General features: G+C 63.6%; 53 protein-coding genes (1 of these 53 only partly in view). 25 read left to right on the forward strand and 28 right to left on the reverse strand.

All coding sequences use genetic code 11. The features are described 5' to 3' along the window. The first annotated feature begins 110 nt into the window (after positions 1-110). On the forward strand, positions 111-1,517 hold the full coding sequence (leuC, locus tag AC07NV_RS17455) for a 3-isopropylmalate dehydratase large subunit (RefSeq protein ID WP_495167662.1): 1,407 nt from the start codon (positions 111-113) through the stop codon (positions 1,515-1,517). Positions 1,518-1,525: 8 nt separating this feature from the next. On the opposite strand, the gene leuD is transcribed toward leuC, so the two are convergent. Next, complete coding sequence (gene leuD, locus AC07NV_RS17460) at positions 1,526-2,113, reverse strand: 3-isopropylmalate dehydratase small subunit (protein ID WP_495167663.1); 588 nt, start codon at positions 2,111-2,113, stop codon at positions 1,526-1,528. A gap of 193 nt (positions 2,114-2,306) precedes the next feature. Here leuD and AC07NV_RS17465 point away from each other — a divergent pair, with 193 nt between their 5' ends. Beyond that, positions 2,307-2,813 (forward strand): MarR family winged helix-turn-helix transcriptional regulator, encoded by a 507-nt coding sequence (locus AC07NV_RS17465; protein ID WP_495167664.1) that lies wholly within the window; start codon positions 2,307-2,309, stop codon positions 2,811-2,813. A 65-nt stretch (positions 2,814-2,878) separates the two neighbouring features. Further along, positions 2,879-3,454 (forward strand): NADPH-dependent FMN reductase, encoded by a 576-nt coding sequence (locus AC07NV_RS17470; RefSeq protein ID WP_495167665.1) that lies wholly within the window; start codon positions 2,879-2,881, stop codon positions 3,452-3,454. Here the strand turns inward: AC07NV_RS17470 and AC07NV_RS17475 are convergent. Beyond that, entirely contained in the window at positions 3,451-3,909 is a 459-nt protein-coding gene (locus AC07NV_RS17475) for a MarR family winged helix-turn-helix transcriptional regulator (protein ID WP_495167666.1), read from the reverse strand. The two genes, AC07NV_RS17470 and AC07NV_RS17475, sit on opposite strands and share 4 nt — an antisense overlap. Positions 3,910-4,059: 150 nt before the next feature. Between AC07NV_RS17475 and AC07NV_RS17480 the strand changes: the two genes are divergently transcribed. From AC07NV_RS17480 to AC07NV_RS17505, 6 genes are read left to right on the forward strand one after another with little or no spacing between them, the layout of a single operon-like run. Continuing rightward, positions 4,060-5,694, forward strand: a complete 1,635-nt coding sequence (locus tag AC07NV_RS17480; RefSeq protein WP_495167667.1) for a long-chain-fatty-acid--CoA ligase — start codon at positions 4,060-4,062, stop codon at positions 5,692-5,694. Positions 5,695-5,717: 23 nt separating this feature from the next. Beyond that, complete coding sequence (locus tag AC07NV_RS17485; protein WP_495167668.1) at positions 5,718-6,848, forward strand: alpha/beta hydrolase; 1,131 nt, start codon at positions 5,718-5,720, stop codon at positions 6,846-6,848. Beyond that, positions 6,849-7,832, forward strand: a complete 984-nt coding sequence (locus AC07NV_RS17490; RefSeq protein WP_495167669.1) for a phosphotransferase family protein — start codon at positions 6,849-6,851, stop codon at positions 7,830-7,832. Continuing rightward, positions 7,829-9,127: a phosphopyruvate hydratase gene (eno, locus tag AC07NV_RS17495; RefSeq protein WP_495167670.1), complete on the forward strand. Its 1,299-nt coding sequence runs from the start codon at positions 7,829-7,831 to the stop codon at positions 9,125-9,127. Before AC07NV_RS17490 ends, eno begins: the two co-directional genes overlap by 4 nt. Next, the gene (locus AC07NV_RS17500; RefSeq protein WP_495167671.1) at positions 9,124-10,044 is read left to right on the forward strand and encodes an NAD(P)-dependent oxidoreductase; all 921 of its coding nucleotides are present in this window, start codon (positions 9,124-9,126) and stop codon (positions 10,042-10,044) included. The genes eno and AC07NV_RS17500 overlap by 4 nt, the downstream gene beginning before the upstream one ends. A gap of 36 nt (positions 10,045-10,080) precedes the next feature. Beyond that, on the forward strand, positions 10,081-10,737 hold the full coding sequence (locus AC07NV_RS17505; protein WP_495167672.1) for an alpha/beta fold hydrolase: 657 nt from the start codon (positions 10,081-10,083) through the stop codon (positions 10,735-10,737). Between the two features lie 44 nt (positions 10,738-10,781). Here AC07NV_RS17505 and AC07NV_RS17510 read toward each other — a convergent pair whose 3' ends face one another. Further along, complete coding sequence (locus AC07NV_RS17510) at positions 10,782-11,834, reverse strand: uroporphyrinogen decarboxylase family protein (protein ID WP_495167673.1); 1,053 nt, start codon at positions 11,832-11,834, stop codon at positions 10,782-10,784. Between the two features lie 86 nt (positions 11,835-11,920). On the opposite strand from AC07NV_RS17510, the gene AC07NV_RS17515 reads away from it, so the two are divergent. Then, on the forward strand, positions 11,921-13,486 hold the full coding sequence (locus tag AC07NV_RS17515; RefSeq protein WP_495167674.1) for a long-chain-fatty-acid--CoA ligase: 1,566 nt from the start codon (positions 11,921-11,923) through the stop codon (positions 13,484-13,486). A 171-nt stretch (positions 13,487-13,657) separates the two neighbouring features. Here AC07NV_RS17515 and AC07NV_RS17520 read toward each other — a convergent pair whose 3' ends face one another. The 6 genes from AC07NV_RS17520 to AC07NV_RS17545 form a co-directional block, all read right to left on the reverse strand. Continuing rightward, positions 13,658-14,251 (reverse strand): VOC family protein, encoded by a 594-nt coding sequence (locus AC07NV_RS17520; protein WP_495167675.1) that lies wholly within the window; start codon positions 14,249-14,251, stop codon positions 13,658-13,660. A gap of 18 nt (positions 14,252-14,269) precedes the next feature. Then, positions 14,270-14,887, reverse strand: coding sequence for a glutathione S-transferase family protein (locus AC07NV_RS17525; protein WP_495167676.1), 618 nt, complete (start codon positions 14,885-14,887; stop codon positions 14,270-14,272). 98 nt (positions 14,888-14,985) lie between these two features. Next, positions 14,986-15,633 (reverse strand): carboxymuconolactone decarboxylase family protein, encoded by a 648-nt coding sequence (locus AC07NV_RS17530; RefSeq protein WP_495167677.1) that lies wholly within the window; start codon positions 15,631-15,633, stop codon positions 14,986-14,988. Between the two features lie 10 nt (positions 15,634-15,643). After that, positions 15,644-16,039, reverse strand: coding sequence for a nuclear transport factor 2 family protein (locus tag AC07NV_RS17535; RefSeq protein ID WP_495167678.1), 396 nt, complete (start codon positions 16,037-16,039; stop codon positions 15,644-15,646). A 9-nt stretch (positions 16,040-16,048) separates the two neighbouring features. After that, positions 16,049-16,936, reverse strand: coding sequence for an SDR family NAD(P)-dependent oxidoreductase (locus AC07NV_RS17540; protein WP_495167679.1), 888 nt, complete (start codon positions 16,934-16,936; stop codon positions 16,049-16,051). Further along, positions 16,933-18,228, reverse strand: a complete 1,296-nt coding sequence (locus tag AC07NV_RS17545) for a spinster family MFS transporter (protein WP_495167680.1) — start codon at positions 18,226-18,228, stop codon at positions 16,933-16,935. The genes AC07NV_RS17540 and AC07NV_RS17545 overlap by 4 nt, the downstream gene beginning before the upstream one ends. Before the next feature lie 108 nt (positions 18,229-18,336). Here AC07NV_RS17545 and AC07NV_RS17550 point away from each other — a divergent pair, with 108 nt between their 5' ends. Continuing rightward, positions 18,337-19,104 (forward strand): SDR family NAD(P)-dependent oxidoreductase, encoded by a 768-nt coding sequence (locus AC07NV_RS17550; protein ID WP_495167681.1) that lies wholly within the window; start codon positions 18,337-18,339, stop codon positions 19,102-19,104. A 27-nt stretch (positions 19,105-19,131) separates the two neighbouring features. Here the strand turns inward: AC07NV_RS17550 and AC07NV_RS17555 are convergent, their stop codons facing one another. Continuing rightward, positions 19,132-19,842, reverse strand: coding sequence for a glutathione S-transferase N-terminal domain-containing protein (locus AC07NV_RS17555; protein WP_495167682.1), 711 nt, complete (start codon positions 19,840-19,842; stop codon positions 19,132-19,134). A 100-nt stretch (positions 19,843-19,942) separates the two neighbouring features. Then, the gene (locus AC07NV_RS17560) at positions 19,943-22,171 is read right to left on the reverse strand and encodes a TonB-dependent receptor (RefSeq protein WP_495167683.1); all 2,229 of its coding nucleotides are present in this window, start codon (positions 22,169-22,171) and stop codon (positions 19,943-19,945) included. 122 nt (positions 22,172-22,293) lie between these two features. On the opposite strand from AC07NV_RS17560, the gene AC07NV_RS17565 reads away from it, so the two are divergent. Both AC07NV_RS17565 and AC07NV_RS17570 read left to right on the forward strand, forming a co-directional pair. After that, complete coding sequence (locus AC07NV_RS17565; RefSeq protein WP_495167684.1) at positions 22,294-22,800, forward strand: DUF3237 domain-containing protein; 507 nt, start codon at positions 22,294-22,296, stop codon at positions 22,798-22,800. Between the two features lies 1 nt (position 22,801). Continuing rightward, positions 22,802-23,527 (forward strand): glutathione binding-like protein, encoded by a 726-nt coding sequence (locus tag AC07NV_RS17570; RefSeq protein ID WP_495167685.1) that lies wholly within the window; start codon positions 22,802-22,804, stop codon positions 23,525-23,527. A 198-nt stretch (positions 23,528-23,725) separates the two neighbouring features. On the opposite strand, the gene AC07NV_RS17575 is transcribed toward AC07NV_RS17570, so the two are convergent. Then, the gene (locus AC07NV_RS17575) at positions 23,726-24,430 is read right to left on the reverse strand and encodes a glutathione S-transferase family protein (protein ID WP_495167686.1); all 705 of its coding nucleotides are present in this window, start codon (positions 24,428-24,430) and stop codon (positions 23,726-23,728) included. Between the two features lie 4 nt (positions 24,431-24,434). Continuing rightward, positions 24,435-25,598, reverse strand: coding sequence for a CaiB/BaiF CoA transferase family protein (locus AC07NV_RS17580; protein WP_495167687.1), 1,164 nt, complete (start codon positions 25,596-25,598; stop codon positions 24,435-24,437). 118 nt (positions 25,599-25,716) lie between these two features. On the opposite strand from AC07NV_RS17580, the gene AC07NV_RS17585 reads away from it, so the two are divergent. After that, positions 25,717-26,616 carry a hydroxymethylglutaryl-CoA lyase gene (locus tag AC07NV_RS17585; RefSeq protein WP_495167688.1) on the forward strand — a complete coding sequence of 300 codons (900 nt, stop codon included), beginning with the start codon at positions 25,717-25,719 and terminating at the stop codon, positions 26,614-26,616. Here the strand turns inward: AC07NV_RS17585 and AC07NV_RS17590 are convergent. The 11 genes from AC07NV_RS17590 to AC07NV_RS17640 all read right to left on the reverse strand — a co-directional run bounded on the left by AC07NV_RS17590 (position 26,613) and on the right by AC07NV_RS17640 (position 38,344). After that, positions 26,613-27,524, reverse strand: a complete 912-nt coding sequence (locus tag AC07NV_RS17590; RefSeq protein ID WP_495167689.1) for an EamA family transporter — start codon at positions 27,522-27,524, stop codon at positions 26,613-26,615. The genes AC07NV_RS17585 and AC07NV_RS17590 overlap by 4 nt on opposite strands. A 129-nt stretch (positions 27,525-27,653) precedes the next feature. Further along, the gene (locus tag AC07NV_RS17595) at positions 27,654-29,309 is read right to left on the reverse strand and encodes an AMP-binding protein (protein WP_495167690.1); all 1,656 of its coding nucleotides are present in this window, start codon (positions 29,307-29,309) and stop codon (positions 27,654-27,656) included. Next, a complete protein-coding gene (locus AC07NV_RS17600; RefSeq protein ID WP_495167691.1) occupies positions 29,306-30,913 on the reverse strand; it encodes an AMP-binding protein in 1,608 nt (535 codons plus the stop codon). Before AC07NV_RS17600 ends, AC07NV_RS17595 begins: the two co-directional genes overlap by 4 nt. Beyond that, positions 30,910-32,319 (reverse strand): aldehyde dehydrogenase family protein, encoded by a 1,410-nt coding sequence (locus tag AC07NV_RS17605; RefSeq protein WP_495167692.1) that lies wholly within the window; start codon positions 32,317-32,319, stop codon positions 30,910-30,912. Before AC07NV_RS17605 ends, AC07NV_RS17600 begins: the two co-directional genes overlap by 4 nt. Positions 32,320-32,331: 12 nt before the next feature. Beyond that, entirely contained in the window at positions 32,332-34,560 is a 2,229-nt protein-coding gene (locus AC07NV_RS17610) for a TonB-dependent receptor (RefSeq protein ID WP_495167693.1), read from the reverse strand. 17 nt (positions 34,561-34,577) lie between these two features. Continuing rightward, positions 34,578-34,955: a cytochrome C gene (locus AC07NV_RS17615; protein WP_495167694.1), complete on the reverse strand. Its 378-nt coding sequence runs from the start codon at positions 34,953-34,955 to the stop codon at positions 34,578-34,580. A gap of 86 nt (positions 34,956-35,041) precedes the next feature. Next, positions 35,042-35,488 (reverse strand): c-type cytochrome, encoded by a 447-nt coding sequence (locus AC07NV_RS17620; RefSeq protein WP_495167695.1) that lies wholly within the window; start codon positions 35,486-35,488, stop codon positions 35,042-35,044. Further along, positions 35,485-36,042, reverse strand: coding sequence for a methylamine dehydrogenase light chain (locus AC07NV_RS17625; protein ID WP_495167696.1), 558 nt, complete (start codon positions 36,040-36,042; stop codon positions 35,485-35,487). Before AC07NV_RS17625 ends, AC07NV_RS17620 begins: the two co-directional genes overlap by 4 nt. A gap of 30 nt (positions 36,043-36,072) precedes the next feature. Continuing rightward, positions 36,073-36,663, reverse strand: a complete 591-nt coding sequence (locus AC07NV_RS17630; protein ID WP_495167697.1) for a redoxin family protein — start codon at positions 36,661-36,663, stop codon at positions 36,073-36,075. Next, the gene (locus AC07NV_RS17635; protein WP_495167698.1) at positions 36,660-37,178 is read right to left on the reverse strand and encodes a MauE/DoxX family redox-associated membrane protein; all 519 of its coding nucleotides are present in this window, start codon (positions 37,176-37,178) and stop codon (positions 36,660-36,662) included. The genes AC07NV_RS17630 and AC07NV_RS17635 overlap by 4 nt, the downstream gene beginning before the upstream one ends. Further along, on the reverse strand, positions 37,178-38,344 hold the full coding sequence (locus AC07NV_RS17640; RefSeq protein WP_495167699.1) for an amine dehydrogenase large subunit: 1,167 nt from the start codon (positions 38,342-38,344) through the stop codon (positions 37,178-37,180). Before AC07NV_RS17640 ends, AC07NV_RS17635 begins: the two co-directional genes overlap by 1 nt. 148 nt (positions 38,345-38,492) lie before the next feature. Here AC07NV_RS17640 and AC07NV_RS17645 point away from each other — a divergent pair, with 148 nt between their 5' ends. Further along, complete coding sequence (locus tag AC07NV_RS17645; RefSeq protein ID WP_495167700.1) at positions 38,493-39,167, forward strand: TetR/AcrR family transcriptional regulator; 675 nt, start codon at positions 38,493-38,495, stop codon at positions 39,165-39,167. Positions 39,168-39,267: 100 nt separating this feature from the next. Continuing rightward, the gene (locus AC07NV_RS17650) at positions 39,268-40,284 is read left to right on the forward strand and encodes an acyl-CoA dehydrogenase family protein (RefSeq protein WP_495167701.1); all 1,017 of its coding nucleotides are present in this window, start codon (positions 39,268-39,270) and stop codon (positions 40,282-40,284) included. Here the strand turns inward: AC07NV_RS17650 and AC07NV_RS17655 are convergent. Beyond that, positions 40,281-41,411 carry an acyl-CoA dehydrogenase family protein gene (locus AC07NV_RS17655; protein WP_495167702.1) on the reverse strand — a complete coding sequence of 377 codons (1,131 nt, stop codon included), beginning with the start codon at positions 41,409-41,411 and terminating at the stop codon, positions 40,281-40,283. The two genes, AC07NV_RS17650 and AC07NV_RS17655, sit on opposite strands and share 4 nt — an antisense overlap. Before the next feature lie 49 nt (positions 41,412-41,460). Next, on the reverse strand, positions 41,461-42,210 hold the full coding sequence (locus tag AC07NV_RS17660) for a helix-turn-helix transcriptional regulator (protein ID WP_495167703.1): 750 nt from the start codon (positions 42,208-42,210) through the stop codon (positions 41,461-41,463). 165 nt (positions 42,211-42,375) lie between these two features. Here AC07NV_RS17660 and AC07NV_RS17665 point away from each other — a divergent pair, with 165 nt between their 5' ends. After that, positions 42,376-44,823 (forward strand): TonB-dependent receptor, encoded by a 2,448-nt coding sequence (locus AC07NV_RS17665; RefSeq protein WP_495167704.1) that lies wholly within the window; start codon positions 42,376-42,378, stop codon positions 44,821-44,823. A 13-nt stretch (positions 44,824-44,836) separates the two neighbouring features. Continuing rightward, positions 44,837-45,736, forward strand: a complete 900-nt coding sequence (locus tag AC07NV_RS17670; protein WP_495167705.1) for an oxygenase MpaB family protein — start codon at positions 44,837-44,839, stop codon at positions 45,734-45,736. Here AC07NV_RS17670 and AC07NV_RS17675 read toward each other — a convergent pair. Next, the gene (locus AC07NV_RS17675; protein WP_495167706.1) at positions 45,733-47,436 is read right to left on the reverse strand and encodes an N-acyl-D-amino-acid deacylase family protein; all 1,704 of its coding nucleotides are present in this window, start codon (positions 47,434-47,436) and stop codon (positions 45,733-45,735) included. The genes AC07NV_RS17670 and AC07NV_RS17675 overlap by 4 nt on opposite strands. A gap of 22 nt (positions 47,437-47,458) precedes the next feature. Continuing rightward, positions 47,459-48,082 (reverse strand): helix-turn-helix domain-containing protein, encoded by a 624-nt coding sequence (locus tag AC07NV_RS17680; protein WP_495167707.1) that lies wholly within the window; start codon positions 48,080-48,082, stop codon positions 47,459-47,461. 141 nt (positions 48,083-48,223) lie between these two features. On the opposite strand from AC07NV_RS17680, the gene AC07NV_RS17685 reads away from it, so the two are divergent. The 7 genes from AC07NV_RS17685 to AC07NV_RS17715 form a co-directional block, all read left to right on the forward strand. Next, positions 48,224-50,200, forward strand: coding sequence for a serine hydrolase domain-containing protein (locus AC07NV_RS17685; RefSeq protein ID WP_495167708.1), 1,977 nt, complete (start codon positions 48,224-48,226; stop codon positions 50,198-50,200). Continuing rightward, positions 50,200-51,204 carry a dipeptide epimerase gene (locus AC07NV_RS17690; RefSeq protein WP_495167709.1) on the forward strand — a complete coding sequence of 335 codons (1,005 nt, stop codon included), beginning with the start codon at positions 50,200-50,202 and terminating at the stop codon, positions 51,202-51,204. Before AC07NV_RS17685 ends, AC07NV_RS17690 begins: the two co-directional genes overlap by 1 nt. 160 nt (positions 51,205-51,364) lie before the next feature. Next, a complete protein-coding gene (locus AC07NV_RS17695; RefSeq protein WP_495167710.1) occupies positions 51,365-52,435 on the forward strand; it encodes a dipeptidase in 1,071 nt (356 codons plus the stop codon). 4 nt (positions 52,436-52,439) lie between these two features. Next, complete coding sequence (locus tag AC07NV_RS17700; RefSeq protein ID WP_495167711.1) at positions 52,440-54,617, forward strand: TonB-dependent receptor; 2,178 nt, start codon at positions 52,440-52,442, stop codon at positions 54,615-54,617. A gap of 20 nt (positions 54,618-54,637) precedes the next feature. Then, positions 54,638-55,678, forward strand: coding sequence for an N-acetyltransferase DgcN family protein (locus tag AC07NV_RS17705; protein WP_495167712.1), 1,041 nt, complete (start codon positions 54,638-54,640; stop codon positions 55,676-55,678). Further along, positions 55,666-56,814: a YkvI family membrane protein gene (locus AC07NV_RS17710; RefSeq protein WP_495167713.1), complete on the forward strand. Its 1,149-nt coding sequence runs from the start codon at positions 55,666-55,668 to the stop codon at positions 56,812-56,814. Before AC07NV_RS17705 ends, AC07NV_RS17710 begins: the two co-directional genes overlap by 13 nt. Continuing rightward, positions 56,811-57,357 carry the 5' end (the start) of a serine hydrolase gene (locus AC07NV_RS17715; protein WP_495167714.1) on the forward strand. It continues 1,031 nt past the right edge of the window, so only the first 547 of its 1,578 coding nucleotides appear in the window; it begins with the start codon at positions 56,811-56,813; its stop codon lies beyond the right edge, outside the window. The genes AC07NV_RS17710 and AC07NV_RS17715 overlap by 4 nt, the downstream gene beginning before the upstream one ends.

The raw sequence follows: 57,357 nt of genomic DNA on the forward strand, positions 1-57,357 counted from the left end.
TACCGCATCACAGAAGGCGCCGAGGAAATACAAATGCGAAAAGTCGCCGCCTACCTCTTCGGGTATATGGGGCCGCGACGCGATATCTTGGGCAAGGTTTGATCCGTATCATGACCCGGTCGCCGCCGCGCACGCTTTACGACAAGATATGGGACGCCCACGCCGTCGCAGAGGATGATGGCGAGACCCTGCTCTATATCGACCTGCATCTGCTCCACGAAGTGACCTCGCCGCAGGCTTTTGCCGGGCTGGCCGCTGCGGGCCGGGCGGTGCGGCGGCCCGAGCGCGCGCTGGCGCTGTCCGACCATAATGTGCCGACGATCGATCAGGCGACCGGGCCGGCCGGGGTCGCCGACGCCGAGGCACGGGCGCAGCTACAGGCACTGGTGAACAACACGCGCCGTTTCGGGATCGAGAATTTCCCGATGGGCGATCCGCGCGGTGGCATCGTCCATGTCGTCGGGCCCGAACAAGGGCGGTCGCAGCCGGGGATGACGATCGTCTGCGGCGACAGCCATACCTCGACCCACGGCGCCTTCGGCGCGCTCGCCTTCGGGATCGGCACGTCGGAGGTCGAGCATGTGCTGGCGACGCAGACGATCCGCCAGCGCCGGTCGCGCAACATGCGCGTGACCGTCGACGGGGTGCTGGCGCCGCACGTCCACGCGAAGGATCTTGCGCTGCACCTGCTCGGCCTGGTCGGGGTCGACGGCGCGGGGGGGCATGTGATCGAATATGCCGGCGCCGCGATCCGTGCGCTGTCGATGGAAGCACGGATGACGCTGTGCAACCTGAGTATCGAAATGGGCGCGCGTGCGGGGCTGATCGCGCCTGACGAAACAACCTTTGTTTATCTGGCGGGACGGCCCGCGGCGCCAAGCGGCGCGGAGTGGGGCGCCGCGGTGCTGCGCTGGTGTGCGCTGGCGAGCGATGACGGCGCTGCATTCGACCGCGAACTAAGTGTCGATGCGCGCGATGTCCGGCCGATGGTCAGCTGGGGTACGAATCCATCGCAGGTCGTTGCGATCGACGGGCGGGTTCCCGACCCGGCGGCGCTACGCAATGTCGAAGCGCGCGCCGCCGCCGAACGGGCGCTGGCCTATATGGACCTCGTCCCGGGCGCGATGATCGCGGGACAGCGGCTCGACCGGGTGTTCATCGGCAGCTGCACCAATAGCCGGATCGAAGATTTGCGCGTTGTCGCCGCTGTCGTGCACGGCCACCAGGTGGCGCCGCATGTCCGCGCGATGATCGTTCCGGGGTCGGGGCTGGTCAAACGGCAGGCAGAGGCCGAAGGGATCGACCGCATCTTGCGCAACGCCGGGTTCGACTGGCGCGAACCCGGCTGTTCGATGTGCGTCGGCATGAATGCCGACCGCCTGCAACCGGGCGAGCGCTGCGCCGCGACGTCGAACCGCAATTTCGAGAACCGGCAGGGCCGCGGCGGTCGCACGCATCTGATGAGCCCCGCGCTTGCCGCGGCGAGCGCGATTGCGGGGTGCATCGCGGCGCCTTGAATGTCTGGTCAGGTCGCCGCCTGCTCGAACCGGGCGATCGCGTCGACGTGTCGCAGCGTGCGACTGATATCGTCGAGCCCTTCCATCAGGATGTGGCGATCGTCGGCGTCGACGTCGAAATCGATCATTTTGCCCGAAACAAGGCGGATTTGTTGCGTTTCGAGGTCAACCTCGACCGGCGCATATTGGGCAAGGACGATGTCTTGGCGTAGCGCCTCGCAAAGCGCCTCGGGCAAGCGGATCAGCAGCAAGCCGTTCTTGCGCGCATTGCCCGAGAATATGTCGCCAAAGCTTGGCGCGATGACGCACCGGATGCCGAAATCGGTCAGCGCCCACACCGCATGTTCGCGCGACGATCCGCAACCGAAATTGCGGTCGGCGACCAGAATCTGCGCCTCGCGGCACGCGGCCTGATTGAGGATGAAGTCGGCGCGTTCGCGGCCCTCTCCGGTAAAGCGGAGCAACTGGAACAGATGCTTGCCGAGCCCGGTGCGGGTCAGCGCCTTCATATAGTTCGCGGGAATGATCATGTCGGTGTCGACATTGGCAAGCGGCAACGGCGCCGCGACCGCTTTCACCCGAACAAATTTCTGCAAGAAGTCCTCCATTAACTTAGTATACTAAGTAAATGCTCGCGACCCCGATGTCCAACGATATCGCGGGGTTGGAATGCGGCTCTGCAACCCCGATGGCGACGAAGGAGGTTGCCGGAGGAATCTTCGTGTCCTAAGGTTCACAATCACGCAGACGGGCGTTCAACGTCAGGGGGCGCGACAGGGGAGCAGGATTTTGGCCAAGAAAACGCAGGATTATCGGCATCCAGCCGAATATTACACCGATCCTGAAAACAGCATCGGTTATCTGGCGCGCGTCGTCTTCCGCTCCTTTTCGCGGCTGCTGGAACGCCGCACGCTGACACACGATGTGTCGGCGGGGCAATGGCGTTTTCTGCGCCAGTTGTGGCGCGAGGACGGCATCACCCAGCGCGAGTTGAGCGAACGCGTGGGCATGCGCGAGCCTACCACGGTCGTCGCGCTGAAGGGGTTGGAGAAGTCCGGGCTGATCACGCGCAAGAAGACGACCGACGACCGGCGCAAGACCTTCATCTACCTGACGCCGCATGCCAAGAAGCTCGAGTTGATCCTCGCGCCGATGAACGCCGAGATCCACGAGATTGCGACCAAGGGCCTGACCGATGAGGAGGTCGAGGTGCTTCAGGGGCTGATGCGCCGGGTGATCGACAATCTCGGCGATGAAACGCGCAAGCTGGCGGTGCTCTCCGACATCAAGGCCTGAGCTTGCAATTTGCCGATCCACGGGACAATAGGTTAGTATACTAATCATTCTGTCCGGGAGGGAAAATGACCAGCATTGCAGTGATCGTGGGAAGCACCCGCGAGGGATCGTATAACCGCGCCTTGGGTGAACTTGCCGCAGCGAGCCTCGAAGCGCAGGGGGCGAGCGTGACACGCGTCGATCTCGCCGCGTTCGACCTGCCGCTCTATTCCGCGGCGCTGGAGGCCGGCGCGTTTCCGCCTGATGCGCTGAAGCTCAAGGCGCTGTTCGTGGCGCAGGACGGGCTGCTGTTCGTGTCGCCCGAATATAACGGGTCGCTGCCGCCGCTGCTCAAAAATGCGATCGACTGGGCGTCACGGCCGACCGGCGACGAGAGCCTCGTCGCCCTGACCGCCTATCGCGGCAAGGCGGCGGCGATCATGGCGGCGTCGATCAGCCCGTTTGGCGGGCTGCGCGGGCTGATGCACTTGCGCCAGATCCTGTCGACGATCCAGATGCTGGTGATCCCCGAACAGGTGGTGGTGCCGGGCGCACACGCGGCTTTCGCTGACGATGGCAGTTTGAAAGAAGCGCTGCCCGCGTCGCTCGTCGAAATGACCACAAGCAGGCTGATCGAGGTCGCGAAGGCGCTCGCGGCCTAGGCCGAGGGGCGGCGGGGGGCGGGAGGGGCGCTCTGGATATTGCTCCCCCAGTCGGCCTCGAGCGCGGCGAGCAGCGCGTCGAATTTGTCCTGACCCAGTACCGCGGCGATCTGTGCGGTCAGCGCGTCCATCGAGCGCTGCGCATCCTTACGCATGCGCGCGCCGAGATCGGTCAGCGACACGATCATGTGACGGCGATCGCCGGGATCGACTTCGAGCTGGACGATCCCCAGCTTCACCATCTGGTTGATCGTGCTGTGGATCGCCTGCCGCGACACGCCGAGGTTGCGGGCGATGTCCGACGGGCGCACGATGCCGCTGACGATATTGGTCATCACCATCGATTGCGGGCGATTGACGTCGGGCCAGCCATGGTCGTGGAGCCGCGCCTGCAGCCCTTCGTCGAGCCAGCAAAAGCGTTGGAAAAGGGCGATGATAAGCTGGTTTGTGCGCATATACGCTACGATAGGCCCCCGTTGTCGGCGGAGTGCCGACGCCGTCACGCTAGAAGAGCGATGCGGTCGAAGCAAGGTAGAGCGCCGTTGCAAAGATGAAATGCTTAGTATACTATCTATTATGGCAAGACGCAGGGAGAGAAGCGCCGCATGGACGGGTTGATGCAGAATGTACCGCTGACGGTCGACCGGATCATCGACCATGCCGCGAACTGGCACGGTGGCCGCGAAATCGTCTCGCGCGATGCCGATGGTCATATCACCCGGTCGACCTACGCCGATATCCATGCCGATGCGAAGCGCGTGTCGAACGCGCTGGCGGCCGAAGGGGTCACGCCCGGCGACCGCGTTGCGACGATGGGCTGGAACAGTGCGCGGCATCTCGCGGCCTGGTATGGCGCGGCAGGGATGGGGGCGGTGCTCCACACGCTCAATCCGCGGCTCTTTCTCGAACAGATCGCCTACATTGCGAACCATGCCGGCGACCGGTTGCTGATCGCAGATCCTGCCACAGCGGCCCTCGTCGAAGAGCTGTTGCCGCAGGTGCCGTCGATCGAGAAGGTGATCTTCTTCTGCGACGCCAAATCGATGCCCGAAACCAGCTTTGCCGCGACTGCCTTCGACGAGTGGATTGCGGGACAGCCAGCCGAATATGCTTGGGGCGGGTTCGACGAGAATGTGGCGTGCGGGCTTTGCTATACGAGCGGGACGACGGGCAATCCGAAGGGTGTGCTCTATTCGCACCGGTCGAACTATATTCATGCGCTGATGACCTTGCAGCGCGACGCGCTGGCGCTATCGGCGCGCGATACGGTGCTGCTCGTCGTGCCGATGTACCATGCCAATGCGTGGGGGGTGGTCTATTCGGCGCCTGCGGTCGGCGCCAAGCTCGTGCTGCCGGGTCAGCGGATGGACGGTGAATCCATCTATAATCTGATCGAGCAGGAAGGCGTGACCTATTCAGCCGCGGTACCAACGGTGTGGCAGATGTTGCTGCAATATATGCAGGAAAATGGAAAGCGATTCACGACGCTGGGGCGTGTGACGATCGGAGGGTCGGCATGTCCTGAATCGATTATCCGCACCTTCCGCGACGATTATGGCGTCGATGTCATTCAGGGCTGGGGGATGACCGAAACCTCGCCGCTCGGCACGGTCTCGGTGCCCAATGCGTCGGTCGCGTCGAAGACCGACGACGCGCAAATGGCCTACAAGCTCAAACAGGGCCGTCTGCTATGCGGGTTGGAGATGAAGTTGGTCGACGATGCGGGCAACCGCCTGCCGCACGATGGCAAGACCCCGGGACGGCTGATGGTCAGGGGGCCGACGATCGCGGGGGCCTATTATGGCGGAGAAGGCGGCGATGTCCTCGACGACGAGGGCTTTTTCGACACCGGCGATGTCAGCACGATTGACGGCGAAGGCTATATGCAGATCACCGACCGCGCCAAGGATGTTGTGAAATCTGGCGGCGAGTGGATCAGTTCGATCGAGATCGAGAATATCGCGATGGGACATGACGCCGTCGCCAACGCCGCGGTCGTCGGGATCGCGCATCCAAAATGGGATGAGCGCCCGATCCTGCTGTGCGAACTCAAAGATGGTGCGAAGGCCTGCGCCGACGATCTCAAGACCTTTCTCGACGGCAAGATCGCGAAATGGTGGATGCCCGACGATGTATTGTTCGTTGACGAAATTCCGCTCGGGCCGACGGGTAAGATCGACAAGAAAGCAATCCGTGCGGGGCTGGAGGGGTATCAATTGCCCTTCGAAGTCGCCCGCTGATATCAACGAAAACAGGAGAGACGATGATGGACCCGAACGGGATCGAAGGATTGGATGCGCAATTTGTCGGGCTGGTCTCGCCGACCGCGCCGCGCATTCAGGCGGGCGGGCACCCGTGCCAGGGCATTTACTGGACGCAAAGTGGCAAGCGGCCGAAGGTCGCGATCATCGCGACGCATTATAACGTCGATTTTTCCGAACATTATATCGCGCCCTATTTTGCACGGCAGGGTTTTGGTTTCCTCGGCTGGAACACGCGCTATCGCGGCGTCGAGGACCAGTTCTTGCTCGAACATGCGGTGCTCGACATCGGCGTCGGGATGAAGTGGCTGAAGGAAGAAGCCGGTGTCGAGCAGATCGTCATTCTCGGCAATTCGGGCGGCGGTTCGTTGATGGGCGCCTATCAGGCCGAAGCGATCGCGCCGACGCTGACCGACCGGCTGCCGTCCGCCGGACAGGATGCACTTGCGTCGCTGATCAAGGGCGACCTCTATATCAGCTTCAACGCGCATCAGGGGCGACCCGAAGTGCTGACCGACTGGATGGACGCGTCGGTAATCGACGAGAATGATCCGACCCTGACCGATCCCGAACTCGACCCGTTCAATCCCGCCAATGGCCCACCCTATTCGGACGCGTTCATCGCAAAATATCGCGCTGCGCAGCGGGCGCGCAACCAGCGCATCACCGACTGGGCGAAAGCTGAGTTGAAGCGGCTCAACGACGCGGGCATTCCCGACCGCATCTTCCCGATGTTCCGGTGCTGGGGCGATATTCGCTGCGTCGATCCCGCGATCGATCCGTCGGATCGCAAGCCCAACTGGTGCTATCGCGGCGACCCCGCGATCGCCAACCGTACGCCCAGCATCGGGCGCGCGAATTCGATCAAGACCTGGCTCAACATGTGGAGCCTCGAAACCTCGCCGTGCCAGGGGCAGCCGCATCTGGCGAAGCATGACACCCCTGCATTGGTGGTGCAGGGCCTCGCCGATACCGGCGTTTTCCCGAGTGATGCGCGCAAGATTTTCGATTTTCTTGGCAGCACTGACAAGAAGCTCGAACTGATCCCCGGCGCGCATTATTTCGAGGATTCGATCGAGGAACGCCAGACCGCTGCTGATCTGGTCGGAAGCTGGATTCAGGAGAAGCTGTAAGTGGAGCAGGGCGACGCCGATATCATCGCGGAATTGCGCGGCGCGGGCCTGATCGGCGCGCGCGACGTTGCCCTTGAGCCGCTGACCGGCGGCGTATCGTGCGACGTGTGGAAGGTCGAGACGTCGACCGGCCCGATCGTCGTCAAGCGGCCGCTGGCGCAATTGCGCGTCGCGGCCGAATGGCTGGCGCCTGTCGAGCGCGGGACCAGCGAAGTACGCTGGCTTCGTCGCGCGCGCGGCGTCGACGCGCGGATCGCACCCGAAGTGTTGGCCGAACTGCCTACCGGGCATGCCTTTGCCATGCGGTTCCTGCCCGATTGTCCGGTCTGGAAGGACGAATTGGTCGCGGGGCGCGTCGATGCGGATTTTGCGGCTGCGGTCGGGCGCGGGATCGCTGCGGTGCACGCGGCGACGGCGAACAATGATGCTGATCGGGCGGCTTTTCCGAACGACGAAATGTTCGCCGCGCTGCGCGTCGATCCCTTCCTGCTCTATGTCGCTGAACATGATGCCGGGCTGGCACCCGCGCTGCGCACGCTCGCGGCCGATCTCACAGCGCGCAAGATCGCACTCGTCCACGGCGACGTAAGCCCCAAGAATATCCTCGTCAGCGCGGACGGCCCGGTGTTTCTCGATGCCGAATGCGCCGTCTATGGCGATCCGGCGTTCGATCTCGCCTTTTGCACCACGCATCTGCTGTTGAAGGCCGTGTGGCTGAATGACGCGCGGTTGAATGACGCCGCGGCGGCGCTGGTCGATACCTATCGCGCAGGGATTGATTGGGAAGACCCGGCCGGGTTGCTGTTCCGCGCGGGCCACCTCACCGCCGCGCTCTTGCTCGCGCGCGTCGAGGGCAAGTCGCCGGCACCCTATCTGACCGATGTCGACCATAAAAACATCGTGCGCGAACAGGCGCGCGCGCTGATCCTTGCGCCGTCACCTCTCGACGCGCTCGTCACCAACTGGAAAAGGACTCTCGCATGACTTCGCGTATCGCCTCCGTCACCGGCCGCCAGATCTGGGATTCGCGCGGGCGCCCTACCGTCGAGGCCGAGGTCGTCCTGGAATCGGGCGCGGTGGGACGCGCTATCGCGCCCGCAGGTGCGTCGCGCGGTGCGCATGAAGCGATCGATCTGCGTGATGGTGGCGCGGCGTTCGGCGGCTTTGGTGTCAATGGCGCGGTCGCCGGGATCGGCGTCGAAATCGCTCCCGCGCTGACGGGTATGGATGCGCGCGATCAGGCCGCGGTCGATGCCGCGCTGTGCGCGCTCGACGGCACGCCGAACAAGGCGCGGCTGGGCGCGAATGCGGTTGTTGCGGTGTCGATGGCGGTGCTGCATGCCGCCGCGGCCGATGCGCGCGAGCCGCTGTGGCGTTATCTGGCGGGAAGCGCCAAGGTACGGATCCCGCTTCCCGAGATTCAGATTTTCGGGGGCGGCGCGCATGCTGGACGGCGCACCGATGTACAGGATTTCATGATCATGTGCCCGAAGGCGGGCAGCTTCCGCCATGCGCTCGAGATCACCGACGATGTCTATCGCGCCGCGGGCAAGCTGATGGAAGCGAAGGGGCCTCTGTCGGGGGTCGCGGACGAAGGTGGCTGGTGGCCGAATTTCACGTCGAACGAGGATGCGCTCGACACGCTGACGCGCGCGATCGAGGCGAGCGGACATCGTGCGGGCGACGAGGTTTTCATCTCGCTCGATATCGCCGCGAACGAACTCGGCGATGCCGACGGTTATAATCTCGCGCTCGACGACCGGCGTCTCCCCGCCGAGGAAATGGCGGCGCGCATCATCGAATGGACGAAGGCCTATCCGATCCTGTCGGTCGAAGACCCCGCCGGTCAGGACGACTGGACGACGATGGCGGCGGTGACCGCGGCGGTCGGCGACAAGGTACAGATCATCGGCGACGACGTTCTCGTCACAAATGCGACAAGGGTCGCGCGCGCAGGCGATGCGGCGGTCTGCAATGCGGCGCTGATCAAGGTCAATCAGGTCGGCACGGTGACCGAAGCAAAGGCGGCACTCGACGCCGCGGTCGCGCGTGGCTGGGGGGCGATTGTTTCGGCGCGCTCGGGCGAAAGCGAAGATGTCACCATCGCACATCTGGCGACGGGCTGGAATGCGGGGCAGCTCAAGGTCGGCAGCTTTACCCGGTCCGAGCGCATGGCGAAGTGGAACGAAATGCTGCGGATCGAAGAAGCGATGGGCGGGGATGCCGTGTTCGCCGGCTTCTCGGCCTTCGCCGGGTCGATCGGGGCTGTGCCGGCATGATCGTCCTCCACGCGCGCCCCAGTCCGGGCTTCCGTGAGGCGGTCGACCGGATTTTCGGTCCCGGCGTTGTGACGCATGTCGACGAGGCGTTGACGCTCGACGAGGTCGCGGGCGAGATCACCGCACTGCTCCATGTGCTCACCCCGGTCACCGGCGATTTCATCGCGTCCGCGCCCAAGCTCAAGCTGATCCAGAAGCTCGGTGTCGGGGTGAACACGATCGCGCTCGACGCAGCCCGCGATCATCGCGTCGCCGTCTGCAATATGCCGGGCACGAACAGCCAGGCGGTCGCCGAAATGGCGTTGTCGCTGACGATGGCTGTGCTGCGCCGAACCTGCTTTTTCGATGCGCGGACGCGGGAAGGCGAGGGGTGGACGGCCGATCCGTCGGAACTCGACAGCGTTGGCGAAATAGCGGGCCGGACGGTGGGGCTGGTCGGGTTCGGCAATTCGGCGCAGCGGCTCGCGCCCGTGCTCGACGCGCTGGGAGCGAAAGTCGTCTACGCTGCACGCAGCCAGCGTGACGTGCGCTATGAGCATTGGCCGCTCGATCGGCTTATCGCCGAGGCTGATATCGTTTCATTGCATATCCCGCTCACCGACGAGACGCGCGCGTCGATCGATCCGCTCGCGATGAAGAAGGGCGCGGTGCTGGTGAATACGGCGCGCGGCGAACTCGTCGACGAGGCGCGGCTCGTCGAGGCGCTGGCGAAGGGGCATCTGCTCGGTGCGGGGCTCGATGTGTTCGGTGAGGAGCCTTTGCCGCGTGGCAACCCGCTGCTTGGCCTGCCGAACGCGGTGCTTGCGCCGCATATCGCCTGGCTGACGCCCGAAACGCTTGTGCGTAGCCTTTCCGTCGCACACGAAAACTGTCGTCGTCTCGCCGCGAGCGAGGCACTACTCCATCAGGTGGTCTGAATGTCGTATCCTATTATTCTGATAACCGGTCAACTTTTGACCGATGCGGTATGGCAGCCCTTGCTCGATACGTGGGCCGATCGTGAAGTCATCATTGCCGACAATCGCAGCGACGACACGATCGAGGGATTCGCGCAGCGCTTGCTCGACAATACGCCGCCGACGTTCGTGCTGGTCGGCCATGCGATGGGAGGCTTTGTTGCCTTCGAAGTGATGCGCCGTGCGCCCGATCGTGTCGCGAAGCTCGCGCTCATCTCGACGCTCGCCTCGGCTGATGGCCCGGCGCAGACCGCGCGGCGGCAGGGCTATATCGATCTCGTCGAAAGCGGGCGGTTCGATCAGGTGGTTGAGGAGCGTATTCCGATCCTGTTTCCCGAAGAAAAGCGCGACGATGCACGGTTGCTCGGCATCGCGCGACAAATGGCCGCCGACACCGGCGCCGAGACCTTCCTCGCGCAACAGCGCGCGATCATGGCGCGGATCGACAGCCGGCCGCGGCTCGGCGAGATCGTGGTCCCGACGCTGCTGATCTGGGGCGAGAAGGACGGCATTACCAGCCGCGCGCATCACGACGAGATTGCGGATGCGGTCCCCGGGGCGCGGCTGGAAGTCGTGCCGGGTGTCGGCCATCTGCCGACGGTCGAGGCACCCGAGGTGTTGGCGCCGTTGTTGACGGATTTCCTGGACGCATAATTCTTGTGTTCCCCGGCTTTCGCCGGGGAACCCCTCTGTCAGTTCTATTTCAACTCCGCGCGCACCAATGCTGCGCCGTCAACCATCGCCTTCAGCTTCGCCTGCGAATGCTCACGGCTGTGATATTTCATGCCGCAGTCGGGCGCGATCCAGAGGCGTTCGGCATCGATATAGCGCAGCGCCTCGCGGATGCGACTCGCGACAACCTCGGGGGTTTCGACTTCGGGGATCGACAGGTCGAGCACGCCGTACATGATCGTCTTCGTTGGCAGTTCGGCGAGGATCGCGGGGTCGAGCCCCGGCTGCGCCGCCTCGATCGAGATCACGTCGATCGCCGACGCTTCGAGCTCGGCGAGGAAATCATAGGCTTTCGGCTTTGGCTTGGTCGAACCCGCACCATGATGCACCATGGCATAACCGAAACAGATGTGGAGCGCGGTCGTGCCCTCGACGCCGTCGAGCGCGCGGTTGATCGCCTCGATTGCATAATATTCCGCCTCATCGGCGCGCGCCTGCAGATAGGGTTCGTCAAGCTGGACGACATCGACCCCGGCAGCAAACAGATCCTTGACCTCGGCGTTGACCGCATCGGCATAATCCATCGCCAGCGACTTTGCGTCGGGATACCAGCCATTTTCGGCCTGTTGCGTCATGGTGAAGGGGCCGGGTAGCGTGAGTTTCACTGGCCGCGACGAATGACGGCGCAGGAAGGCGGCATCCTGCGCCTCGATCGGCGCAACGCGGCGGATCGGGCCCGATACGAGCGGCACCGGATTAGACTTGCCGGTGCGGTCGACCGCGCTGCCATGCTTTTCGGTATCGATCCCCGACAGCGCGGTGGCGAGCCGATTCGAATAGCTTTCGCGGCGCATCTCGCCATCGCCGACGATGTCGATGCCAAGCTCTTCCTGATCGCGGATCGCCATCAACGTCGCGGCTTCCTGCGCGTCGGCAAGCCAGGGTTCGGGGACGCGCCACAGCGTCTCCGCCCGCACGCGTGGGGGCAAGCTGGCCTTCAACCGCTCGCGGTCGATCAGCCAGTCAGGCTGGGGGTAGCTTCCGACAATGGTTGTCGGCAGGATGGGGTGGTCGAACAAGGCCTTTCCTCTCGATTTTTGGGCTGGTCAAACATTTGCTTAGTATTCTATCTAATTCAAGTCGAAACGACGATTGGGAGAGTGAAATGATCGATCTGGAGGCCATCCGGACGCTGGCGGATATTCCGGCAGCGCAGGCGCGCGTGCGGGGGCAGGCGACCGCAGTGAAATTCGGCGGACGCGAGACGAGCTTTGCCGAACTCGATGCGTGGTCGAACCGCGTCGCGAATGCGATGATTGCGGCGGGGATCGTGCCGGGCGACCGCGTCTCGGCGCTGACCAAGAACCATGATCGCTGGTATCCGCTCTTCTTCGGCACTGCGCGCGCACGCACCTGTTTTGCGCCGATCAACTGTCGTCTCGCCCCGGCTGAGATCGGCTTCATCCTCGGCGACGCCGGGCCGAAGATGCTGTTCGTCGGTGAGGATTTCTTCGACTGCGCGCTTGCCGCAATCGCCGACCTTGCATTGCCGCCGCGCCTCATCGCGCTTTATGGCGAGCATCCCGCGTTCGAACCGTTCGACGCGTGGCTGGGCGAGGCGTCCGACCTGCCCCCCGCGGACACGCCGAAGCTCACTGACGATGTGCTCCAACTCTATACAAGCGGTACGACCGGCCTGCCCAAGGGGGTCGTGCTCACCAACGCCAACTACCGCACCTTCCTCGAAGCTGCGACCGAGGTCGATGGCTTCGCTTATGGCGAGGACGAGACGGTGATGATTGTCATGCCGCTGTTCCATGTTGCGGGGACGAACGTCAGCTTCTCGGGGCTGGCGCAGGGCGGGCGGCTGGTCCTCGTCAAGGACTTCACCGCGGTCGACGCCATCCGCATGATGCGCGAAGAGAATGTCGCGCACGCCTTCCTTGCACCGGCGATGATCCAGATGATGCTGCTTCAGCCGGCGGCGAACGAGGGGACTTATCCCGCGCTCAAGTCGATCGCTTATGGCGCGTCGCCCATTGCCGAGGACGTGCTCCGCCGCGCGCGCGCGACCTTCGGCTGCGATTTCGTGCAATTCTACGGCATGACCGAATCTGCCGGCGGCGGGTCCTATCTGTCGCCGGGCGCGCATGATTTACCGGGCAAGCTGACCTCGTGCGGCAAACCCTGGCCGGGCGCCGATATGGCGATCCTCGATGGTGAGGGCCGCGCGCTTGGCGACGGCGAGATCGGCGAGATCGCGATCCGCGGCGGCATCGTGATGAAGGAATATTGGAGCCGCGCGGCCGCGACCGAAGAGGCGCTGGCCGGTGGTTGGCTGCACACCGGCGACGTCGGATATCGCGATGCCGACGGCTTTTATTATGTCCACGACCGTATCAAGGACATGATCGTGTCGGGCGGCGAGAACGTCTATCCGGCCGAAGTCGAGAGCGCAATTATGGGCTGCCCCGGCATCGCCGATGTCGCAGTGATCGGCGTCCCCGATGACCGGTGGGGTGAGAGCGTGAAGGCGCTGGTCGTCCCCGCGGCGGGCGCGACGCTCGACCCCGCGGATATCATCGCCTGGGCGCGCGAGCGGATCGCGGCATACAAGATTCCCAAGAGCATCGAGTTCATCGAAGTGCTGCCGCGCAATCCGTCGGGCAAGGTGTTGCGCCGCGAATTGCGCCAGCCCTATTGGGAAGGCCGGGACCGCGCGGTGGGGTAATCGGGAAGAGGCAGCTGCATCGCCAGATCCTGCGTGTGAGCCGCTGGAGACGATACCAAGGCCGGCAACCGCCATTTCAGTCGCTCTCAAATCTCAAAGAAGAACCCGCGCAAAAAGAACCCGGCCGAGGCCGGGTTCAGGAGGAGTTCCCAGTGGTACCGTTGGGAATGTCTATTCGGCGGGCACCGCCGTGCGGCCGGTGATGAAGCCTTCGCGCTTGGTGCCGTCGGCCTGGACCGGATCGTGCGCGACGTCGCTTTCGTCGAATACTTTCGTCCATGCCGCAAATTCGAGGCAAACGCCGTCGGGGTCGAAGAAATAGACCGAGCGGACATAGACGTCGTCGTTCATCTCGGGCGACGATTGGGTCGGCGAATTATCGTGGTTCAGGATCGGCGTAACTTCGACCCCCTTGTCGACCAGCCGCTGGTAATATTCGTCGAATTTTTCGGCGCGGACGTTGATCGCGATGTGGTTCATCGACCCGTGCGCCGACATGAAATTGCCCCGCGTCGGGAGCGCCTCGGGCGCCGAGATGCCGGGTACCGCTTCGGGCGCGTTCGGAAACCAGAAGAAGGCGAGGCTGTCGCCGTTGCCGATGTCGAAGAAGAAATGCTGGCCGCGCCCGCCCGGCAGGTCGAGTGTCTTGACCAGCGGCATTCCAAGGGTGTCGCGGTAGAATTCGACCGTCCGCGCCATATCCTTGCAAACGAGTGCGAGGTGATTGACCCCGCAAAATTCGAATTCGCTATTCGTTGCAGCCATGATCCGTCTCCTTATCGTTCAGTTCGAGTTGGCGCTGGGGCGGCTTTTTATCCGCTCGTACCAGCGCACGACATTGGTGAATTCAGGGTCGATCGGCTGACCAACCGAGACCCCGAAATCGAGAAATGCAAACAGCATCAAGTCCGCTAGCGACAGCGTGTCGCCCGCGATAAAGTGGCGACCCGCGATCAGCGGATCGAGCCAGCGGATTCCGTCTTGCGCAATGGCTTTCAGTCCCGCTGCCGCGTCGGGAAGGCAGCGCATGCGCGTCTCGAACAAGGGCAAGCCCTCGGCGTAACGAAAGCCATTGGTCAGCGGCTCGCAAATCTTGATGTCGACGCGGCGCGTCCACATTCGGGTGTTTGCGCGTTCTTCGGCGGTGGTGCCGATCAGCGCGGGCTCGGGGAAGCGTTCATCGAGATATTCACAGATCGCCGTGACCTCGGTCAGCATCGAACCGTCGTCGAGTTCGAGTGCGGGGGTCTGACCGGCGGGGTTCACGTCGACGTTATAGGGCGCACGCCGGTTTTCGCCGCCGCGCAGGTCGATGGTGACCTCGGGGATCTCGATACCCTTTTCGGCCATGAAAAGCTTCACGAGGCGCGGGTTGGGGCCGACACTATTATAGAATTTCATTTGATCCTCTCCGCACTCTTCTATCGGCTTCTGCGTAATTGTCAACTAAGTTGACGGTTTTGAGGTCGCGCTCTGGGGGCCGGTCATTCGGCCCGCACTCACCCTCGAGCAGGGCGCGGCGCGCTGAGGAAGTCGGCGGCGTCGAAACCTTCGGGTGCCGCGACCTCGACGATGGGATCCTCGCGCGCGTCAAATTCCATACGCAGCGCGCGGGTGATCACCGCGTGCATATCATAGAGGCAGGTGATGTAGGTGAATTCGAAAATCTGCTCGTCGTCCCAGAAGGTCTTGAGCTTGTCGAACACTTCGATCGGCACGCGCCCGCCGGCCTGCGCGAGACAATCGGCATAGGCGAGCACAGTCCGTTCCTGCTCATCGTAGCAGTCGGCAACCTGCCAATAGGCGATGCCTGCGATCTTCTCCTCGCTGACGCCGAGACCGCGGAGCGACTTGCAATGCTGCGAAAAGACGAACTGGCTGCCCTTGACCCAGCCCGCGCGCGTCTGCCCAAGTTCGCGCAGCACCGGGTCGATCTTGCGCGCCGGATGGCGATAGACGGCAAAGCCGTCGACGGCGTGCTTGAAGATGTCGGGGGCGAGCGCGAAGACCGTCCACCAATCGCCCGGCGTACCGGTCGCGGTGCCTGGTTCGGCAACGGGATCGCGCTCGCCGAACAGGCGGTTGTAATAAGCGGTAACGGTCTCGTCGGTGACTTCCGACCGGGGAACCTGGCGAAGAACGGGCATATCTGACTCCTCAGGCGTTCGCATATTTGCGGAATTCGGCAACGTGCGCGCTGTCGAAATATTCGTCGAGCCGCGTGATCTTGCCATTCTCGACCTTGCAGATGATTGCGCAGGGCAGGCGGACTTCGCCGTCGTCGTGGACGCGCTTGCCCTTCAGGACATGCTGCTGGACGAAGCCGCTGGGAAAGGCGGTCAGCCGGCGGTCGGCATATTCGCGCTCCTTGATGCGCGCGACCATACCGGTCAGCGTCTGCGCAGTCTGCGCGGGGGTGACGATCAGTTCGTCGGTGTTGTGCCAGATCTCGGCATCGGGCGTGAAGCTGTCTTGCATCGTCTCGATATCGCCGGCTTCGATCGCGTCGAAAAAGCGCTGCGCCAATTCGCGGATGACATTTTCCTCGGCCATGTCTCTCTCCTAAACCTTGGCGCCGAACATGCGGCCGCCGTTGGCGGCGACCAGCCCGTCGATATCGTCGCCCTTATAATCCGGATCGGCCGACGGGCCGAACGATGCCAGCATGTCGGCGGTGACGAGTTCGGCCATCGCTTTCCATTCGGGGTGCGTGAAAATCCAGTATTCACCCTCCTCGATCGCCGCGACGACGCGCGCGCCAACCTTGTCGGGCGACATGCCGCCTGCGAGCACGCCCTGCATCGCCTGGCTCGTCGCGGCGGCCTTGCCGACTTCGACCTCGACCGGGCGCAGGTCGCGCGTCGTCTCGACAATCCGCGTCGCCGACATGCCGGGCATCAGCACCGAAATATCGACGCAGGTTTCGGCCAGCTCGTTGCGCAGCGCCATCGCGATGCCCAGCGTGGCATATTTGGAGCTGATGTAAGCGACCGAGATCGGCGGCGGCACGATCGCGACCATCGACGATGTGAAGACAAGATGGCCCGGTTCGCCGCTTGCCTTCATGTCGCCAAGGAAAGTCCGGCAGGCATAGAGGTGCGCGTGCGCGTTGACGGCGTAGTTCCAGCGCCACACTTCGGTGTCATATTGCTCGAACGGCCCTGATCCGCCTCCGACCCCGGCGTTGCTGAACAATATGCGGACAGGGCCGAATTCGCGCGTCGCCTCGCCCGCGGCGGCCCAGCCATCCTCGCTTGTAACGTCGAGCTGCAGGCCAAGCACTTTTGCGCCGTTGCTGCGCAAGGTAGCGGCTGCTTGTTCAACGCCGTCTGCATCGATGTCGGCAAGGATCACCGACGCGCCCCTTGCCGCGAGCGCGCGGGCGGTCGCGAAGCCGAGGCCACTGGCGCCGCCGGTGACGAAGGCGGTTTTGCCAGCGACATCGGTCATTCGGCGAAATCCTTCTCGAGGTGACGCGTCATCGCATATTGCGCGATGCCCGCAGCCGTGGCGAAGGGCATCAGTGCCATCAGCGCCCAGCGCAGGCTGTCGACGCCATATTCGGGCTTCAGCGCATCGCTGACGATCCCGGCGAATAACGGGCCGAGGCCGAGGCCGACAATGTTGAACATCAGCATCAGCACCGCGGCGGCGGTCGCGCGCGAGCGGGGTGGAGTCAGGTTCTGAACAAGCGCCAGCGCCGGCGCGACATAGGCGGTGCACGCGGCCATCGGGACAAGCATCAGTGCGAGTGAAAGCTGCCAGCTATCGACAAGCAACGCGGCGATGAAGGTCGGGATCAGCACCGCGGTCGCGAGTGCCGGGATGGTGCCATAGGCGCGCGCAGAGGTTTTCGCACGGCGGCTGACCAGCCAGCCGCCGCCGAGAATGCCGATGCCGAAGGTGATACCCGCGGCAGGCGCGAACCAGGTCGCCATCGCCTCCAGCGGCATCTTCTGCGTGCGCATCAGGAAGGCGGGGATCCAGTTGAGCATGCCGTAGCTGACGAAGGCGGCAAGCCCGCTGCCGATCATTACCATGCGCAGCGATGGCCGACGGATGAACATGGCAAGGCTCTGGCTGAAGGGGACGGCCTCGTCGGCGGGTTTGTGCGTGTCCATCTGCCCGCGCGCGGGCTCGCGGACCAGCCAGATGAGTAGCGGGGCGACCACTATGCCGACGATCCCGATCACGACAAAGGCATTGCGCCAGCCGATATTCGCGGCCGCCCATGCCCCGAACGCTGCGCCAACGAACACGCCAAAGGGACCGTTGAGCGTGAAGATACCGATCGCCAGCGGGCGCTGTGCGGGCGGGTAATAGTCGGCTATAACCGACAGCGACGGGGCGGTACCGCCCGCTTCGCCCGCGCCGACGCCAAAGCGCATCAGCGCGAGCTGCCAGAAATTCGATGCAAAGCCGCAAGCGGCGGTGAAACCGCTCCACACGACGCACGCGATGCCGATCAGCTTGATGCGGTTCCAGCGATCGGCGATCATCGCGACGGGAACGCCCATCGCCGCATAGAAAAGCGCGAAGGCGAGGCCTGTGAGCAGCCCGAACTGAGTGTCGCTAAACTCCATCTCGGCGCGGATCGGTTCGACAAGCACGGACAGAAGCTGGCGATCGACGAAGTTGATCGTGCCGACCACAAACAGCATGGCGAGTGCGACGTTGCGGCGCAGCCCGAGGCTGCTGTCCGACGGTGCGGCACCTCCATTGAGGGCGGTGGCGTCTGTCATAACTCTCCCCAAAAACGCACGAGTCTTCTCGGTCGAAAAATACTTAGGTATTTAAGTTTATCTGTCAACGTGCTTTACGGTAATGGCAAAATCGCCGGGAGAGAAGAGATGGATATCCACGGCAAAAGGGCCATCGTAACGGGTTCGGCGGGCGGCATCGGCCGTGCGACCGCGGTGATGCTTGCGACGCGCGGTGCGGCGGAGGTCGCGCTGGTCGACGTGAATGCGGCGGGGCTCTCAGAGACCGAACGACTGGTGGAAGCTGCAGGCGCGCGGGCGAGTGTCCACAAGCTCGACCTATCCGACATCGCTGCCACCGAGGCGTGGTTCCGCGCGCATGGCGATGTCGATATCCTGCACAACAATGCCGGCGTCGTGTCGGGTCTGCCGCAATTCCCCGACATCGATGCGGCGCGTATTCGCTGGATCATCGACGTCAATATCACTTCGCTCGTCGCCGCGACGCAGATCGCGGTGCAGGCGATGCGGCAGCGCGGTGGCGGGGTGATCATCAACACCGTGTCGACGGTCGCGCTCGGCACCGGTTTCTACGATGCCATGTATGCCACGACAAAGGCCGCGGTGATGATGTTCACCCGCTGCTGCGCGCCGCTCAAGGATGAATGCAATGTCCGCGTCGCGGGGATGTTGCCGGGCCTGGTCGATACGCCGATCCTCGATACGACAGGCGCGGGCGGCAAGTCCGAATGGATGAAGAGCGTGCTCGCAAATCACGAGGCCTGCGTTCCCGGGGATATTGCGGAAGGCGTTACCATGCTGATCGAAGACGACAGCCTCGCGGGGGGTGACTGGGTCGCGGTGCGGCGGCTGGGCGGCAAGGTCGAATATCAGTGGGGGCATGCCGACACGGTATAATTCCCTCCCGCAAGCGAGAGGGAAAAGTCAGCGCCTCGGCGCATCTAGCATATTTTTGCCGAACAGGTTCGACCATTGCTCCTCGGTCAGCACCGGGCGTGCGCTCGACAGGTTCGCGGCGTTCTTGACGTCGGTCCCCGCCATCACCGCGGGCCGCTCGCCGATGCGCGTGAACCAGTCGGCGACCGCGGGATAATCGTCCAGCGTCAGTCCGATCGCACGGATCGCGCGGGTCCACGGCCAGACTGCGATGTCGGCGATGCTGTATTCCTCGGCCAGATAGTCGGCCTCGTTCAGCCGGCCGTTGAGCACGTGGAGCAGGCGCAGCGTCTCGTTGCGATAGCGCTCGACTGGATAGGATTGTCCCTCGGGGGCGTAGCGGATGAAGTGATGCGCCTGTCCCTGCATCGGCCCGAAACTCGCCATCTGCCACATGAGCCATTGTTGTGCCTGCGATCGGCGGCTCGGGCTTTCGGGAAGTAGCTGGCCGCTCTTTTCAGCGAGATAGAGCAGGATTGCGCCGGACTCGAACACCGGCAATGGCGCGCCGCCGCCGACCGGATCATGGTCGACGATTGCGGGCAGGCGGCCGTTCGGGTTTATGCGACGGTACTCCGGAGTCAGATGATCGCCCTCGAGCATGTTCATCGCCAGTAGCCGGTGCGGCAGCCCCGTTTCTTCTAGCATGATCGAGACTTTGTGGCCGTTCGGTGTAGGCGTAAAATAGACTTCGATCATGCCGAACTGCACCCCTTCCAACAGGTCACGACCGCCGCTGCCGTTTCCCTTTGGAGGAAAGCGTCGACGGCGGCCGATCCCTGGGACATCGAATTCGAACCTAGAACTTGATTCCGGCCTCGACCGAAATGTTGCGAGTGGGTTCGAGATAGAGAATCGCGCGGGGGGCCGCGGTGATCGGCGAGGGCAGGTTGAACGCGCTGCCGATCGTTTTTTCGTTCGTCAGATTCTTGCCGACGAGCGCGACGTGCCAGCTGTCGTCTTGATCGGCGAGCTGGACGCGAAGGTCGAGCTTTGCGTAGCCGCCCTGTACGCCGAAAATCGGGCTCTGATTGTCCGAGTTGAAATATTTCGACCGTGCCGATGCGACACCGGTGATGTCGAATTTCAGATCACTCGATAGGTCGAACCGCGCGTGCGCCGTGACGCTACCCGTATACTTTGACGAGTAAGCGACGGGATAACCTGCAAGATTGTTCGTTTGCGGCCTACACGTCACCGGCTGCGAAGCAAGGCATGCCGCGCCCGGATAGTCGTCATATTTGATGTCCGAATAGGCGGCCGACGCGCTGATGTCGAAGTTCTGGATCGGGAAGATGCTGAGCGATCCTTCGAGCCCCTTAGATGTTGCGGCGGCGGCGTTGCCGGTCAGATAGCTCGACGTCGCGGGCTGATAGACCGAAACCTGCAGATCCTTGAACTTTGTGTGATAGGCCGAGACGTTCGCGACGACTTTGCCGTCGAACAGCGTCGACTTGATGCCAGCCTCGAAATTTTCCGACTGTTCGGGTTCGAAGGTAAAGGTCGCGCTGGTCGTGCCTAGCGTGTTCGACACGAAGCCGCCTGATTTCGATCCGCGGCCCCAGGTCGCATAGACCATGATGCGCGGCGCGATGTCATATTGCAGCGTCACCGACGGATCGACATTGCCTTCGCTGATCGAGCCCGTAGCGCTTGAGATCGGACGCAGCGCGAAAGGGCCATAGACCAGCCGCGAGGCGAAATCGCCGTCCTTCTTGGTATGGCTATAGCGCAGGCTGCCGATCGCGCGGAACGCGTCGGTGATGTTGAAGGCGGCCTGACCAAAGACCGACCAGGATTCGGCTTTCTGCCTGAAGACGCTGTCGATGCGGCCGAAATAGTTCAGGCTGGCGATGTTGAAGCCCTGAAATTGCTCCAGCGTGTAATCCGACTTGTCGTAATAGGCGCCCGCGATGAATTCGAACGTCTTGCCGGTCGGCGACAGGATGCGGATTTCTTGTGAGATCTGGTCGAAGCGTTCGGGAAATGCGTTGTAAACCGAGTTGGCCGTGTGCGCGCCGCCGCTGTTCGGGATCGTCTGGTCGAAACCGTTGATGATCTTCGACTTGAACCAGCTGTAGCCGGTGACCGAGGTCAGTGTGAAATCGCCAAGCGCAAGATTGCCGACGCCTGAAATCATGACCGACTTGTTGTTGTTGCCCTCGTCGCCCAGCGCCGAGCGTTCGAGATAGCGCGTGGTCTGCGGATCCTGGCCGCTGGTCAGCGGGCTCGACACGGTGATGCCACCGATGACTTCGCGGTTTCCATACTCGACCTTCGCCGTATAATCGAAATTGCTCGACGGTTCCCACTTCACGGTCAGGCGCAGCAACTGCGACTTGATTTCGGGGTCGTCATGATCGGTCGCACGGTTATAGATATAGCCGTCCTGATTGACGATCTTGTACGCAAAGCGCGCGCCGAGTGTGTCGCTGATCGGTCCGGACAGGTAACCCGAGAAATCGGTGCCCTTGTGATCGAAGTTATAGATGCCCGTGAGCGCGCCTTCGAATGTTTTCGTTGGACCTGCCGACACAACGCTGACTGCGCCTGCTGCGGTGTTCTTGCCGAACAATGCGCCCTGCGGGCCGCGCAGCACTTCGACGCGCGCAAGGTCGAAGAAGGGGGCCTGTGCCTGGCGGTTGCGGCCGGCGTAGATGCCGTCGACATAGAGCGAAACCGACTGGTCGAACGCGAAGTTGGCCGGCGGCGAACCGAAACCGCGGATATAGATGACGTCGTTCCCAGCGGTCGACTGGACGAAGACGTTCGGCGTGTAGTTCATCACCGCCTTGATATCGCTGGTGTTGAATTCGGCGAGCTTGGCGCCGCTGACGACCTCCATCGAGATCGGCACGTTCTGCAGATTCTGTTCGCGCTTTTGGGCGGTGACGATGATTTCGTTGCTATTGCTGTCGTCGACGTCCGCCGTGTCGGCAGGGGCTGCCTGCGCCATTGTCGGTGCGGCATTGGCTAGCATTGCGATCGCCGCCACGCCGGACAGCAGGAACTGGTTATGCGCCTTCATCTTCACCCTCCCATAGAGCTTATCGTCGCGGTCCCGGAAAGCCTTCCGATCCGTCAATCTGATTGACCCTTAGTATACTAATGGTTTTATACTTGTCCATAGGCAGGAAGAGGATTCGCATCATGAACGAAGAAAATGGGAAAACGACATCGGTCGCGCTGGCGACCCGCCATCTGTGTACTGTCGAGTTCGAAGTGGGGGGCGGGATCATTGGCATCGGCGCGTCGCCGTTCGGTGATCAGCGGCTGGGCTATATCAGTGGTGGTCGCTTTTTCGGTCCGCGTATCAACGGTATAGTTCTGCCAGGCGGCGGCAATTGGTCGCGTAGCGGGCGGCTTGGCGACGATGCTTCGGTCGGTACGTTCGATGCCCGTGCGGTGTGGCAGACCGATGACGGCGAGCTGATCTATCTGAGCTACACCGGGCGCAACATCATTCCCGACGATGTGCGCGCGACCTTTGCCGACCCCTCCGTGCCCGACGCCGACCCGTCATGCTATTATCTGCGAATCGCGCCGGTGTTCGAAACCGCGAGCGCGAAATATGCGTGGCTGAACGGCGTGCTCGCGGTCGGCGTTGGCGAGCGCACCGATTTCGGCGTGCGCCACGTGATCCACGAGATATTGTGAGATGATCGACCTCCATTATTCGGCGACTCCGAACGGGCAGAAGATTGCGATCATGCTCGAGGAAACCGGCGAATCCTATCGCGTCATTCCTTACGATATTTTCGAGGGCGACCAACTCACGGCGGCGCTCGGGCGGATCAATCCGAACCACAAGCTTCCGGCGATCGTCGATCAGGCCCCCGAAGGTGGCGGCGATCCGGTGACGGTGTTCGAGTCCGGGGCGATCCTGCAATATCTCGCCGAGAAGAGCGGCCGCTTCCTGCCCGCGTCGGGCACGGCGCGTGCGGCGACGCTCTCGTGGCTGACCTGGCAGGTTGCGGGGCTGGGGCCGATGGGCGGGCAGGCCAGCCATTTCCTGCGCTATGCTCCCGCCGGACAGGATTATGCGGTCGAACGCTATACGAAGGAATTGAAGCGCCTGCTTGCCGTGCTCGAAAAGCGGCTCGAGAAGAGCGCCTATGTCGCGGGCGACGATTATACGATTGCCGACATGGCGATCTGGCCCGGCCGCGCCTCGGGGTTCGTGATGGGCATGGGGCTCGATGAATGGCCCGCGATGCACGCGTGGTTCGAACGGATCGGTGAGCGCCCGGCTGTCGTACGCGCAATGGCACGCGACGACCTGAAAGCACCCGCCAAATATATCGGCCGGCACCAGAAACTCGACGACAAGGAATGGTCTAACATGTTCGGCGATGCCAACCACGCGGCGGTAAAGGGCGATTGAAACCAAAGGGATCGGCTGAGCGACTGCTTTCGACCGGAACCGGCCGTCTCAATTTTCGTCACCCCGGACTTGATCCGGGGCCTGCCTTCTTGAAGGAAAAGGCGGGTCCCGGGTCAAGCCCGGGATGACGGTAGGCGATGCAGCAACGGCAGCTTCCCAACCCAAAGCCGCCGATCGCATGCCCGCCTCTCCGACATCTCACCGCTTCACATGCTGGCGGTCGCCCCAGAGGATCGCGCGATGCTCGTCGGTGAAGCCGGTGAGGCCGCCCTCGATCGTCTCGGCCCGCGCGACGCCGACCGTCATCCCCTCGGCGACCGCGGGGCGTTCGAGCATCGCCGCGCCCCAGCGATCGACATTCGGGAACCGCCCCCCCTTTTCGATGAGCTGGCGGCGCAGATAGGGCAGGGTGGCTATGTCGGCGATTGTATAATCTGGGCCCGCGAGCCATTCGGCTTCGCCAAGGCGCTTGTCGATCACCATCATCAGCCGGTCGACTTCGCGCGAATAGCGGGTGATCGCATATTCATGCCGGCCCTTGGCATAGTGGGTGAAATGCGCTTCCTGCCCGAACATCGGGCCGACGCCCGATACCTGGAACATCAGCCATTGCCAGCAGATCGCGCGCCCTACCGGATCGGTTGGCACGAACCGCCCGGTCTTTTCAGCAAGATAGAGCAGGATCGCGCCCGTTTCGCACAGTGTGAATGTCGTTCCCTCGGGCCCTTCGTCGTCGACGATCACCGGGGTCTTGTTATTCGGGTTGAGCGCAAGGAATTCGGGCGTGAGCTGATCGCCCGCGAGGATGTCGATATATTCGAGCCGCCATTCAAGCCCCATTTCGAGGAGCGCGATCGCGATCTTGCGCGCGTTCGGTGTGGGGCCACCATAAAGCGTGATCATTGCATCAAGCCTCACGTCCGAGCCAGCGGTTCAACACATCGTCCGTGTCTTGCCCGACATCGAGCGGGGCAGGACGGCGAACGCTGCCCGGCGTCGCCGACAGCTTCGGGAACACGCCCTGCATCGTCACATCGCCGAATTCCGCGTCGGCGATCGTCACCAGCGCCTCGCGCGCTGCGAAATGCGGGTCGCTCATCATGTCTTCGGCGTCGAAGACGCGACCCGCAGGAACGCCGGCTTCGACCATCTTCGCTTCCAATTCTCCGATTGTGAGCGTCGCGGTCCATTCGCCGATCAGCGCGTCGAGTTCTTCCTGTCTGACCCCGCGCGCGCGGTGCGTGGCATAGCGGTCGTCGCTCGCAAGTTCGGGACGACCCATCGCGGCAGCAAGGCGCGCGAAGACACCGTCCTGGTTCGCACCGATCAGATATTCGCCGTCGCGGCACGGATAGACGTTCGACGGTGCGATGGCGGGCAGCGTCGATCCGGTGCGACGGCGCTTCGTGCCGCTGGCCGAATAGTCGGACACGGTCGATTCCATTACCTGCAGCACCGCTTCGTAAAGCGCGGAATCGACGATCTGACCTTCGCCCGTCTTGCTGCGGTGGTGGAGCGCAGCGAGCGCGCCCATGCAACCGTACGTCGCGGCGAGCGTGTCGCCGATCGATACGCCCATGCGCGCCGGCGGCAGGTCGGGATAGCCGACGATGCCGCGCCAGCCGCCCATCGCTTCACCAATGCCGCCGAAGCCCGCACGCGCCGAATAGGGACCAGTCTGACCATAACCCGAGACACGCACGACGATCAGCCCGGGGTTGATCTTGCGCAGCTCTGCGGGGTCGAGGTTCCATTTTTCGAGCGTGCCGGGGCGGAAATTCTCGATTAGGATATCGGCCTTGGCGATCAACTCGCGTGCCAGCTGCTGGCCTTCCCCGGACCGGAGGTCGGCGGCGACCGAATATTTGTTGCGCGCGATCACGCGCCACCAGCTGGGTTTGTCGCCTTGGCCCCAGTTGCGCATCTGGTCGCCGGTCTCCGGCGGTTCGAGTTTGACGATCTCGGCGCCCATGTCGCCGAGCAACTGGCCGCAGAAGGGCCCCGCGATCAGCTGGCCCATCTCGACGACCTTGATGCCTTCCAGCGCGCCCCCGCTGCCTATATCCGTCATATCATTCCTTTCGGGACCGACTCTGATAGAGACGGTTCGCCTCGCCCATGGCTTTCATATACTTAGAATGCTATGTAATTTTCAACCTGCAAATGACTCGAAAAATTCAGGACGCAAGATGTTGAAAAACCGAACGGTGGAAATGCTCGAAGTCGGGCCGCGCGACGGCCTGCAAAATGAGTCAGCGACCATATCGACCGCTGAAAAGCTCGAATTGATCCGCCGTGCGATCGACTATGGCATACGCCGTATCGAGGTAACGAGCTTCGTCAATCCCCGGAAGGTCCCGCAACTCGCCGACGCCGAGGAATTGGCGGCGATGCTACCCGAGCGCGACGATGTGACCTATATCGGGCTGGTCCTCAATCGCCGCGGCGCCGAGCGCGCGCTCGCGACAGGCCGGATCGACGAACTCGGCGCGGTGTGCGTGACGAGCGACAGCTTCGGGATGCGCAATCAGGGCCAGAGTTCGGAAGAATCGCTCACCGCTGCGATGGAGATCGTTGCGCTGGCGAAGGCGGCCGGGCGCAGTGGACAGATCACCATTGCCACCGCTTTCGGCTGCCCGTTCGAGGGGCGAATATCGATCGATCGCGTCGTCGAGATGGCGAAACGCGCCGCCGATGCAGCCCCGCGCGAAATCGCGCTCGCCGACACGATCGGGGTCGGCGTACCGTCAGAGGTGTCCGAGATGGTCGGCCGGGTGCGCGAGGCGGTCGGCGCGCTGCCGGTGCGCGTTCATTTTCACAACACGCGCGGAACCGGCATCGCCAATGTCTGGGCGGCGGTGAATGAGGGCGCGGCGACGGTCGACGCATCGCTTGGGGGGCTCGGCGGCTGTCCCTTTGCGCCCGGCGCAGCGGGCAATGTCGCGACCGAGGATGTCGTCTATCTGCTCGAACGCAGCGGCGTCCAGACCGGCGTGATGCTTCCGCAGGTGGTCGAAGCAGCCGGATGGCTCACCGGTGTCATGGGCCGTCCGCTGCCCGCGATGGTCAGCAAGGCGCCGGCCTTTTAGAAGGTCGCGAGCAGCGCCATCACAACGCCGCCGACCACGAGCAACAGCCCGACGATCTCGTGCCAGCGGACGGGTTCGCGCAGGTAAAAATGCGCAAAGCCGATCGTGAAGATCACTTCGACCTGTCCGACGATACGCACCAGCGCCGCCGGCGCCGCTGCAAAGCCGATGTACCAACACGCCGACCCGAGAGCCGAAAGCAGGCCGACCTGGCTTGACGTCCGCCATTGCCGGAAGACGGCACGGAACGTGTCGCGGTCGCGCATGACGACCCATGCCAGATGCAGCCCGGTTTGGATTGCCATCACGACGACGAGCGTGACGAGCGCCGACCCGATGAGGTCGACGTCCTCCAGTTCGGCCGTGGCCAATTTGACCGCGATCGCGGCGAGCGCGAACATCGACCCTGCACCAAGGCCGCATAGCGCAGCGGGTTGCCCCAGCGCTCGCCAGATCTCGCGGACCGATACGCCGCGTCCGGCAAGCGCCAGCGTCAACACACCGGCGACACCCGCGACGATCCCGAGCCACGCGAGCAAGGGCAGCCGCTCGCCGAGGAACAGCGCTGTGACCAACGCCGCCTGCACCGCCTCGGTTTTGGAAAAAGCGGTGCCGACGACAAAGCCGCGATGGCCGAACGCCATGATCAGCAGGATAGTCCCCGCCATCTGCGTCACCGCACCCGCGAAGGCAAAACCGGCAAACGCCGCGCCGAAGTGCGGGATCGATTCGCTTTGGAGGGTGAGCCATAAAATCGCGAAGACGAGGGCGAAGGGCAGGCCGTAAAGATAACGGACCAGACCCGCGCCGCTGATACTCAGTTCGGCGCGCAGGCGCTGCTGGAGCGCGGTACGCCACGCCTGGAACAATCCGCCGAGCAGCGAAGCGGGAAGCCAGATCGGATTCATGCCGCCGCCATCGGTTCGATGCTTCCCGTCAAAAACGGCGACCCGATGCCGCCCCTTGCGACACGCCCATATGCGCTGTGCGGGATTTTGGAAGCCGCGACGGCTCTTTTTGCGATTTCGCCTTGTCGATTATCCGGCGTTGCGCAGCAATCGGACCATATGTTCGCGCATCGCGAATTTCTGGACCTTGCCGGTCACGGTCATCGGGAAGTCATCGACGAAAAGGACATGGCGCGGGATTTTGTAGTGGGCGATGCGACCCCTGCAATAGGCGCGGACATCCTCTTCGCTCAGCGCCGCGCCGGCGCGCGCGATGATCCAGACGCACAGCTCTTCGCCATATTTCCGGTCGGGTATGCCCACCCCCTGGACGTCCATGATGTCGGGATGGGTGAGTAGATATTCCTCGATCTCGCGCGGATAGATATTTTCGCCGCCACGGATCACCATGTCCTTGATCCGCCCGACGATCTGGCAATATCCGGCGTCGTCGATCGTCGCGAGATCGCCCGTGTGCATCCACCCGTCGGCATCGATCGCATCGGCGGTGCGGTCGGGATCGTCCCAATATCCGATCATCACCGAATAGCCACGCGTGCAAAGCTCGCCCGTCTGCCCGCGCGGCACGATATCGCCGGCAAGGTCGATCAGCTTGACCTCAAGATGCGGCTGGATGCGGCCGACGGTCGATACGCGCAGGTCGAGCGGATCGTCGGTGGCGCTCTGGAAGCTGACCGGGCTGGTTTCGGTCATGCCATAGGCGATGGTGACCTCCTCCATGTGCATCCGGTCGATCACTTCGCGCATCACCGCCATCGGGCAGGGTGATCCCGCCATGATCCCGGTGCGCAGCGACGACAGGTCGAAGCGGCCGAAATCGGGGTGGTTCAGCGCCGCGATGAACATCGTCGGCACGCCGTACAGCGCGGTGCAGCGCTCGGCCTCGACCGCCTCCAGCACCGCGTGCGGATCGAAGGCTTCGGCGGGATAGATCATTGTCGCCCCGTGCACAGCGCAGGCGAGATTGCCCATGACCATGCCGAAACAATGATAGAGTGGCACCGGAATGCACAGCCGGTCGATCACGGTCAGCCCGATCCGCGCGCCGACGAACGCGCCGTTGTTGAGGATGTTGCGGTGCGACAGCGTCGCGCCCTTCGGGAAACCGGTGGTGCCGCTGGTGAACTGGATGTTGACCGCCATGTCGGGGGTGAGCGCGATGTTTGCCAGCGCGCTGATGTCCTCGCTGGCGAGCGCCGCGAACGGCAGGCAGCCTGCATGTTCGGCGTCGCCGAGCGCGACGACCAGCCGCAGGCCGGGCAGGCGTGCGGCGTTCAACTGTCCGGGCTCGGAGGCTGCGAGTTCGGGGGCAAGCTCGCCGAGCATCGCGACATAGTCGCTGCTCTTGTGCGAGGGCGCGAGGATCAGCGCCGCACAGCCGACCTTGTTCAGCGCATAGTCGAGTTCGGCGGTGCGGTAGGCCGGATTGATGTTGACCAGGATCAGCCCCGCCTTGGCAGTTGCGAACTGGACGATGACCCATTCGGCGCAATTTGGCGCCCAGATACCGACCCGGTCGCCCGGTTGCAGCCCGCGTTGCAGCAAGCCCGCCGCGACCGCATCGACGCGCGATTTCAGCTCGCGCCACGTCCAGCGCACGGCTTGATGCCGGACGACCAGCGCTTCCCTGTCCGGATGGCGGAGGACGGTCTGGTCGAAGCAGTCGCCGATTGTCATCTCGATCAACGCACTGGTCTGGTCGCCGCGAACGAAGCTGTCGGTCATGCGTCGGCTTTCCTGAATTCCCAATCCCTGAACTCCTCGTCGCGCAATTCCTTGCGCCGGATCTTGCCGCTGACCGTCTTGGGCAGGCTGGTCACGAATTCGATACGGCGCGGATATTTGTACGGCGCCGTCGTCGCCTTCACATGATCCTGCAAAGCCTTGGCGAGTTCGTCCGATGGATTGTGGCCTGCGGCCAGAACGACGAACGCCTTCACGACCTCGCCGCGCGTTGCGTCGGGGCTGGCAACGACCGCACTTTCGGCGACCGCTTCATGCTCGAACAACACACTTTCGACCTCGAACGGTCCGATGCGATATCCCGATGACAGGATGACATCGTCGGCGCGGCCGACGAACCAGAAAAAGCCGTCGGCATCGACGGTGGCGCGGTCACCGGTGAGGTACCAGCCATCGCGAAAGACACTCGCGGTCCGGTCGGAGTCGCCTCGATAGCCGAGGAACAGGCCGGGCGGACGGCGCTCGCCGACGCGCAGTGCGATGTCGCCTTCCTCGCCGGGCGGCAACATCGCGCCGTCGTGCCCGATCACCGCGAGATCGATGCCCGGCGTGGGGCGCCCCATCGCGCCCTGCCGCGCAGAGCCCGCGCGGTTACAGCACAGCAGCACCGTTTCGGTCTGGCCATAGCCGTCGTGGATATCGAGGCCGGTCGCCTTCTTCCAGAGGTCGATAACTTCGGGATTGAGCGGCTCGCCCGCGCTGACACAGTGCCGCAAACGTGGAAAACTACGCCCCTCCAGATCGGCGCGCACGAACATGCGGTAAGCGGTCGGCGGCGCGCACAGCGTTGTCACCGGAAAGCGTTCGAGCAGGTTCATCGCAGCGACCGGGTCGAACCCCGGCGCATGATTGACGAAGATTGCCGCGCCCATCAGCCAGGGCGCGAACAGGCTGCTCCACGCCGCCTTCGCCCAGCCGGTGTCGGACATGTTCCAGTGCAGGTCCCCGGGCCCCAGGTCGAGCCAGAAGCGACCGGTGATCTCGTGCGCAAGCGGATAACCCGCCCCGTGGATCGTCATCTTGGGCTGGCCCGTTGTGCCGCTGGTAAAATAGCAGAGCGCCGGATCGTCGAACGCGGTATCGGCGATGACGGCCAGCGGCGATGCTGTCGTCTTGGCCGCACCATAGTCGATCCATCCGGCGCGCGGTCCGCCGATATGGATGCGCGTGACCGCTTCGCCCGCCAGCGCATCATCGACCCGTGGCGCGATTTCGGAGCCCGCAATCACGCAGCGCGCCTCGGCCGCGCCGCACCGATAGGCGATATCCTTGGGCGTCAGCTGCACGGTACCTGGCGAAGCGATCGCCCCCAGCCGCAGGCAGGCAAGCATCAATTCCCACCACTCGATTTCGCGCGATAGCAGAATCAGCACCGTGTCGCCCGGACCGACGCCCGCCGCCCGCAACACCGCGGCGGCGCGTGCCGCATGGTCCGACAGTTCGGCAAAGCTGCGGTCGATGACTGTGCCCGATCCATCGGTCCACAACAGCGCCCGTGCGCCGGGCGTTTCCGCTGCCCGCCGGTCAATCGCATCGCGTGCGAAATTATAATGCGTCGGCGGATTCCAGTCGAAGGCTTCGCTCATCCGCCGCGCGCCACGTTGATCACGGACAATTGGGTATATTCGGCCAGCCCTTCCTCCGATTGCTCGACGCCAAGGCCGGAGGATTTGACCCCCGCCATGGGGACGTGCGGGCCGATCGCGATATGCTGGTTGACCCACACCGAACCGCTTTCGATCCGGTTCGCGACCGCGACCGCGCGGTCGATATCGCGCGACCACACCGACGCGCCGAGGCCATAGGGTGACGCATTGGCGCGCGCGACGACATCGTCGATATCCGAATAGCGGATCACGGGCAGGATCGGGCCGAACTGTTCCTCGTCGACGATCTCGTCGCCGTCGGTCACGTCGCGCACGATCGTCGGGCGTAGGAAATAACCGGCGCGGTCGATGATCTCGCCACCCGCGATGATCGTCCCGTCGGTCCGCGCGCGTTCGAGGAAGCCCTTCAGCTTCTCATATTGCGCCTTGTTCTGGATCGGGCCGATCTGCGCGCCTTGCGCCAGCCCGTCGTCGACCACCGCGGCCTCGGCAAGCCGCGCCAATTCGTCGCACATCGCGTCATAGATGCTGTCGTGGACATAGGCGCGCTTGATCGCGAGGCACACCTGCCCGCAATTGAGGAAGGCGGCGTTGAAAATACCCTGCGCGGTGGCGCGCACGTCGACATCGTCGAGCACGATCCCGGGATCGTTGCCACCAAGCTCGAGCGTCAATCGTTTCAGCCCATCGGCGGCGCTTGCCATGATCTTCTTGCCCGTCGCGGTCGACCCGGTGAAGCCGACTTTGGCAATCCGCGGATCGGCGGTCAGATAGCCGCCAAGATCGTTGGCATCGGTGATGATGTTGACGACGCCGGCCGGGAAAATGTCGCGGCACAGTTCGCCCAGCATCAGTGCGGTCACCGGCGTCGTCGGCGCGGGTTTCAGCACGATGGTGTTGCCCGCGATCACCGCCGGCCCGATCTTCCAGCAAGCGACGAGCAGCGGGAAATTCCACGCAATGATCCCCGCGACGACGCCGAGTGGCTTGCGGCGGACCTGGATCAGCCCGCTCGCATCGTCCTGGATCGTCCGTTCGGCAATCGCCAGCGTCGCATAATGCCGCAGATAGCCTTCGGCCCACGCGATTTCACCCTGCGCCTCGGCGAGCGGCTTGCCCTGTTCCTGGGTCAGAGCGCGCGCCAGCCTGTCGGCATTCGCCACGATCGCATCGGCAAGCTGCGAGACCTTCGCCTGCCGCTCGGCCATCGGGGTTTCGGCCCATGGCGGAAACGCCGTGGCGGCCGCTTCGATCGCTTCGTCCGCTTGTCGCTCCGTCGCGCGCGCGACGGTGGCGAAGACCTCTTCGGTCGCCGGGTTGATAACGTCCATCTGGTGGTCGCCTTCGACCAGTCGTCCGCCAATGAGCATTTTATAGTCAGACATGCCGCTCTCCGATCAGAATTTCACGCCCACGGTCACACCATAGGTTCGCGGAGTCCCGACATGGTTATAGTCGAAACCGAAGCCCGCGAGCAGGTCGACTCGCGAGGTGAAGTAGAATTTATTGGTGAGGTTCTTTCCCCAGACCGAAGCGTTCCAGCGGCCGTCGGCGGACTCCCAGTCGATATGCCCTGCGAGAAGAACATAGCTGTCCTGCCGCAGCCGGGGAATATTGAGCACCTCGAAATACTGGCTCGACGAATAGTTGATGTCGCCATGCAGGCTGAGCTTGCCGCTGGCGCTGTCCATCACCGTCGCGTCGACACCGCCCGTGAATGTGAATTTCGGAGCGTTCGACAGATTGTTCCCACTGACGTCGACGCCGCTGACGATTCCGCGCTTGATCTTGGTATCGAGCAGGCCAACGCCCGCGCGCAGGGTCACCATGTCGGTCGCGCGAACGGTCAGTTCCGCCTCGCCGCCAAGGATGCGCGAGCGCGGTATGTTGAGCAAAGTCTGCGCGGCGGTCGCGGGATCGATGTTGATAAACTGCTGATTGCTGTAGGAATAATGGAAGGCCGCCAGGTTGAGCGTGACGCGGCGATCGGCGAACTGGCTCTTCAGCCCCAATTCGAACGCTTCGATCTTCTCGGCCTTCGCGACCGACAGCTCGGACGGGTCGAAAAAGGCCTGCGCGTTGAAGCTTGGCGCGCGATAGCCGCGGCTGTAGTTGCCATATACCATCACATCGGGATTGATCTTGTAGTCGGCGCCGATCTTGCCCGACAGATTTTCGGTGCTGTAGTCGAGCCGCGACGGCGGGATCAGGTTCGCGACAAGCACGCCGTTCGGACCAAGCGCATTGGATTCGAAATTGCTTTGCGTCCCCTTGTCATGCGTAAAGCGGATGCCCCCGCGCAGCGTCAACTGGTCGGTGAGTTCGAAGCTCATGTCGGAATAGAGTGCATAGCTCTTCTTGAGCTGGTCGAAGCTGTTGCGGAACAGGCAGCCGAGCGGCAGGCCGATCGCGCAGTCAGCATCGGTGACCCCGGGAAGCCCGTCGGAATCGACGTCCTTGCCAATTTCAAAAGTCGTCTCGTTATAGACCTTCTCGCGGTTGAAATAGGCGCCGAGGATGAAGTTGAACGGACCGCCGAAGTCGCTGGTCAGGCGGAGATCCTGCGCGAATTGCGTCGCCCGGTCGGTGTAGGGAATTTCGAGCAACTCGGTTGCCGTGCCGTCGGTATCCTCATAGAAATTCAGCCGCCCCTTGTCCCACGAAGTGACGCTGGTGATTGCCAGCGTGTCGCTGAGATCGACAGTGCCGGTCAGTGACACCGACCAGGTGCGCGCGCGGCGGCGATCGGTGACGTTCGCTTCGATCTCGCGCCGCCCGAGCCCGGGCCGGTTTGTCGCTTCAGGCTGGGCGTAGATGCCGTAATTGCGCGGGTTCTGGTAACTGGTCGAGGCGCGCAGGACAAAGCGCGCGCCGTCGCTCGGTTCGAACAACAGGCTGCCGCGCACCCCATATTCGCGCACGCTGGCCAGGTCGGGTTTGCCCGGCAACTGGTTCTTGAACCAGCCGTCGGCGCGCGCCGCCGTGAAGGCGATGCGCGCCGCGACCGTTTCGCCCAGTGGCACGCTCACCGCGCCATTGGCTTCATAGCGGTTATAATTGCCGTATCCGAGATTGAGATAACCCTCGGTGTCTCCGAGCATCGGCGTCCGGCTGATCAGATTGACCGCGCCGCCCGTGGTGTTCTTGCCATAGAGGGTGCCCTGTGGGCCGCGCAGAACCTCGACGCGTTCGAGGTCGTACATAGCGACTCCGAGGAAAGCGAAATTGCCCTTGTAGACCTCGTCATAATAGGTCGCGACGGGGCTAGCCTGATTGAGGCTATAGTCCGACATCGACACGCCGCGCAGCGCGAAGATCGGCGTGTTGTCGCCGACGGTGGAGGTAAGCTGGAGGTTGACGATCTTGCTCGCCAGTTCGTCGGCCTGCGTCACCCGCTGCCGTTCGAGTGAGTCCCCGCCGATGGCGCTGACCGCGATCGGGACGTCCTGCAGGCGTTCGGATCGTTTTTGCGCGGTGACGACGATGTCGGTGCCGCCCACCGTCTCGGCCACCGCGACTTCGGCGCTGGTTTCCGCTGCCGTTTCCTGCGCCAGCGCGGACGTGGATGCGCTCGCCAGCAGCAGGGCCAGCATCGGACGTGTGACGTGCTTTGGTACCTTGGTCATCGAAAAACTCCCCTGTTTTATTTCTGTTGTTTGTCCCCGGGGTCGAAGCTTGCGACCATGCCCGCCCGCACCGTCGCCGCTTCTGCCCGCAGCGGTTTTATCCGCAGCCGCCCCACCTCGGCCGGCGTGTACGGCGTGAAGTCCGCCGGGATATTTGCAGGATCGAACCGCACCAGCGACCAGTTCACCACTTCGGCCAGATCGGCGTCGGACAGCGCTGCGGTCGCGACGCCCGGCACGCGAACCAGATATTCGCGCCCGCCGGGTACGTGCAGGAACTTCCCGACAAAGCCCGCCATCGTTGGCGTGGTTTGCGGCGTGCCTGTCGCGTCGGCGCGGTGACATCCCTGACAGGACAAGATCCAGTTTTGCCGCGCCCGCGCCGCATTCGCCACGCCGGGGATCGTCTCCGGGCCACTCCGCGCTGGGGTCGTAACGGCCGTTCCGGTAGCCAGGATCAGTGCGGGAACGGCCAGCCATCTCATTTGCCGGCGATGCCCGGCTGAAGGCGTGCGACCGCAGCGGAATTGAGCCCCGCGCTGCCAGCACGGTATCCGGCAATCTCGCGCGGCGTGAAGGGCTTCGCCGTCGCGCCGCGGATGACATGGTTGAGCACCGCTGCCACCTGCGCATCATTGAGCCCCGCCTGCGCGGGCATCGTCCCGCGATAGGGCTTGCCCCCGACGGTAATTGGCCCCGAGACACCGCGGATCACCACCAGCGCGAGATAGCGGCGTCCGGCGGCGGTTGCCGCGAGCGACCGGACGTCGGCCTTCAACGGCGGGAAGGCACCCGGAACACCTGAACCATCGGCAAGGTGGCACGCGGCGCAGCGCTTGTAGATGGTGGCGCCGTCATCGGCCGCCATCGCTTGTCCGGCCGCTGTCAGCCCCGTTAGCGCCAGCAAGATCGCCAACCTCCGCATCATTGCTGCTCCAGCGCGACGCCGAGGATCACCGCAGTCGAGCAATTATAGATTGCGCTCGATGTGCCGAGGCACCAATTGATGTCGTTATTCGCCTGCGGCCGCACCATCGGCCTGTCGCGCTCGTTGCGGTTGCACAGGCAACGCCCGCACGAAGATTTGCCGCAGCAGTCGTTATAGCTGATGATATAGGCGCGGTTGTCGGCAGGGTTCTGGCACGTGCCGATCCACGTGATCGGCGACATTTCGGTCCCAGGCGGGCAACTGCTCGCGGTGCCGCCGCAGCAACTGCACAAAAAGCCGTCGATTGCGCAGTAACGCCAGTAATCGCATTGTGTCTGATCACCCGGGTCCTGCGGATTGCCCGTCGGCTGCGGCGCTATCGGATCGCCGCCGCTATGGCCGTGCCCCTGAGCCTGCGCGCGTGATACCGGCAGGACAGGTATCACCGCCGCCCCAGTCAACGCCCCGCCGATCAGCGTCAGCAGGCTGCGCCGTGATGTCGCGCGCGCGACCCGGCGCGTCATCTTCTCCGAAAATTTGTCGAGACCCGACATGCTTGTCCCCTTCTGTCGTGCTGTGCGGGATCAACCGCGCGCGAGATATTCCTGGATCGATGCGACGCGGCGTTCCTTGGCCTCGAACAGGCTTTCGAGATGCTCGCGATTGTTGACGAGGCCGAGCGAAGCGATGTTGCCTTCCTCGTCGATCAGCACTGCATAAGGGAGCTTCGAGACGCCCAGCGCGCGGCCCAGGCTTTCCGACAGGACATAGTCGAAGCCTGCCAGCCCTTCGGCCATCATCAGCCGGCGATGCGCCGCGGGGTCGCCATCGCTTGCCAGAACAACGTCCAGCCAGCCTCGCTCGGCACTGCGTGCCGAGCGGATGACGGGGAGCAATGTCTTGCATACCGGGCAATCGGGGGAGAGAAAGAAGATGAGCTGGCCGCGGCGCTGGCGTTTGCCGCCGATCGCGACCTGCTTGCCCTCGAGCGTGTCGAGCGTCATCTCGGGCGCCTTGTCGCCGACATTCACTTTCTGGTGCAATGTCAGCGCCCCGGCGGGAGCGATGCGTTCGTGAAGAACGCCGACCTGCCGCGCCAGCGCTGCGACGAGCACCCCGAGCACCGCAACGGCGATCCAGAGTAAAATTTGCGACGCGAGGAAAAATCCGGTCATCGGGTGACACTCCTGCTGGAGGCGGGAAGGTTGGCGATCTCGCCGGCTGCGAAGAGCAAGGCGAGAAAGGCGAGGGCGGCGAGGATCGACTGGATGTCGATGCCGCCGCCCCCGGCGGGAGAGACGAGGAGGGCGAGTGCCGCGGCGCCGAGCGCAAAGGCGCGGCCGATGACAAAACCGCCAATACCGCCCCGCCGCTTGCCGAAGTCGCAGCCGCAGTCGATGCCGCCATCGCCGCGACGGCGGGCCGCGAGGAGCGCTGCACCATAGAGCGACCACAGGAGCGCGGCGAGCAACGCGCCTACCGGGCGCGATGCAGGAAAGAGCAGGGCGAGTGCGGCTGCGACCTCGATCGCGGCCGCCGCCAGAGTGGTGGGCATTGCGACGGCCGGGTTCAGGCGCAGCAGACCGGCCGTGGCCTGCGTCAGCCGTGCGCGCTCGAGGAGTTTGTGCGCCGCCGAGGCGCCGAGCACCGCGGCCAGAAACAGCGCAAGGACAGAGGTGACCGCGAACATCAGCGTGCCGCCGTCATCGTCATCGGATCGTGCGCGACGCTTGCGATCGTGCGGACGAAGGAACCGCTCGTCGCATTATAGACGTCGAGGGAGCCATCGGAGCGCGACGCGACGAGTAGCGGATTTGCCTGCTGCGTCGCCTCGATCGAGACACTGTGGTTCTTGAGCGCGATGCGGCGGACCAGCGTCTTCGCCTTCGGATCGATCACCCACGCCTCGGTCCCGCCATCCTTATGCGATCCTTCAACGCCCTTGGGGGTCATCAGCACATAAAGCAGCCCGGCGCGGTCGGCCGAAATGACCTGCCAGCCGCCAGGGCGCCATGCGGGCGTGCCGCCGACTTGCGCGGGGAGCGCGAAGCTGCCGAGATCTTTAGCCGCCGCGCCCGCGAAATCGATCGCGCGCAGATTGCCCTTGAAGCTGACAAACCAGCCGGTCTGCCCAACCATCGCCGGCGTCATGAACAGCGGGTCGTCGTCGATATTGTTGAACGCCGTGCTGGTGACCGCCGGCCCGGCCTTACCTGCCGCGTCGAGCGCGATGCTCGTCATCGTCCCGTCGGCGCACAACGAGGTGAAGCCGCGCGGCCCGGTGGGATAGACAAGCGAACAGCCCGGCAGGTCGATGTCCGACAATATCTTGCGGCCGCCCAGATCGACGACCGTCACCGACGATCCGGGGGTGAAATTGAACACCAGCGCCCATTTCTCGTCATTGGTGAGTTGCAGGCTGTTGCGCAGGGTGACGAACAGGCCGCGCTTGCCGCCGGGCAGGACGATCTCGTCCTTCGGCGCCAGCGTCTTCGTGTCCCAGATCGTAATGACATCGGTACGTTCGCCGCGCGTCAGCCGCGAAAGAAAGGTTTCGCCGACATAGATTTCGCCGCGCGTCGTTGACGGCAGGATGTTGCCGAACTGGGCGACCGGAATCTGGCCGCGGACATGGCTGTGTTCGGCCGCCACATCGACGATCGCGGCGCGCCCGTCGGGCAGGCTGTTGAAATGCAGGTCGTGCACGAAGACCCAATTGTCGGGATAGCGTTCGGGCAGTTCGGCGACGGTCGGAACCGGCTCTTCGGGCAGCGGCTGCGGAAAGTCCGCGGCGCTGGTTACGCTGGTCGACATCATCAATGCGGCAAAGACCGCCCCTCTCGCGATGCGCTGCATCCCGGCACTCCCTCTTTGGTTGACAATGGCTCTGACGGCCGATTCGAGTAGATGTTGATCGAGTGTCCAATTTTAGTCAAGTGACAAAATTAGGTCACTTGTCCAAGGACCGCAACGCGGTTACCTAGGCCGCGGAGGATGCTGAATCTTGACGAATTTCATTGTTCCGGACCTGAAAATTACCCCGCGTGCGGGCGGCTATGCCCGCGGCCAGGATGGCTTCGAGCATATTCTTCGCTCGGCGCTGTCGCTGCTCGTGGACCATGGATCGTCGGCTCTGACGCTCCGCCGTATCGCCGCCGAATCGGGGATGAATGTCGGCAACCTCAACTATTATTTCCGCTCGAAAGAGGAATTGATCCGCGAACTGCTGAACGCCGTGATCAGCAGTTATGAAGAATCGTTCGACGAGATCATCCACGAACCCGGCGCCAGCGCCGAGGCGCGGCTCGAAAATCTGGTGATGCTGATTCTCGAAGACATCACGACCAAAAAGACGACGCGTTTCTTCCCCGAACTATGGGCGATGGCGAACCATGATCCCTTCGTCCACGACCGGATGAACGAGCTTTACGAGCGCGCACGCGTCTCGCTCAACGAACTGATCGCCGAGATCAATCCGGCGCTTCCGAGCGATGAACGCGAAATCTTGGCGCTGTTCATTTCGGGGTCGATGGAGGGGCTGACGGTGTTTGCCGGCTATGAAAAGCCTTGGCGCGAGCAGATGCCGATGCTCGAGGCGATCGCGCGCCGCTCCTTCGTCCATCTGGCACAGACGTTACGCCCGGGCGAGCTTAAAGAGCTGGCGAACCTGCCACGCTAAACAGCTAGACCGTCCGGTGCCCGGCCTGCAAGGACGGGGCGGGAGACGATCATGCTGGATATTCATCATAGGTGCGCCGCGCCGCGCTGGGCACGCTGACATGGCGATACTCGACCTGCCGCTTCGCGAAGAACAGCAGATGCTGCGCGACAGCGTCCAGCGTTTCCTCGCCGACAATGCGCGGCCGGGCTGGCATGCGCTGGCGGATTCGCTCGGACTTGCGGGCCTCGCATTGCCTGAGGCGGCGGGCGGCTTTGGCGGGGGCATGATCGATATCGCGCTCGTCATGGTTGAACTCGGCCCCGCACTCGCGGGCGCCGACTGGCTATCGCACGTCGCGGCGACGACCTTGCTCGTGCGAGCTGCGCCCGACCATCCGGCCTTGCCCGATCTGGCGGCGGGCAGCTGGCGCATCGCCATTGTCTGCACGGCATCGGGGGCATCGATGCCGGTGGTCGAGGCGGGGGCGGTTCGCGGGAGCGCGGCGCTGGTCGCGGGCGCGGCCGAAGCCGATCTGTTTCTCCTCGCCGCCAGCGACGCGCTGTTGCTGGTCGCCGCCGACAAGGTCGAGCAGCGTCATCGCATCATGCACGACGGCAGCGCCTCGGCCGACCTGAGCTTCGCCTTGCAGCCGGCCGATGTCACGCTGCTCGCAAGCGGCGCCGAAGCGCGCGCGTGGGCCGACTATGCGACCGACCTGATCCTCGCGGGCCGCTGCGCCGAGGCGGTGGGCTTGATGCAGCGCATGATCGCCGACAGCGTGGATTATCTGGGCCAGCGTCTGCAGTTCGGTACGCCGATCGCCTGCTTTCAGGCGCTGCGACACCGTGCCGCCGACATGCAGCTTGCCATGATGAAGGCGGCGGCGCTCACCGAGGCGGCGATCCTCGCGGTCGATCAGAATCGAACCGGCCGCGGGCAGGCGGTCAGTGCAGCCTGTATCGAGGTCGGCGATGCGGTGCGCATCGTTGGCGAGAGCGCGGTGCAGATCCACGGCGCGATGGGATTGACCGAAGAACTCAGCCTCGGCGGACACTTCAAGCGCGCGCTGGCTATCGCCGCCGCGTTCGGCTCGCGCGCCGACCATTTGGCGCGCTTTGCCGAATCGGCCGCTTAACCGAGCATCAACCTTGCTATCAGGTCGCGCTGGATTTCGTTCGAACCCGCGTAAATCGTCGCCGCGCGATCGTTGAGGTAGCGAGGCACGGCGACCGCGAGTTCCACCGGCGTTTGTCCGTCGGCATCGGCCCATGCGGCATAACCGGCGACCTCGCACGCGAGCGTGTCGATGCGCTGCGCGGTTTCGGTGCCGAGTATCTTTAGCACCGAAGCGTAGAGCCCGGCGCTGCCGCCCACCCCGCGCATCGCCTTAACCTCGAGTGCCTGAAGCGCCTGCAGGGTCACCGCTTCGCGGTCGAGCCGCGCGCGCAGCACGGGTTCGACGCCGGTCTGCGAACGCAGCCTTGCGAGCCGCTCGATCAACGACGGCGCATATCTGCCGCCGCGCTCGAAGGTCAGCAGATGCTTTGCGACCGACCAGCCTTCATTCTCGCTGCCGAGCCGGTTCGCTTGCGGTACGCGAACCTCGTCGAAAAACACCTGGTTGAATTCATGGTCGCCCGCGAGCGTGCGGATCGGTTCGACGCTGATCCCCGGCAAGTCCATGTCGAGCAGCAGGAAGCTGATCCCCGCCTGCGGCTTGCCCTCGCTCGACGTCCGGACGAGCGCGAACATGCGGTTCGCGAAATGCGCGTGGGTGGTCCAGATTTTCGAACCATTGAGAACATAGTCGGCGCCGTCAGGTGTCGCGCGCAGTTGGAGAGCGGCAAGGTCAGATCCCGCGCCGGGTTCCGAAAAACCTTGGCACCAATAGTCCGCGCCCGACAGGATACGCGGCAGATAATGGGCGCGCTGTTCCGCACTGCCATAATGCATGATCACCGGCGCGACCATTTTTAGCCCCATCGGCGCGAGGTTCGGCGCGCCGGCGCGCGCGCATTCGGCAGCAAAGACATAGCGTTCGATCTCGCTCCATCCCGGCCCGCCGAACTCGGCCGGCCAGTCGGGCGCCGCCCAGCCGCGCGCGTGGAGAATGGCCTGCCAGGGCAGCGACACCGCGGGGTCGATGAAAACGCTCGTTGCGCGGCGCGCCGCGCGGCGCAGATCATCGGGCAGATGGCTTTCGAGGAAAGCGCGCACCTCGTCGCGAAATGCTTCGAGGGCAGGGTCGTTCAGCATATCCATGCGCCCGACTTGTACGTTGCCGCAGCGGCGGGCCAAGCTGGCACCTGCATCAGGCGGCGCGGGCGCCGACAAAGCCAAGGCCTGCGGCGATCTGGATCGATTGTGCGCGCCCGGTGGCGCCGAGCTTCGCCGCCGCATTGCGAAGGTGAAAGCGCACCGTCGACACCGACAGCGTCAGGATTGTCCCGATTTCGCCATCGGTCTTGCCCGCCGCTGCCCAGCGCAGACACTGGACCTCTCGGCGCGTCAGCGTCTGCGGCACTGTGGCGTTGCGCGGCCGGTCGCGTGCCTCATTGTGCGTCGCCACAAGTTTCAGCGCCAGATTGTGCAGGTCGCCCGCATGTTTCGCAAAGGCTGCCTCGACCCCGACCGGCTCGCGCGAGCACCAGAAGACGGCACCGACCAGTCCGCGGGGCAGGTGCACTGGCGCGATGATCGCTTCGCCGAAATTCGGGGCGTTGCGCGCTTGCTCGCAATCGACCGCCTCCAGCAACCGCGTCGGCCGCCAGGTTCTGAGCCCGCCGTTGCTGTAGTAAAAGGGTTCGGCGACCAGCCGTGCGGCGGTCAGAAACGGGATATGGAGCGCCAGCTTGCGGTCGCGCCAATAGGCATATTCGGGATCGATCCAATGAAAACTCGTCTCGGCATAGGGACGCCCATCATGATCGGCCATCGGTTCGGGATCGCCAAGATCGGCCTGCGCCGCGACATAGGGGAGGCCGATTTTGTCGCCGATCGCCTGCACCGCCGCAATCAGCGGCGGAAGCTCCGCCCAGCATTCTGCCTGATGATCCGTCACACACATCCCTCTCACCCACTCTGCCCGACATGTTCGGCCAGGCCATCCTGCCACGGATGTCAGCTTGTCGCTGGCCGCACAATTTTGTCCTTAGGCAACGTCCGGCTGCTGCGACGCTCGCACAAAGACGAGCCCCGCGACAAGCCGTTTGAGGGAGGATGTGTGATGAAGGCAATTCGAATTTTGCTGCTCGCGGGCACTGCGGCAGGCATGGCTTTCGCGGCGCCGGCCTTTGCTGCCGATGAAACGACCGCCGATACGGTTGCTTCCGAAGGCGACATCATCGTCACAGCGCAGCGCCGTGCTGAATCGATGAATGACGTCGGCATGGCGATCCAGGCCGTCGATGGCAAAACGCTCGAAAACCTGCGCGTCACCGACATGCGCGATCTCACGACGGTGGCCCCCAGCTTTACCGTCTCCCAAAGCTATCAGGGCGTACCGACCTATACGTTGCGTGGGATCGGCTTCAACACGATCAACCTGTCGGCGACCTCGACCGTCGGCACCTATGTCGACGAGGTCGCCTACGCCTATCCGATCATGAACACCGGTCCGGTGATGGATATCGAGCGCGTCGAGGTGCTGAAAGGCCCGCAGGGGACACTCTATGGCCGCAACACGACCGCTGGCCTGATCAACTTCATCACCGCCAAGCCGACCGACAGCTTCAAAGGCAGCATCAAGGCGGACCTCGGCAATTACCAGACCTACAATATCGGCGGCTATCTCTCGGGCCCGCTCGGTGAGGGCATCGCGGCGCGCATCGCCTTTCGCAGCGAGAATAGCGACAAGGGATGGCAAGTCAGCAACAGCCGCGACGAGCGGCTTGGCGAGGTCGAGAAATATGGCGTCCGCGGTTCGCTCGCGATCGATCCCGCGCCCGGAACCCATTTCGATCTGTCGGTCACATATTGGCGTAACAAGTCGGACACGGTGGCGGGGCAGGGGATCGGCTTCACTCCCGCGACCAACCCCGTCGGCGGCACCAGCAACTCGCGCTTCTTCAACACCCCGGGACTCGCCACCTATCTGGCGAACAATTTTCCGACGAAGGCGCGTCAGGCCGATTGGGCACCCGAAGCGGGGCGCTCGGCCGATATCGGGACGGGGCTCGGCCTCGATGGCCCGCTCGCAGAGGACAACCGCTTCTGGGGGCTGAAGCTGCGCTGGGATCAGGATCTCGGCGACACGATGAAGCTCGTCTCGCTCACCAGCTATAACGACTTCAAGCGCAACGCATTGTCCGACTGGAGCGGCGCGCCGTTCGAAATCCTGCTCCAGAATACGGTCGGGCGGATCAAGAGCTTTGCGCAGGAACTGCATATCGAGGGCGAGACGGGACCGGTCACATGGCTCGTCGGTGCCTATTATGCGAAGGACCGCATCCTCGATTCCAACCGCACGCTGCTGGGGCAGAACGCCAATCCGCGGCTGATCCGCGCCGCCGGGATTCCGTTGCTGGCGTCGCCGTTCAACTCGGGCGGCTATACCGCGCTACAATTGTCGCAGGCGTTTCGCACCTTTCAGGATATCGGCCGGATCAATACGACGACGTGGAGCGTCTTTGCCAATGGCGACTGGCAACTCGCCGAGCAGCTGAAGCTGACCGCGGGGGTCCGCTACACGCAGGATAAGCAGCGCTACAATGGCTGCTCGCGTGACGTTAACGGCAATATGCTGCCCAACGTCAATGTCGTGAACCGTGCGCTCTATTTCCAGACCTATGGCGTGCTTGCGCCGCAGATCACGCAAGGCCAGTGCAACACCTTCGACCCCGTCACCGGCAAGTTCGGTGAGGTGAAGTCGGTGCTCGACGAGGACAATGTCGCCTGGCGCGTGGCGCTCGATTGGACGCCGAACGACGACACTTTGCTCTATGCCTCGGTATCGCGTGGCTACAAGGCAGGGACGACGCCGATCAACTCCGCCAGCACCGCGCGGCAGAATGCGTCGGTGAAGCAGGAGCAGCTGACCGCCTATGAAGTCGGAGTCAAGGCGACGCTGGCCGAGCGCATGGTGCAAGCGAACCTGTCGGCCTTTTACTATGACTATCGCGACAAACAGATCAGCACCTATTTCGCCGATCCGATCTACACCGCGCTGTCGCGGCTCGACAATGTGCCCAAGTCAAAAGCTTATGGCGTCGAGGGCGAGTTGATCGTGCGGCCGATGCAGGGGGTCAGTATTTCGTCCAACGCCCTGTGGCTGAAGACCCGGGTCATCGATTATGACGGCACCAATGCTGCGGGGCAGCCCGAGAATTTCGACGGGGCCGAGTTCATCTACAGCCCGAAATTCCAGGGCAGCATCACACTCGCCTATGACACGCCGGTTTCGGAAACGCTGAACCTCACCGGCGCGGTCAGCGCGCGATACCAGAGCAAGTCGAACACGATCTTCGAGGATATCGATCTCTACAAGGTCGACGCCTATGGCACCGTCAACGCCAGCCTTGGCCTCAAGGATGAAAGCGGCTGGTCGGTGTCGGTTTGGGCGAAGAATTTGTTCGATAAATATTACTGGTCGGCGGTCGCCAGCAACGCCAATGTCGTCGTGCGTTTCGCCAACCAGCCGCGAACCTATGGCCTGACCGTGGGTTATGATTTCTGAAGGAGGTAGCCCGATGGTGCGCCCGCCGATGCAGGATGACTATATGGGGACGGCGATCGATTTCGCCGCGCCCGTCGGCGAGCCCGCGCTGCTCGCGCCCGACAGCGTCCAGTGGCGCGTCTATAAAAACCCGATCGCGCTTGGCATCGGCGGGATCGCGGCGGTTCTGCTCGAATTCGCCGAGCCGCGCATCCGGTCGGGGGTCTGGGATCATTCGACCTACAAGGCCGACCCGATCGGTCGCTCGCGGCGCACCGGACTTGTCGCGATGCTCGCCTGCTATGGCCCGGCGAGTAGCGCGAAAGCGGTGATCGGGCAGGTCAACCGGCTGCACGGCAAGGTGAAGGGTGAAACCCCTGCGGGCGACACATATCGCGCGCTGGATCCGGTGCTGCTCGACTGGGTCGCCGCGACGGCTTCTTATGGTTTTCTGATGGCCTATGACCGCTTCGTCTATCCCGTCAGCGACGCCGACAAGGACCGCTTCATGCGCGATGGCGATGCGATCGGGCGCGAGTTCGGCGCGCGGCATACTCCGCGGACGGTCGACGCCTTCATGACGATGATGGACGAACTCGAACCCCGGTTCGAGCCGCACCCGATCATCTTCGAATTTCTCGACATTATCCAGTCGGGCCGCGCGGCGCCCGGCGTGCCGCGCTTCCTGCACCGCGCGATCGCGCGGGCGTCGGTGTCATTGCTCCCCGGCCACATCCGGACGCGGCTGGACCTCGGGCCGCGTTTCGACCTGACGCGCTTCGACCGCATAGCGTTACGGCTCGCAGGACGCCTTGCCGACCGTCATGTCGATCGCGCTGCGCCGCATTGCAAAGCGAGCGTCCGGCTCGGCCTGCCGCATGATTTCCTGTTCAAATCAGCCGCCGAGCAGCAACGCCTGCTCGCCGCAGGCTAAGAGCAGCGGTTCCAGCCTTTGCCGCGCACCGCACGCCCGGGTGTCGCGCCGCTATGCTCGCCGTTTCGCAGCACCGCGACGCCGTTGACGAACACATCGCGCATCCCGACCGAATATTGGTGTGGCTTCTCGAAGGTCGACCGATCGCCGATCGTCGCGGGATCGAAGACGACCACGTCGGCATAATAGCCGGGCTTCAGCGCGCCGCGCTTCTCGATCCCGAGATTGGTCGCGGGCAGGGTTGTGAGCCGGTACACCGCCTGTTCGAGCGGGAGCAGCTTCTCGTCGCGGACATAGCGGCCCAGCAGGCGCGCAAAATTGCCATAGGTGCGCGGATGCGCGCCCGATTTCAGGAACACGCCCTCGGTCGCCTGCGACGAAGCGTCCGAACCGAAGCTCATCCAGGGAAGCTGGACCTGCTTGCGGACATTGTCCTCCGACATCAGGAAATAGACGGTGCCGACGCGCGATCCGTCTTCGATGACGAGGTCCATTGCGGTTTCCTCGGGCGATTTGCCGCGCATCGCGGCAACCTCGGCGAGCGTCTTGCCGGTCAGCGGTTTGAGCGCGTCATTCTTGAAGCCCGACAGGATCATCTTGTCGGCGCTCGCACCGAAATAGAGATTTTCCCAGTCACTGCCCGGCTTCTTCATTTCAGCCGCGACACGTGCGCGGATCGCTGGATCTTTCAGCCGCTTGATCCATTCCTCGAGCCCGCCGGCCTGCACCCATGTCGGCATCGCGGCGTCGAGCCCGGTCGCACCCGCGGTATAGGTGTACATATCGGTCGTGATACGCAGGCCCTCGGCGCGAGCTGCCTCGATCTTCTTCACGATCGTGTCTAGCTTGCCCCAGTTGCTGCGCCCCGCCATTTTGAGGTGATAGATTTCAGCGGGTGCGCCCGAGCGGCGCGATATGTCGATCAACTCGTCGACGGCTTCCTCGATCCGGTCGCCTTCGGATCGCATATGGCTGATGTACATGCCGCCGCATTTTGCGGCCTCGCTCGTCAGCGCGACAAGCTCGTCGGTTTCGGCATAGGAACCAGGCGCATAGATGATCGAACTGCCGACGCCCATCGCGCCTTCGTTCATCGCCTGCTTCACCAAGGCGCGCATGCGCGTGAGCTGTTCGGGGGTCGGATCGACATCGCCTTCGCCCAGTTCGTGCACGCGCACCGTCGCGGCGCCGACGAAGCTCGCGACATTGGTCGAAACTCCGCGCTTCTCCAGATAGCCCAGATAGTCGCCGAGCGTGGTCCATTCGATCGGATATTTGATGTCGCCCTGACGCTCGGCCTCCAACGCCTTCATCGTGGCGTTCATCGGTCCCATCGACCAGCCTTCGCCCATCACCTCCAGCGTTACGCCCTGCCGGATATCGCTCTGGCTCTTGGGATCGACGATCAGCGATTCGGTCGCCCAGCTCAACATGTTGATAAAGCCCGGCGCAACCGCCATGCCGCGCGCCGGGACTTCGTTCTTTGCGGTGCCGTCGATCTTGCCCACCGCGACGATGCGGTCGTCCTTGATCGCGACGTCGCCGACGACGGGGGGCTTGCCCGATCCGTCGTAAATCGTGCCCCCGCGGATGATCAGGTCGTAGACTGGCGCCGCCGTCTTTGCGGCCACAGAGGCCGACAACAGCATCGAGCTGCACAGCAGCATCAGGGAAGGGGCGAGGTGCCGACGCGATGCCATCTGTTTTCTCCGTGTAAGATATTTAGCCGTGGAGACTCATCAATGAGTCCATCAGCCCGTCATCGGCGCTCGAACAGACGCCAAGAACGAGTGCTTCCTCAAATCCGCCAGCGACGACATAGGCGTGGCCCATCGACGAATCGAGATAGATGCCCTGACCGGTCTTGAGCGCCACCGGATCATAGAATTCGGTGTGAATCTCGACCTCGCCTTCAAGCACAAAGATGAACTCCTCCCCCTGATGCCGGACAAGGTCGCCAAATTCGCTCGCGCTATGCGCCCGGATTCGCGTGATAATCGGGATCATCCGCTTTTGCCGCAGGTCGGTGCAGAGGTAGTGATAGTCATAATTGTCGGTCGTGACGCGCACCGCCTGGTCGATCGTGCCGATGCTGCGACGGCCGGTCACGCGCGGCGTGCCATCCTCGTCACCTTCGGCGAACAAATCCGACATGCGGATGTTGAGTCGCTGGCTCAACTGCTGCAATTTGTCATAGCTGAGCGTCAGCCGGTCATGTTCGACCTTTGACAGCGTCGACACGGGGATACCCGATTTCGCGCTCATTTCCTTGAGCGTCCAGCCGTTTCGGGACCGGATGTCCCGCATCACTGCCCCCAATGTCGGCGGGCTCCTAAGATCCGCCATCAGTTTTTCCATTCTTGTTTGACAATTTTCTAATCAGGATCATTATGTCCCTATCGGGCTAACGAAAGTTGGTCCCTTGGTAAGGGGTCGCGCGGCTTGCTGCAAGGTGTGACAGGCCACGCAAAAGAAAAGGGGAAAGCGATGCGTTTCATCCGAAAGGCGATGATCGGGCTTGCGGCGTTTGCCGCGCTGCCGCTGGCGGCGCAGGGGCCAGTGTCTGCGCCCGCTGTGAAGAAAGTGGAAACGGCCGCCGTGCCGGCTGCAAAGATGTTGGCGGCGCCCGCCACGCTCGATGCCAAAGATCTCGAAGCCTGGCTCGACGGTTATCTACCCTATGCGCTCGAGCGTGCGCGTATTCCGGGCGCAGTCGTTGTCGTCGTTCGCGGCAATCAGGTCGTGCTGGAAAAGGGCTATGGCTTCTCGGACGTTGCCAAGCGCGCGCCCGTCCTGCCCGAGACCACTTTGTTCCGTCCGGGGTCGGTGTCGAAGCTGTTCACCTGGACCGCGGTGATGCAACAGGTCGAGGCGGGCAAGATCGACCTCGACAAGGACGTCAACGCCTATCTTGATTTCAAGATTCCGCCCTATCAGGGCAAGCCGATCACGATGCGCAACATCATGACGCATACCGCGGGCTTTCAGGAGTCGGTGCGCTATCTGATCAGCAGCGATCCCAAGGCGGTAATGGCGCTCAAGAAGCAGATGCCGCTCGCGCTGCCTGATCGCGTCTTTGCGCCCGGCACCACGCCTGCCTATTCGAACTATGCCACCGCACTCGCGGGCTATATCGTCGAACGCGTCAGCGGTGAGCCGTTCGACAATTATATCGAAAATCACATCTTCACGCCCCTCGGCATGACGCATGCATCGTTCCGCCAGCCGCTTCCAGCGAACCTCGCGCCGCACATGTCGAAGGGTTATCCCGACATCACGCAAAAGGCCAAGCCGTTCGAAATCGTCGTTCCCGCTCCCGCCGGCAGCCTATCGGCGAGCGGCGCCGATATGGGCAAGTTCATGATCGCGCACCTCAATGACGGCGCAGGGCTGCTGAAGCCCGAGACCGCGAAGCAGATGCATGATTTCAAGGCGCCCGGCGTCGGCCCGCTCAACAGCATGGCGCTTGGCTTCTACGAACAATGGGTCAACGGCCACCGCGCCATCGCGCATGGCGGCGATACCGTCTGGTTCCACTCCTATCTGTGGCTGTTCCCCGACGCCGATATCGGCGTCTTCATCTCGATGAACAGCGCCGGGAAACAGGGCGACGCGGGCGCCATCCGCAGCGCATTGTTCCACAAATTCGCCGACCGCTACCTGCCGGGTACTGAAAAGCCCGGCCAGGTCGATGCCAAGACCGCCGCCCAGCATGCGCAGATGATGGTCGGCAACTATGTCAACAGCCGTGGTTCGTTCACCAATTTCATGAGCCTGTTCGGCCTGTTGGGGCAGACGACGGTCTCGCTGACCGAGAACGGCAAGATCACGATCCCGTCGCTCGACACCGGCGCGGCCGCGACCGACTGGGTCGAGGTCGAACCGTTCGTGTGGCGCGACACGGCCACGGGCGAGCGCCTCGCAGCTGCAGTCAAGGACGGCCGCGTCGTACGCTGGAGCATGGATGGCGCCTCGCCCTTCATGGTCCTGGAACCCGCCCCGGCCAGCGTCAATGCGGCATGGCTCAATCCGGCGCTGATCTTCGCCTTCGGCATCATCCTGCTCGCCGCGCTGGCCTGGCCGGTACGCGCGCTGGTGCGGCGGAACTTCAAGGCCGAGTTCGCGCTCGAAGGCAAGGCGCGGCGCGCTTACCGCCTGTCGCGAGGCTTCGCGTGGCTCGCAATTGGCGCGCTCGCCGGCTGGTTCGGGCTGATCGCGGCTTTCTCGGCCGATATCGGCAGCATCGGCGGTCCGCTCGACTGGCTGATCAACCTGTTGCGCATCGTGACGCCGCTCGCTGCATTCGGCCTGCTGATCACCGCGGGCTGGCACCTGTGGCTCGGTATCAAGGACAAGCGTCGCTGGACGATGAAGCTTGGTGCAGTGCTGCTGATCCTCGCCGCGTTGGTGCTGGTCTGGGTAACGCTGGTCTTCCATCTCTACGGTTTCGGAATGACTTACTGATGGCGACGCAAAGCATGCGGGACCTGACGCTCGACCTTCGGGTCGAGCGTTTTCCCTACCACCAGCCCTTTCGTATTTCGGGGCATGTATTCACCGAAACTGCCCTGCTTGTCGCGGAACTTTCGGATGGCACATATGTCGGACGCGGCGAGGGCGCCGGGGTTTATTATCTCGGCGATGACATCGAACATATGCTGGCCGAAGCGACGCGGGTTCGGAGTGAAATCGAACGCGGCGCGACGCGCGAGGATTTGCAGCATTTGCTGCCCCCGGGCGGCGCGCGAAATGCGCTAGACTGCGCGTTCTGGGAGTTGGAGGCGAAGCAGGCCGGGATTCCGGTCTGGGAACTCGCCGGGCTGAAGCCGCCCAAGGCGCTGCGCTCGACGCTGACGCTCGGCGCGGATCGGGCCGGGACCATGGCAAAGGCCGCGCTGGCGCTTGATCCCGAGGCGCCGGTCAAGGTCAAACTCACCGGCGATCTCAGCGACGATATCGCGCGCGTCGTTGCGATCCGCACCGCACGTCCGGATGCGTGGATCGGCGTCGATGCCAATCAGGGCTATGATATCGCGACACTCGCCGAATTGCTGCCTGTGCTGGTATCGACCCGCGTCGCGCAGCTTGAACAGCCTTTGAAGCGCGGATGCGAGGCTGATCTCGACGGGCTCAAGCGGCCCTTGCCGTTCGTTGCCGACGAAAGCGCGCTGTCGCTCGCCGACACCGTTTCGCTCGTGGGCCGGTTCGACGTCGTCAATATCAAGCTCGATAAATGCGGCGGCCTGACGGAGGGGCTTGCGATCGCGCGTCAGGCGAAGAAGCTTGGCCTCGATGTGATGGTCGGCAACATGATGGGGACCAGCCTCTCGATGGCGCCGTCCTTCATCGTTGGACAGCTTTGCGACATCGTCGATCTCGACGGGCCGACCTTCCTCGCACGCGATCGCGACCCCGGCGTCGAATATCGCGGCGGGATGATCCATTGCCCGGCGGAGATCTGGGGCTAGTTACAAATATATGTCCTAAATGGGTTGACAATTTTCTGATTAGGACAATAGTCATGAAACAGAAATCAACATAATAGGGGAGACTGGAATGACCGCGTCATTCACAGCAACGCGCCGAGCGATTATCGCGGGTGCGGTTGGGGTAGCTTTGTCCGCGCCGATGATAAACCGGGGCGCCTATGCCTTCGCTGCAGCTCCCGGGCGCAGCTATTCGCGCCGCGCGGTCGATCTCGTCGCTTCGTCGCTTGTCATCGACATGCTCGCGCCGCTCAAGATCACGATGTCCGAAGATTATGTCGCGCACCGGCTCACCGATGCCGAGGCGGCTGAATTCAGGGCCAGCGGCATCACGGGCTTCCATAATGCCTATGGCCTTGGCGGTCCCGATGCGAAGGAACAGGCGCTCGCATTCCTCGCCGGGTGGCAGGGCTTTGCGGGGCGCAATAGCCATGTTTTCACGCTCGTCGACGGCGTCGCCGACCTCGATCGCGCCAAGGCCGACAAGAAATGCGCCGTCATCATGGGCATTCAGAATGCCGAGCAGTTCGAAAAGCTCGAGGATGTCGCGCTGTTCCGCCGCCTCGGCCTGCGCTGCGCACAGCTTACCTATAATAGCCAGAATATGATCGGATCGGGCAGCACCGAACGCGTTGATGGCGGGGTCAGCGACTATGGTGCCGCGATCATCGCCGAGATGGAAAAGCAGCGCATGCTCGTCGACGTGTCGCATTGCGGCGACAAGACGACGCTTGACGCGATCGAGATCGCCAAGGGGCCGATCGCGATCACCCACAGCAACGCCCGCGCGCTGGTCGATCACCCGCGGGTCAAGACCGACGCGGCGATCAAGGCGCTCGCGGCGAAGGGCGGGGTGATGGGCATCACCGGGGTCCGCATGTTCGTCCGCACGACCGACCCGACCAACGTCGGGCATATGGCCGACCATATCGACCATGTCGCAAAGCTGGTGGGCGTCGACCATGTCGGTATCGGGTCGGACGCTGATCTCAACGGCTATGACGATATGATTCCAGCCGAATATGCCGCGCTCAAGGGCAGCTACAAGGGCAGCTACGCCTTTCGCGACAAGATCGACATCGACGGCTTCGATCACCCCCTGAAGGTCTTCGACCTGACCGAGGAACTGATTCGCCGGGGTTATTCCAACGATAATATCACGGCGGTGCTCGGGGGCAATTTTCGCCGCCTGCTCGCGCAAGTCTGGGGGTAAGGCTATGAAACAGGGACTCTTTATCGCAGGAAGCGTGGCCGCGATGATGGCGGCCATGCCGGCACAGGCGCAGGAAGCCGCCGCCGTCGAAACGTCGGGCGAGATCGTCGTCACCGCGCAAAAGCGCGTCGAGGCGCTTCAGGACGTTCCGATCTCGATCACCGTCGTCAACGGCGACGCCCTACGCGAGCAAGGTGCCGGTTCGCTGGTCGACTACGCCGGCTATGTCCCCGGTATGACCGTGATCAGCTCACAGCCCGGTACGTCGGTCATTTCGCTGCGCGGCATCGCGCCGGTCGGATCGGCGCAGGCGGTCGGCATCTATCTGGATGATGCGCCGGTCGGATCGAGCAGCCTTTATGCGCGCAGCGCGACCTATTCGCTCGACCTGATGCCGTACGACATCGCGGGTCTGGAGATCCTCCGCGGTCCGCAGGGAACGCTTTACGGCGCAAGCTCGATCGGGGGCTTGCTGAAATACCGCACCGTCGCGCCGAGCACGACCGACTTCAGCGTCAAGGCGGGCGGCGAGCTGTTCACGATCGATCAGGCGGGCAACCCCGGCTGGGCCGCGCAGGTCATGGTCAATGCGCCGATTATTCAGGACAAGCTTGGCATCACCGGCAGCTTCTCGTGGCGCAAAACCCCCGGTTATGTCAGCTCGGTCAACAATCCCGCGCTGAACGATGCGAATGATGTCGAGCAGAGGGGTGGCCGCGTCAGCCTGTTGTGGAATGCGACGGAGGATTTCACCGTGCGCCTCGGCGGCATCTGGCAGACGATCGACGCCAACGCGACCAACACCGTGGTGTCGACCGTGGCGGGCGTTCCGCTCGGCGACGGCTGGTCTTACAATTCATTTCTGCCGGAGCCCTTCCGCAAGAGCATCGATTATTATTCAGCGGTGCTCGATTATGATCTCGGCTTTGCGACACTGACGTCGGTCTCGACCTATAGCGAGACGAGCACGGTCAGCGTGCAGGATGCGTCGCTGGTCTTCGGGGTCGCGTTCCCGGCGCTCACCGGCGGGGCGGTGCCAGCGGGCCTCGCTCCCTTCAGCGTCGCCCTCGATCTGCAGAAGTTCACGCAGGAAGTCCGTCTCGCCTCGCCCAGCAACGATCGCTTCGAGTGGCTGGTCGGCGCCTTTTATACGAAGGAAGACAGCGAGAACCACCAGCTGGTGCGCACGCTCGATTTCTCCGGTGGGCCCAACGCGCTCGACCCGGGCGCCGTCGTGTCGCTGCCGTCGACGTTCAAGGAAATGGCGGTCTTCGCCAATGCGACCGCCTATTTCGGTGAGATGTTCGCGTTGTCGGGGGGCGTTCGCTACGCGAAGAACGAGCAGAAGTTCCAGCAGATCAGTAGCGGTCCGTTCATCGGCGCCGCCAACCGCACCGGAACCTCGGAAGAGGATGTGTTCATCTACAGCGTCAGCCCGCAGTTCCACATCAGCAAGGACGCGATGCTCTATGCGCGCGTCGCGAACGGCTACCGTCCCGGCGGCCCGAATGTGGTCTTCCCCGGCGTTCCGCCGCAGGTGAAGGCGGACACGCTGGTCAACTACGAAGTCGGCTTCAAGGGCAATCTGGGCCGCGCGCTCGCGGTCGAAGTGGCTGGCTTTTATATGGACTGGACCGACATCCAGGTCGTTCAGCCGTTCGGCGGCGTGACGGGGCAGGCCAATGGGCCCTCGGCGGTCAGCAAGGGCGTCGAAGGCAGCGTGACATGGCGTCCCGCGCCCGGACTGTCGCTGGTCGCAGGCGCGGCCTATGCCGATGCGAAACTGACCGCGGACGCTCCCGAAATTTCGGGTGTCGACGGCGCGCGCTTGCCCAGCGTTCCGAAATTCACCGGATCGATACAGGCTGATTACAGCTTTGCGATTGGCGGCAATACGACGGGCAAGCTCGGTGTTGGCGTGCGGCATTCGTCGAAACTGGCGTCGTTGCCGTCCAGCAGCCCTGATAATCTGTGGTCGGACGCCTATACGGCTTTCGACGCCAACGCTGCCGTGACCTTTGACGATCATTGGACCGTCCGCGTCTATGCCCGCAACCTGACCAACGAGCGGGCGTCGACACAGCGGTCCTATACGCTCGATGCGTTCGGCGCACAGGCCTATCAGTCGAACATTCCGTTGCAACCCCGGACCGTCGGCGTTGCTCTCGACATGGCCTTCTGAGCAAATTGGAGTTGGAAAAGATGAACGCGCCCATCGGCAGGCTGGCCGACAGCCTGACCCTGCCGCAGCCCTATCTGCTGTTCCTCGGCGACACGACCGAGGCCAGCTATGCGAAGACCGCCTTTGGCCTTGCCGACTGGGCGGCCGATCGCTGCGTCGGCGAGTTGGCAATCGCCGGCTGCACCGTCACCACCGGCCTCCCGCGCCTGTCGTCCGCCGATGCGCGGGCGGCGGGGGCGCGGTCGCTGGTGATCGGGGTCGCCAATGTGGGCGGAGTGATCGGCGACAACTGGATCGCCGCGCTGGTCGACGCGATGGAAGCGGGACTGGACATCGTCAGCGGGCTTCACGTCCGGCTGGCGAGTCTTCCTGCGCTCGCCGAGGTAGCCAAGCGGACGGGGCAGCGCCTCATCGACATCCGCACCCCGCCACCCGAAATCCCGATCGGCACCGGCCGTAAGCGGAGCGGCAAACGGCTGCTCACTGTCGGGACCGACTGCGCGCTCGGCAAAAAATATACCGCGCTCGCCCTGCATCGCGCCTTTATCGCGCGCGGTCTCGATGCGGACTTTCGCGCGAGCGGCCAGACGGGCATCATGATCGCAGGGGGCGGCATACCGATGGACGCGGTGATTTCGGATTTCGAGGCGGGGGCGGCGGAGATGTTGAGTCCCGACGCGCCCGACAGCCATTGGGATCTGATCGAGGGGCAGGGATCGATCTTCAACCCCGCCTATGCGGCGGTGTCGCTGGGTCTGCTCCACGGCAGCCAGCCCGACGTCTTTGTCGTCTGCCACGATCCCGCGCGCAAGGTAATCCTCGGTCTGGAAAGCTTTGAGCTGCCGTCCATCGAGGAGGTTATCGACATGACGATCCGGCTTGGCAGTCGCACCAATCCGGCGATCCGCTGCGGCGGCGTGAGCTTCAATACATCGGCTTACGATGCCAGCGCGGCCGAAGCCTTAATGGCGGCCGAGCGGCAGCGCCTCGGTCTCCCCGTCGCCGATCCGATCCGCGGCGGATCAGCCTTCGACGCGCTGGTCGAAACATGTCTCGCGTGAGTGTGGGCGAGATGGGCGGTAGGCCGAGCTGGTTCCAGCGCTTCCTGCTGCCCGGTTTTGCGCTGAAGGCCGTCATCATTGGCGGCGGCTATGCGACGGGGCGCGAGCTTGCCGAATATTTCGTGCCGTCAGGGCCGTGGGGCGGGCTTGCCGCAATGCTGCTCGCGACGCTGATCTGGAGCGTCGTCGCCGCGCTGACTTTCGCGCTCGCGCGGTCGCTGGGCGCCTATGATTATCGTAGCTTTTTCAAGGGGCTTCTCGGCCCTTTCTGGGTGGCATTCGAGGTCGCCTACATCATCTTCGTCGTCCTGATCCTTGCGGTGTTCGGCGCCGCGGCGGGTGCGATCGGTGCGGCGACCTTCGGCTGGCCCGAGGTATTGGGATCGGTGCTGCTCGCGGTATCGATCGTCGCGGTCACCGCTTGGGGAACAGGTGCTGTCGAGCAGATGTTCAAATATGTCTCGATCCTGCTCTACGCCGTCTACGGCCTGTTCCTCGCCCTCGCGCTGGCCAGCTTCGGCGGCCTGATCGGGCAGGGCTTTGCCAATTCGCCGCCGCCGTCGGGCAACTGGATGGCGGGCGGGCTGACCTATGCCAGCTATAATATCGTCGGCGCGGTCGTGATCCTGCCCGTGCTCCGTCACCTGACCAGCCAGCGCGACGCGGTCGTCGCGGGGCTGATCGCGGGGCCGCTGTCGATGCTGCCCGCGATCCTCTTTTTCGTTGCGATGATGGCCTTCTATCCCGCGATCGGGGCCGAGACTTTGCCGTCGGACTTCCTGCTTCGCCAGATGACGATGCCTGGCTTTCATGTCCTCTTTCAGGTGATGATCTTTGCCGCGCTGCTCGAAAGCGGCGCAGGTTCGGTCCATGCGATCAACGAGCGGATCTCGGGTGCGATCGAAAGCCGCGGGCGCCCCGCGCTCACCGCCGGCGCGCGCGCTATCATCGGCGCAGTGATCCTCGCCGGCTGCATGTTCGTGGCGGGCGAAATCGGCCTCGTAGATCTGATCGCCAGCGGCTACCGCTTCCTTGCCTGGCTGTTCCTCGCGGTCTTCGTCCTGCCGCTGATCACTATCGGCACCTGGCGTCTGCTGCGCCGTCCTTCGCCTGCCCCAATGGAGACTTTGCTATGAAAGCCGCCCGCCTGATTATCCTGTCGCTGATGCTTTCGGTCGCGACCCCTGCTTGGGCCGAGCCGCCCGCCGACATTGGCGAGAGTGTCGAGGCGCTTCGCAAGAAAATCGGCGCGGCAGGTGTGTCGATTGCGATCGTCGAAGACGGCAAGACAACGCTGTCGCGCGGCTGGGGCGTGCGCAAGGTCGGCGACAAGGCGCCGGTCGATGAGCAGACGCTATTCCAGACCGGATCGACCGGCAAGGCGATGACTGCGGCCGCGCTCGCGATCCTCGTCGATGAAGGCAAGATTGCGTGGGATGACCCCGTCATCAAACATATGCCGTGGTTCCGCATGTATGATGCGTGGGTGACGCGCGAGATCACGATCCGCGACCTGCTCGTCCATCGCAGCGGGCTTGGTCTGGGGCAGGGCGATCTGATGTTCGTGCCGCGCACGCATCTGACGCGCAAACAGACGGTCGAGCGTGTCGCATACCTCAAGCCCGTCACGAGTTTCCGCTCGGCCTATGCTTATGACAATATCCTCTACACCGTCGCCG

This window comes from Sphingopyxis sp. GW821-FHT10B01 (genome assembly GCF_059415685.1).

Coding starts and splice junctions, on each gene's coding strand:
- leuC (WP_495167662.1), top strand. CDS start 111: ATGACCCGGTCGCCGCCGCGCACGCTTTACGACAAGATATGGGACGCC.
- AC07NV_RS17470 (WP_495167665.1), top strand. CDS start 2,879: ATGACCAGCATTGCAGTGATCGTGGGAAGCACCCGCGAGGGATCGTAT.
- AC07NV_RS17475 (WP_495167666.1), bottom strand. CDS start 3,909: ATGCGCACAAACCAGCTTATCATCGCCCTTTTCCAACGCTTTTGCTGG.
- AC07NV_RS17480 (WP_495167667.1), top strand. CDS start 4,060: ATGGACGGGTTGATGCAGAATGTACCGCTGACGGTCGACCGGATCATC.
- AC07NV_RS17485 (WP_495167668.1), top strand. CDS start 5,718: ATGATGGACCCGAACGGGATCGAAGGATTGGATGCGCAATTTGTCGGG.
- eno (WP_495167670.1), top strand. CDS start 7,829: ATGACTTCGCGTATCGCCTCCGTCACCGGCCGCCAGATCTGGGATTCG.
- AC07NV_RS17500 (WP_495167671.1), top strand. CDS start 9,124: ATGATCGTCCTCCACGCGCGCCCCAGTCCGGGCTTCCGTGAGGCGGTC.
- AC07NV_RS17515 (WP_495167674.1), top strand. CDS start 11,921: ATGATCGATCTGGAGGCCATCCGGACGCTGGCGGATATTCCGGCAGCG.
- AC07NV_RS17520 (WP_495167675.1), bottom strand. CDS start 14,251: ATGGCTGCAACGAATAGCGAATTCGAATTTTGCGGGGTCAATCACCTC.
- AC07NV_RS17525 (WP_495167676.1), bottom strand. CDS start 14,887: ATGAAATTCTATAATAGTGTCGGCCCCAACCCGCGCCTCGTGAAGCTT.
- AC07NV_RS17530 (WP_495167677.1), bottom strand. CDS start 15,633: ATGCCCGTTCTTCGCCAGGTTCCCCGGTCGGAAGTCACCGACGAGACC.
- AC07NV_RS17535 (WP_495167678.1), bottom strand. CDS start 16,039: ATGGCCGAGGAAAATGTCATCCGCGAATTGGCGCAGCGCTTTTTCGAC.
- AC07NV_RS17540 (WP_495167679.1), bottom strand. CDS start 16,936: ATGACCGATGTCGCTGGCAAAACCGCCTTCGTCACCGGCGGCGCCAGT.
- AC07NV_RS17545 (WP_495167680.1), bottom strand. CDS start 18,228: ATGACAGACGCCACCGCCCTCAATGGAGGTGCCGCACCGTCGGACAGC.
- AC07NV_RS17550 (WP_495167681.1), top strand. CDS start 18,337: ATGGATATCCACGGCAAAAGGGCCATCGTAACGGGTTCGGCGGGCGGC.
- AC07NV_RS17555 (WP_495167682.1), bottom strand. CDS start 19,842: ATGATCGAAGTCTATTTTACGCCTACACCGAACGGCCACAAAGTCTCG.
- AC07NV_RS17560 (WP_495167683.1), bottom strand. CDS start 22,171: ATGAAGGCGCATAACCAGTTCCTGCTGTCCGGCGTGGCGGCGATCGCA.
- AC07NV_RS17565 (WP_495167684.1), top strand. CDS start 22,294: ATGAACGAAGAAAATGGGAAAACGACATCGGTCGCGCTGGCGACCCGC.
- AC07NV_RS17570 (WP_495167685.1), top strand. CDS start 22,802: ATGATCGACCTCCATTATTCGGCGACTCCGAACGGGCAGAAGATTGCG.
- AC07NV_RS17575 (WP_495167686.1), bottom strand. CDS start 24,430: ATGATCACGCTTTATGGTGGCCCCACACCGAACGCGCGCAAGATCGCG.
- AC07NV_RS17580 (WP_495167687.1), bottom strand. CDS start 25,598: ATGACGGATATAGGCAGCGGGGGCGCGCTGGAAGGCATCAAGGTCGTC.
- AC07NV_RS17585 (WP_495167688.1), top strand. CDS start 25,717: ATGTTGAAAAACCGAACGGTGGAAATGCTCGAAGTCGGGCCGCGCGAC.
- AC07NV_RS17590 (WP_495167689.1), bottom strand. CDS start 27,524: ATGAATCCGATCTGGCTTCCCGCTTCGCTGCTCGGCGGATTGTTCCAG.
- AC07NV_RS17595 (WP_495167690.1), bottom strand. CDS start 29,309: ATGACCGACAGCTTCGTTCGCGGCGACCAGACCAGTGCGTTGATCGAG.
- AC07NV_RS17600 (WP_495167691.1), bottom strand. CDS start 30,913: ATGAGCGAAGCCTTCGACTGGAATCCGCCGACGCATTATAATTTCGCA.
- AC07NV_RS17605 (WP_495167692.1), bottom strand. CDS start 32,319: ATGTCTGACTATAAAATGCTCATTGGCGGACGACTGGTCGAAGGCGAC.
- AC07NV_RS17610 (WP_495167693.1), bottom strand. CDS start 34,560: ATGACCAAGGTACCAAAGCACGTCACACGTCCGATGCTGGCCCTGCTG.
- AC07NV_RS17620 (WP_495167695.1), bottom strand. CDS start 35,488: ATGATGCGGAGGTTGGCGATCTTGCTGGCGCTAACGGGGCTGACAGCG.
- AC07NV_RS17625 (WP_495167696.1), bottom strand. CDS start 36,042: ATGTCGGGTCTCGACAAATTTTCGGAGAAGATGACGCGCCGGGTCGCG.
- AC07NV_RS17630 (WP_495167697.1), bottom strand. CDS start 36,663: ATGACCGGATTTTTCCTCGCGTCGCAAATTTTACTCTGGATCGCCGTT.
- AC07NV_RS17635 (WP_495167698.1), bottom strand. CDS start 37,178: ATGTTCGCGGTCACCTCTGTCCTTGCGCTGTTTCTGGCCGCGGTGCTC.
- AC07NV_RS17640 (WP_495167699.1), bottom strand. CDS start 38,344: ATGCAGCGCATCGCGAGAGGGGCGGTCTTTGCCGCATTGATGATGTCG.
- AC07NV_RS17650 (WP_495167701.1), top strand. CDS start 39,268: ATGGCGATACTCGACCTGCCGCTTCGCGAAGAACAGCAGATGCTGCGC.
- AC07NV_RS17655 (WP_495167702.1), bottom strand. CDS start 41,411: ATGGATATGCTGAACGACCCTGCCCTCGAAGCATTTCGCGACGAGGTG.
- AC07NV_RS17665 (WP_495167704.1), top strand. CDS start 42,376: ATGAAGGCAATTCGAATTTTGCTGCTCGCGGGCACTGCGGCAGGCATG.
- AC07NV_RS17670 (WP_495167705.1), top strand. CDS start 44,837: ATGGTGCGCCCGCCGATGCAGGATGACTATATGGGGACGGCGATCGAT.
- AC07NV_RS17675 (WP_495167706.1), bottom strand. CDS start 47,436: ATGGCATCGCGTCGGCACCTCGCCCCTTCCCTGATGCTGCTGTGCAGC.
- AC07NV_RS17680 (WP_495167707.1), bottom strand. CDS start 48,082: ATGGCGGATCTTAGGAGCCCGCCGACATTGGGGGCAGTGATGCGGGAC.
- AC07NV_RS17685 (WP_495167708.1), top strand. CDS start 48,224: ATGCGTTTCATCCGAAAGGCGATGATCGGGCTTGCGGCGTTTGCCGCG.
- AC07NV_RS17690 (WP_495167709.1), top strand. CDS start 50,200: ATGGCGACGCAAAGCATGCGGGACCTGACGCTCGACCTTCGGGTCGAG.
- AC07NV_RS17695 (WP_495167710.1), top strand. CDS start 51,365: ATGATAAACCGGGGCGCCTATGCCTTCGCTGCAGCTCCCGGGCGCAGC.
- AC07NV_RS17700 (WP_495167711.1), top strand. CDS start 52,440: ATGAAACAGGGACTCTTTATCGCAGGAAGCGTGGCCGCGATGATGGCG.
- AC07NV_RS17705 (WP_495167712.1), top strand. CDS start 54,638: ATGAACGCGCCCATCGGCAGGCTGGCCGACAGCCTGACCCTGCCGCAG.
- AC07NV_RS17710 (WP_495167713.1), top strand. CDS start 55,666: ATGTCTCGCGTGAGTGTGGGCGAGATGGGCGGTAGGCCGAGCTGGTTC.